Here is a 54,704-nt window from a genome sequence, read left to right as displayed (position 1 = left end):
TCGTTAGTATGAATCATGGGGTTTATCCTTGGTTTTGGTTTCAGGTTTTGTCACCTTCATCAAAACCGGTAAACCCCCTCTTTTCAAGGAGATGTGTCAGATTTGGTCTGAACTAATACATATAAGGGAAAAATAAACCCGATAATAGAAATTTTCGGGCTTATTGTCGGGTTCTCCACCCGACGTTTGTTGAGCAAGTTCTTGCCTGAATTCCTCAGGCCATTGCTTCCATCGGGGCAAAGCGCAACTGGCGCCGCTGCAATAGTTCGCCCAGATACAGCTTAAGGTAGGCAGCTGCCGCCCGCTTTCCTTCGGCCGCAGCTTCGTTGGTAATTCGTCCGAAGCGCGAGTAAGCCTGGGAGCAGAATGCATCATTGATGTTGATCGCGCACATAAAGCGGTCACGCCAGTCCTGTGATGGCGGCAATTCGAACTCGCGAGATAAATTTTTGATCAGGGTATCGGCAAGGCGCCAATTATTTTCCATCTGCAGTTGGCGCAGTGCCCAGCTGGACTGCGGACCGTAGTGCACCTTTAATGCAGAAATATTCTCCTCATAGTAGTTGCGTACCAGGTCGCATAGTTGATAGAGCATATCCTGCCAGCTTTCCGTGGGTAGAAAATCTGAGTACTCCAGTACCAAATCGCCAAAAGATTTGTAGTGACGTTCGGCCAATGCGGTGAGACTGGCATCTACACTGGGGAAAAAATGATAAACAGAGGCAGCGGGAACCCCGGCCACCTGACTCAGGTTGGCCAGGCTGATATCAGTAGAATCCTGGTCAGAGATGAGCGTTTCCAGCGCATCGAGGAGTTTTTCGTACTTCTCGCGGCCATTTTTACGTTGTGGCTTGCGCGGACTGGCAGTATCGCGTCGGCTAATAGCGCGTCGGTCAATTTGATTCAAGTTGTATTCCCCCCTTAGACAAGCGCAAACCAGTACCTGTTAAAATTGCGCTTTACTTCCTTGTAAAAAATTGTCGTCTGGAACTGATCATTATCATCGTACCAATTTCGAAGAGCAAGAGAATTTTGTTAGATTTGTGGGTTAGTTCCACGTTAAAAGAATTAATTCGATTAATTGCGGTAGATGTTATCAATAGAATTTATTCTGCTAATGATAGCGCAAATCTGTTGCCTTGCCACGAAACACCCGATAAGAAAAAACGGTGTACACAAGAATTATCGGTATCACAATCACTGCACCCACCAATATAAACTGGAGTGAGGCATTGGCACTGGCTGCCTGCCAAATGTTTATTTCTCCCGGCACTATGTCAGGATAAAAGCTGAATGCCAATCCGATAAAGCACATCAGGAAAATAAGCACCACCGTAGCGAATGGCAGTGCGCTGTGCCTGTCATTGGTTTTGGGGATTCGTGCGAGTAAAAAGTCATTGAAAATAAACGCCAGAAAACACAGGGTTGGGACCAGCAGAACAAACATGACCAGTGGGTAAGTGAACCAACGGTCGAAGACACTGGGGTTGACCAGGGGGTTGATGGCCGAGACAGCAATGACCCCCACCAGTGTCGCGCGCCCCGCCCGGCGTGCCCATCGCGTTGCGCGTTTCTGCAGGTCTGACTCGGCTTTCAGGATCAGCCACGCCGACCCCATGTAGCTATAGGCGGCAGTCACACCCAGGGCGCTGAGCGCGGAGAAAAACTGTGCCTCCCAGCCCGGCCTGAATCCCATTACGTACAGGCCCAGCATATAGCCCTGGGCGAGGCTGGTGGTGAGAGAGCCTGCCTTGAAGGTTCTGTCCCAGGCCAGCTTGTGGTTCACCGCGGCCTTTGTGCGAAAGTCGAAAGCGACTCCGCGCATAATCAGCCCTATGAGCATAATGGCAGCAGGTAGATAGAGGTGCATGAGCACCTGGTTATAGGCAATGGGAAAGGCGATCAGCAGCAGGCCAATGGCCAATACCAGCCAGGTTTCGTTGGCATCCCAGAAGGGCCCGATAGAGGCGATCATAAGATCCCGCTGCTGCTCTTCCTGTTCGCCCAGGGGTAGGAGAATACCCACGCCCAGGTCATAACCGTCGAGAACTGCGTAGATGAAAACTGCCAGGCCCATCAAGCCGATGAAGATAACGGGTAACCAATAGGTGGCTGCAGAGGCGCTCTCGCTCATTGGGAGTCTCCCCCGGGATGCTTTTGGGTTGAATCGGGCAGATTGGTCAGACTTCCTCCCGCGAGGGGTTCGGCGGTTTCAAACTCCTCCACTTTGACGGATTTCAGCGCCATGACTTTTAATGTATGTATGTAGGCGAAAAGTAAAATGGCGTAGACGATGAGATAAAGGGTCAGGGAGAGGCCGACGTGGGCGGGCGGAATCTGGGTCACAGCATCAGCGGTTTTCAATACACCCGTAACCAGCCAGGGCTGGCGGCCAATTTCAGTAACATACCAGCCGGCCAGGGTGGCCACCCAGCCGGAGAAGGTCATTGCTACCAGGGTTTTCAGCGCCCAGCGGGGAAGTGATTTGCGTCGCAATAAAAGATAGCAGCTTCCCCAGGCCACGACCAGCATCAGCAGGCCCATGCCAACCATAATCCGAAAGGCGAAAAATACCGGGGCTACCGGTGGGTGATCACCGGGAAACTCTTCGATACCTTTTACCTCCCCGTGCAGGTCATGAGTAAGGATCAGGCTGGCCATCTTGGGAATGGCAATCTCGAAATGATTGGTTTTTTCCTTGCCATCGGGAATGGCGAAGAGCACAAGAGGGGCCCCGTTTTCCGTTTTCCAGGCGCCTTCCATGGCCGCTATTTTTTGCGGCTGATGCTCAAGCGTATTCTGGCCGTGTAAATCCCCCACAAACATTTGCACAGGGATAAATACTGCTGCCAGTATCAGGCCGGTCTTCAGGGCCAGGCGCGGAGCTCGCTTGGGATCCCCCTTCAGAATACGGTAGGCGGAGATGCCGGCGACAAAGAAGGCTGTGGTCAATCCGGAGGCCAGCAGCATATGTGTAAGGCGATAGGGGAAGGAGGCGTTAAAAATAATGTCCATCCAGCTTTCAGGATAAGCGATGCCATCGCGCATCTCAAAGCCGGCGGGGGTCTGCATCCAGGAGTTGAGGGCTATGATCCAAAAGGCCGAAAGCGTGGTGCCAACAGCCACAACAAAGGCGGAGAATGTATGGACTTTACTGGGAACGCGTTTGATGCCAAACAGCATAATACCGAGGAAAGTGGCTTCCAGGAAAAAGGCGGTAAGCACTTCATAACCCAAAAGCGGCCCGGCGATATTCCCCACTTGCGCCATATAGCCCGGCCAATTGGTGCCGAACTGAAAAGACATAGTGATACCGCTGACTACCCCAAGGGCAAAGGTCAGGGCAAATACCTTGACCCAGAAACGATAGGCGCGCATCCAGACAGGGTTATTGGTCTGGTCGTAGCGCAGTTTGAAAAAAACAATGATCCAGGCGAGTGCGATACTGATTGTGGGAAAGAGGATATGAAAGCTGATATTGGTGGCGAACTGTATTCTGGAGAGGATCAAAGTGTCTAACATGGAAACCTCTGCTGGTCGGGCATAGTGTTAACCGGATAACCAAACGGCTCTACCCGAGCTACTCGGTTGTTGTCCAAAAACATCTCCGGGGTGGCGTTTCCCCCATACTGTTCTTGGGCTTGTATATTGGTGCAGGATCAGCAGTATTTCTATTTACCACATCCGAAAAAAACCCGCTCAAGATTGCCTGCATTGCGCCAAAGCCTGAAGGTGCGATGGCCTTTCTGGATTCAGGGAAGGCGCTTTTGGTTGGAGCTTGGCACACCCCCACTCATTTTGCTTCTGAATTCCAGCAGTTTGCTAATGCCGGAGCCCAACTTCATCAATTTAAGCAGGTCCTTGTGCTCTAGCTTGCTCAAGGTGTTGGCAAATTTCTCCAGTAACTCCAGTAGGCTGTAGACCTCCTGAATTTTCTCCTGAGCCTGGTCTTCCTGTTTGTCTTGGGGCTCGCTGAGCAATAGCTGGCGCAGCAAGCTCAGGGTGGGGTCCAACTCGCGCTTGCGGCGCTCTTCAAACACTGTGCGGGCCAGATCCCAGATGGAGCCGGCGGTGGTGAAATAGTCTCTGCGGTCCCCTGGTTGGTGGTGCAGTTCCACCAGGCGCCAGGCCTGTAATTCCTTGAGGCCCATGCTGACATTGCTGCGGCTGATTTTCAGGGCCGCGGCCAATTGTTCGGCATTGAGAGGGGTGGGATGGATGGTGAGCAGGGCAAATAGTTGGCCGACGGTACGGTTAAACCCCCAGCGGCTGCCCATCTCACCGAAATGCAGAACAAAGGCTTGAGTTTGACTGGGAAGTTTCATTTTCTTAATTTCAGAAATTTCTGAAAATTATAAACATAAATTGATCTGCGTCAATAGCGCATTGAAATTTTGCCATTGAGGCAGGGTGTCAGAGCGGGGGGTGGATCGGTCAAAAATTGTAAGACCCGGCAGCCAAAAACAGGGTGCCGGGTTTTTACGGTGCGGGGAATTGGTGCCGCCAGCCGAGATGATTTTCCGAAAACCAGTTTGTTTCGTACTGCTGCGAGGGTATTTCAGGATTGGCAATGAAACGGGTTATGGAATCCTTGATGGGCAGGCAAGTGGACAATCGTGTCTTGAAGCGGGAATAAGGGTTGGATACTATCAACAGGCTTGCATATGGTTGTCATTTTACGGGATTTAATTGGTACAAGCGTACTCATTGATGCCTGATCCAAACGACTACAGACAATAATCCGAATAAAGGAAGAAGCATGAAAACCTTGTCTTACATGGGAGCGATTGTGGCGGTGGTATTTGCCTCAGCGTGCTCTCAAGGTGATAAAACAGATCGGGCGAATGTGGTTGATGCCACAGTGGCCTACGATTTTCAAAAACAGCTGCTCAGTCAGCTCATTTCAGCAAAGCCTGGGGATGTTGTGCAGATTCCCGAGGGAAAATTCCAGCTCAATCGCAGTCTTTCCCTGAATATCGACGGAGTGACCATCCGCGGCGCAGGAATGGATAAATCGATTTTGTCGTTTAAAAATCAGATACAGGGAGCTGAAGGGTTACTGGTTAATGCCAGTAATTTCATCATTGAGGATCTGGCCATTGAAGACACCATTGGCGATGCACTCAAGGTCAATGAAGGTGAAAATATCATTATTCGCAATGTTCGTGTCGAGTGGACCAATGGTCCCGCGACGGAAAACGGCGCTTATGGTATTTATCCGGTGCAGACCAAAAATACACTGGTCGAGGGCTCTGTTGCGATTGGCGCATCGGATGCGGGAATCTACGTGGGACAATCGCGCAATGTGATTGTGCGCAATAACCGCGCTGAATTTAACGTGGCAGGCATAGAGATAGAAAATACCATTGGTGCGGATGTGTATGGCAATGTAGCGACAAACAACACCGGAGGTATTCTGGTCTTCAATATGCCAAATCTGCCACAGCCTGGCCACAGTACCCGCGTATACAACAATAAAATTTTTAAAAACAATACGGAGAATTTTGGTCACGAGGGCACACCTGTAGCAGCGGTTCCCGCCGGGTCTGGTGTGGTCATTAATTCAAATGACAAGGTTGAGATATTCAATAACGAGATAGCCGATAACGATACCGCCAACATTGTGGTTAGTAGTTATTTCACCTCTGGCTACTATAGCGATAAATCTACGCAAAAGGACTTCGATCCCTACCCTGAAGGTATTTATATCTACAACAATCATTTTGTTGGTGGCGGAACCTCCCCCGATCGTCTGGAGTTGAAAGCACTTAAACTGACCAAATTTGGATTGAACGGCAGTCTTCCGGATGTGCTCTGGGACGGTGTCATTAACTCGGAAAAATTAGTCAATGGAAAGTTACCTGATGACTTGAGACTCTGTATGGACAATGGCGATGCGGGTATCGTCAATGTGGATTTCATTAACGATTATAAGAATATCTCCACGGATATTGCGCCCCACAAGTGCCACCTTAGTAAACTGCCCCAGGTTATGCTGGATTTTGACCAGCCGGACACGAAGCAAGAGGGTGAAGACCATTTGGCAGTAATAGAGGGTGCAAATGAGTAGTTGGGAATTGCGGGGAAGCATTGTAGCTTTACTGCTGGCCGCGGTGCTGTCTGGGGTGAGCGGCTGTGAAAAACCGCGGTCGCAAGTTGCGGTCTTTGGTGTAGATGCCATACCGGCGCATCTTAGTGACTGGCATCTGATTGAGGTTGTTGACGGTGTTTTAACGCCCAACACCGGGGTGGTGCCTTACGATCTGAATACCGGGCTCTTTACCGACTATGCGCATAAGTTGCGCACGGTTTGGATGCCAGCCGGAACCTCCGCGATATACGACAAGGAGCAATTCGAGTACCCGGTCGGTACTATTTTGAGTAAAACTTTCTACTACCCAAAGGGAGGGGATGGCGCCGTACTGCGCACAGACAACTTTGCCGATGATTATGCACCGGGCCGGGCTGGAGAGGCGCTGGACATGGCGCGGGTACGCCTGATGGAAACCCGTCTGTTGGTCAGGCGTGAGGATGGCTGGCAGGCTCTTCCCTATGTGTGGAATGCGGCCCAGACCGAGGCGGTTTTGGAGATTGCCGGCGAAGTCAGCCGCTTGCATTTGAAAGCGGTGGGGGGAGAAACTTCTGCATTTAACTATGTTGTGCCCGATGCAAACCAGTGTGCTGGGTGTCATGCAGACAATTTTACCGGCAGGGAGATTTCGCCACTGGGCCCCAGGGCAAGGCATCTGAACAAGCGCTATCCCTATCGCGGTGGTACTGAGAATCAGTTGGTGTATTGGCAGAAGATTGGCTATCTCAGTGGGCTGCCAGAACTTGACAGCCTCCCCAGCCTGGCCAGCTTCTCCGATGCCGATTTACCCTTGGAGGAGCGGGCGCGTGCCTACCTGGATATCAATTGCGGCCACTGCCATAACCCGGCTGGTGCGGCAGATACCTCCGGATTGATGCTGAATCACAGCGAGACAGACTGGCGCAGGCTGGGCTTGTGCAAACCACCTGTGGCGGCGGGCACTGGTAGTGGTGAACGTTTGTTTGCCATAGTGCCGGGGGAACCGGACAGCTCAATTCTCAATTTTCGTGTCGAATCTGCCGATCCGGGCGCTATGATGCCGGAACTGGGGCGCAGCCTTGTACATGAAGAGGGGGCAGAGCTGTTGCGTCAGTGGGTGGCGGCCTTGCCGGGGACCTGTTTATAAGCCTGCGCAGGAAGTTTCCCTTCTGCAGGCTGCTCAAAGAGCGGAGGCCGAAGCAGTGCCTGAGTGGCAATGCTTTTCGGCCCGCTGCACTTGAACGGGAATCAACCGTAAGCTGCGGCCTCGACAACCGGAACGACGGTGGGAATCAGACCGCGGACCATCATGATGACTGTGCGTTCGAGCAGAGGGGAATCGAGGGCTATGGCATCGCTCAGGATCTCGTATTCCAGCTTTAGAATGGTGCCATGCACAATTTGGGCTGCGGCTTCGGGGTCTGCGAGCCCCAGTAGATGGAAAAATTCCTGAATCAGGGTTTCTTTTGCATGATTTGACATATGCACTGCACGGGTCAACTGCTCATTGCGCAGCGCTTCATTGCGAAATGCCAGTTCAATCAAGCGCTCGTCCTTACTCTTCGCCTGGCTGCGTATATGGATAAGAATAAAGCGTGTCAGTTGCTGGACCAGCAATTTGTGGCTGCTATGGGATAGGCGTTCCTGTGCGGAGAGGCTGCGCGCAGCGCTGAAACTTTCTTCCTGCAGTTGGCGCGTACTCTCCAGCCCCTGCTCTACAAAATACGTAAACGCATCGCTGATAAGATCGTTGAGGTCTTTGAAATAATAGGTAGTGGCAGCCAGGGGGACATTGGCCTCGCGGGCTACCGCACGGTGTCGGATTCCGCGAATCCCCTCTTTCACGATCAGTCGCAGTGTGGCCTCGAGGATGGCTTTGCGGCGCACACGGCTGTCCGCTCTCTGGGCGCGGCGCCCGTGGTAGACCAGATCCGACTTCCCATTGTCTAAAGTCATAGTATTGTCCCTCTTCTTATTTTATTGGCATCGACAGCAAGCTCAAGTTGATTGATCGCTCCATTCTAGCCAAACGAATTTTAAAAAGAGACAATAAAAAGATTACATTCAATTACACGGAAACTACGCCTTTTAAACGTTTTTCGCGCCTAAAAAGAGAACAAGGACACGTTACGCTGTGCAGATACGAGCCGGGTTTTGTCACAGTTTGCCCGTTCAATTTTTTTTGCCATCAATACAGGTCACAGCCCCGTACCACGGTATGCTTATCCGCTGGCGCGGGACTTGAAAGCTTGAAATACAGGGGGATACAGGTATTTAGCGGGCAGCTATCTGGCCTGTAATGAAACAATCTGAGTAACTGCCTTGGGCAGTAAGCGGATATTATACAATCCTGCCGGTGACCCTTACGCGCTTGGAGCCGGGCACAATTTTAACTTTCTGGCTGCGGTGTTTCTCAATTCCTGTGTCTATGGCATTTTTTGCTGCAATCAGCAGGCCGGTCACAAGGAAAGCGCCTGGAGGGAGTACTGCGACCAGCGCGCCGGGATAGTGGCTTCCCAGTACCGTGATACGCCAGTCCTTTGCTATGGGACCCAGTAAAAGATCCATATTGGAAAACAGGGTGCCCTGACCCAGGATTTCCCGCACCGCACCTACCGTGATCAAGACCGCAGTAAAGCCGATACCCATCATAAAACCGTCCACCAAAGAAGGCAGTGCCGAATTCTTGCTGGCGAAGGCGTCGGCGCGACCCAGAATGGCACAATTGGTGACGATCAGCGGTATAAAAATCCCGAGCATCAGGTAGAGTTCATAGGTGTAGGCCTGCATCAAGAGTTCGACGCAGGTGACGAAAGTGGCGATGATCATCACCGATGCAGGCAGTCGCACTGTGTCCGGCATCTGTCGGCGCACCAGGGATACAGCCAGGTTCGAGCTGGTGAGCACGCCGGTGGTTGCCAGGCCGAGGCCGATGGCGTTCACCACAGAGCCGGTCACAGCCAGAAGCGGGCAGAGCCCCAGCAATTGCACCAGTGCCGGATTGTTCTTCCACAGGCCATTGCGGGTGATTTCTCCGTAGGCGGGCGTTGCCATCAATTTTGATCCTTTTCAGTTTCGGCCCCATTTGTTTTATCCCCGTCGGGGTTTTCCACTTCCACCGCACGTTTGGAAATAGGGGCATTGAAAATCTGTTCGTGGTAGCGGGCAACAAACTCAAGCACCTGGCGCACCTCGTTAACCACCGCGCGCGGCGTGATAGTGGCGCCCGTGAACTGGTCGAAGACACCGCCGTCTTTCTGCACCTTCCACTGATTGGCCGGCGGGTTCTTCAGAGACAAGCCGTCGAACTGCAGTATCCAGTCGCTTTTTTTCAATTCTACCTTGTCGCCAAGTCCGGGAGTTTCCCTGTGGCTGGTCACCCTGACCCCGGCGATGGTCCCGTCGCGGTTGACACCCACCAGCAACTTGATGGGGCCGGAATAGCCGTTCGGCGCTACTGCGGGGACAATCACAGCAGAAATACGCCCACTCCCCCCTCGCGCCAGATTGATATCGCCACCCTGGGTGAGGCCCAACCGGCTCCAATAGGTCCTGGGAATGGGGTAGGTATCTACCAGCAGGTCATTGCTGTGCCGGTCCAGCGGGATGATTTCCAGCAGCGCTTTGGCGGATGCCTTGCGAATAGCACGCTCAATGGATGCGTGCGTGGTGATCTGGGTAATCGCCAGGGCGCCGGCGCAAACCAGGGCAAACAGGGTCAGGACAGCAGCGTTGGTGGCCATGGATTGTTTAAGCATCAGCGCTCCTCCAGGTCGGTGGCGCTGCGCGGCCGCTTGTGGCCATAGGTGCGGGGCAGGGTGTAGTTATCGATCGTGGGCGCGGCGAAATTCATCAGCAGCACGGCAAAGGCCAGCGCATCCGGGTAGCTGCCCCAGGCGCGGATAATATAGGTGAACAGGCCCACGCCGGCACCGAAGATCAGGCGCCCCTTATTGCTGGTAGCGCCACTGACCGGGTCGGTAATGATAAAGAAAGCGCCGAACATGGTGGCACCGGAAAACAGGTGCAACAGTGGCGACCCCTCTGACAGAGAGCTGCCACTGTCATAGAACAGCAGTGAGAGCAGTGCCAGCGTGGCGAGCATGGCCACCGGCGCATGCCAGGTGATCACACGGCGAAACAGCAGGAACAGGCCACCGAGCAGGAAGCCAAAGCTGATGGTTTCCCAGCCAACCCCGGCAAAAGTACCCCTGCTGAATATCGGTTCTATTTCATACAATTGCGACAGCAGAACGGATTCATTGAGGCGCACGATTTCCAGCGGTGTGGCGCGGGTAAAGCCATCGATGTTATAGCTGCCGAATACCAGGGAGACAGCTTCGCTGATACTCGGTGCGCCGCCAATAACCTCCGCGGCCCCAACCCAGCGGGTCATATCCACCGGAAAGCTGATCAGCAGCACGACATAGCCGACCATGGCGGGGTTAAAGGGGTTGTAGCCCATACCGCCATACAGATGCTTGGACAGGACTATCGCCACGGCGCTGCCCACCACCGGCAGCCACCAGGCGCAATAGGAGGGCAGGGCGATGCCCAGCAGCAGGGCCGTGACAAAGGCGCTGTAATCGCGCAGGTAAAAAGCGGCCGGCCGGCCGCGCAATTTCATCACCGCGGCCTCACACAACAGGGCAGTGACGACGCACAGCGCGATATTGATCAACACGCCGATACCGAAGTAGATGACCATGGCGAGTACGCCGGGTGCGGTGGCGGCGGCCACCTGCAGCATAACCTTGGCGGTGTTATCCCCGGAACGGGCGTGTGGAGATGTCGCGCGCATCAGGGACATCACGGCTCTCCATTCTGTGCGGATTGTTGTTCACGCATCTTGTCTTCCAGCTTTTTCTGCAGCTTATCCAGGGCGGCCTGAAAGGCTTCCAGGTTTGTATCATGGTTATCGCGGGCTTTTTGCAGGCGCACCTCTGCTTTGTCGATACGGTTGCGCAGGGCCTCAATATCCGCCGCAAGTTTCTCGGCGCTGCTCATCTTCTCGCGTGTTTCGGCGGCGGCCCGGGCTTTGGCAATGGCGCGTACAGCAGCATTGGTCTCCTTATCCACCGGCTCGCGCGCGGGGTCGCGATCAGCGCGGCGCCTGGCCAGGGTGAGCTTGTGCCGGGCCTCCTGCAGTTTCAGCTCCGCCGCTTTGAGTTGCGCTGCCAACTGACTTCGCTGGTTTTCGCTGGCGGCCGCAAGCTTGCCGCTCAGGCGCTCCACGCGACTCTCAGCACTGGTTGCCGAACGCTCTGCGCGGGCGAGCAGTTGTTTCGGGTCCTCTTGGCGCGCTTTGACCCGTGCCAGGGCGGCGGCCACCATATCCGCCTGCGGTTTGCCCGTTTTGATCGCCTCGGATTCGGGGTTTTGCGTCCGCTGCTCGCGTGCTAGCTCGGCAGCCTTGCGCCGGGCCTCGCGCTTGGCCTCTTTTTCTTTTTCCGCCTTCTCCAGGCGCAGTTTGCGAAACTCGAAGCGGTCCCGGGCGTGGTCAGATTTTTCCCTCTCTGCATCGGCCTGGCGGATAGCGCCCTTGGCGGCGCGGTAATACTGCACCAGTGGAATACTACTGGGGCAGACATAGGAACAGACGCCGCACTCGATACAATCGAACAGGTTGTACGCCTGTAGTTTCTCCTGATCATCGGCACGAGCGTACCAATACAATTGTTGTGGCAGCAGTGATGCCGGACAGGCCTCGGAGCAAAAACCGCAGCGTATGCAGGCCTGGGCTACCGGAGCAGGGGACAGTTCTTCACGAGTTGGCACCAGCAGACAGTTGGTGGTCTTGATCACAGGCGCGCGCTCATCGTCGATGGTGTACCCCATCATGGGGCCGCCGATAATCACTTTCTGCATCAACCCGCGGTGGATACCATGGTGTTTGAGGATATGGCGGATGGGGGTGCCGATGGGCACCTCGATGTTGCGCTGCCGCTCAAGGGCCCTGCCGACAACGGTGGTCACCCGGCTGATGAGTGGCTCGCCGAAGCGCACAGCGCGATAGACGGCCCGTGCTGTGCCCACGTTCTGACACACAATACCCACATTGGCTGGCAGCCCCTGGTTGGGCACCTCGCGGCCGGTGAGAATCTGGATTAACTGCTTCTCCCCGCCAGAGGGGTATTTGGTGGGGAATACCACAATATCAAAACGCGTACCTCTGACGGCCTCGCGCATAGCCGCGATGGCCTCGGGCTTATTGTCCTCAATGCCAATCAGTACCCGCTCGGGCGTATCGAGGATATAGGAGAGTATTGTTACCCCGGCGATAATCTCCTCTGCCTGTTCGCGCATCAGCATATCATCGGCGGTGATATAGGGTTCGCATTCGGTGCCGTTGATAATCAGGGTGTCGATTTCCGTGCCGCCATGGGGGTCCAGCTTCACCGCGGTAGGGAAGCCCGCCCCTCCCATGCCGGCAATACCGCAATCGCGAATCTTATCCAGCAGCGCCACCGTCGACAGCTGGGTAAAATCCTCACAGGGCTCCAGCTCGCACCAGCGCTCCTCGCCGTCGCTGCGAATTACAATACTGTCTTCCGCCAGCCCCGAGGGATGGGGTACGGCACAGGGTTCTATTGCAACAACTTTGCCGGAGCTGGGTGCGTGCACAGAACAGCTTACCAGGCCGTCGGCTTCGGCGATCTTCTGGCCTTTCAGTACATCATCACCGAGTTTGACCAGTGGCAGAGCACTGGCGCCACTGTGTTGCAGCAAGGGGACCACCAGATCCTCGGCCAGGGGAATCCTGCCGATGGGCTCGCCAGTACTCTGATCCTTGTTTCCGGCGGGGTGCACCCCGCCGGGAAAATCGTTGGGCCGCAGTTCCCGCGCCTTTTCGTTGGCGATCCGTTGTGCCTCGCGGGCGGTGCGCCGCTCCTCCACCGCCTGGCGCCGCCGAGCCTGTTCCTGTCGAGCGTTCTGGGTTTCCTTATCGGGGCTCAAGTTGTACCTCCCCTGTTTGCTTTCCGGGTGTCGCGGCGGTCGGTGGTAATCAGCTGGATGTCGCTCCGGGGTTTCTGAGGGTGCCAATGCTGCAGAAGGGTTTCCACGGGTACCATATCGATACAGTCCACCGGGCAGGGCTCCACGCAGAGATCACAGCCGGTGCATTCGTCGGAGATAACCGTGTGCATAAACTTGGCCGCGCCGGCAATAGCATCTACCGGGCAGGCCTGAATGCACTTGGTACAGCCAATACACTCCGCCTCGCGAATAAAAGCGACTTTCTTTACGTCCTCGACGCCGTGTTCGGCGTCCAGGGCCATGGGTTCCATGTCCAGCAGATTGGCCAGTGCATTGATCGTGGATTGGCCGCCGGGTGGGCACTTGTTGATAGCGTCGCCGTGGACTATAGCTTCGGCATAGGGGCGGCAACCGGGATAACCGCACTGGCCGCACTGGGTTTGCGGTAGAAGGGCATCCACCTGCTCTACCAGAGGGTCGCCCTCCACTTTGAAGCGTACCGCGGCAAACCCCAGCAATGCACCGAATGCCAGCGCCATGCCACCGAGTACCAGCAGGGGGTAGGAGAGTTCGGAGATCCAGTCCAGCATCGTGCAACCCTATACCAGACCGCTAAAGCCCATAAAGGCCAGGGACATCAGACCGGCGGTCACCATACCAATCGCAGCGCCGCGAAATGGCAGGGGCACATCAGCCGCAAAGAGCCGCTCGCGCATGGAGGAGAACAAAATCAGGACCAAAGAGAAGCCCACGGCGGCACCAAAACCGTACAGGGTGGACTGCATAAACGTATGGGCTTTCATGGTATTTTGCAGTGCAACCCCCAGTACAGCACAGTTGGTGGTAATCAGCGGCAGGAAAACCCCAAGTACCCGGTACATCAGTGGGCTGGTTTTCTCGATAAACAGGCGCGCAAACTGCACCACGACGGCGATGACCAGAATGAAGGAGATGGTGCGCAGATACGTGATTCCGAAGGGCTCGAGTAAATAGGTGTTCACCAGATAAGCGCTGATAGAGGCCAGCGTGAGTACAAAGGTGGTGGCGCCAGCCATCCCCACGGCTGTCTCCAGTTTATTGGAAACGCCCATAAAGGGGCACAGGCCGAGAAACTGCACCAACACGTAGTTATTGACCAGGATGGTGCTGAGCAGGATGACGGCGAATTCGGTCATAACAAGTCCGGTTGAAGCCCTGGGGCAAAACAGCGCGAGCGACCGGGGAGTAGCCTGCAGCGCCTGGATAAGACTGGCACTGGGCTTGGGGCTCCAACGAATGTGCGCCGGGCAGGTATTATGGGTGAGACGCTGGGGGCCTTCAACTCGGTGGCTTGTGTTCTGGCGCCGGAGGCTATCAGGGCGGGTGCAGGGAAAGCCCGGTTGGACAATATGCTCGCCATCCCCGGCAAATCCGACCAGGGGCTCCTGGAGGATGTAAGGCAGGTCTCTATGCATGAATGTGCCATCGATAGCAATCCGGACCGTTGATCTTCAACCAATACAATGATCATGAGGTCGCGTGGCTTATAGATCACGGATGCTGGCAGCCACTGCAGGAATAACTTCTCCGCCAGGCGCGGGTCTGGATGTAGACCAATCCAATCGGTGGTGATTGTCTGTTTCTATTGGGCTGGGATTTCAGCCGGTTCATCAAAGTGACAGTGAAGAAATTTTGCCTGTCAGGTGCTTTCGCAAACTGCACTCGTATGGTGATCACAGAGTCTTGGGGGAGTGACCGGGTAGCTGCGATAACCGCCAACTTTCAAGTGGCCTGCTAGGGTCTGTTCACACGAATTAAAGTATCGACAATTGGTGCAAAGTGAATGAAGAATGTGAAGAAAAGTGGCAAGAGTTTCTGTTTAAAGGTTTGGTTCACTTTGATCGTATAGGAGTTACTAGTAAAGCAGGAGGGAAGAATACCCCTCTGCCAGGATCGTATGAGGCATGGATGCCGATTACGAGCGTACAAGGATGTATTCACAGCGTGTCCTGGGAGAGGGGTATTCTTTCCTTCCCACCCGGTAGTAAGGCGCACACTGAAGCAGATAATTGAATCAGCAACTTCTTAAGCCCGGAGCCCAGAATTTCTGCGCGATAGGCTTTTTCTGATTAGCAAGAGGGCCGATCATAACCAATCTCCAGAAAATTGGCTAACAGAATACAAACTTCAAGAAGAGGCATCTTGATCAATTTTAGTTATTGAGTAAAACAAATGGCAATCTTCTGCTGGAAAATCTTTGGAGCCCTAAGTTGGTATTTTCCAGGGAAGCATTTTAAAATAAAAAGGTGAAGGCCAAAGATTCCAAGGCTTCCGAAAAGTACTTTTCTCGTCACCAACAAAAGCCGTTAATTCTTATGTCCGAATACACCGTTTACACCGCTATACATACAGACAACATTGGTGCGTTGCGCGCCGAACTTGACAAGCTGGGAGCGACCAGCATCCTGCTATCCGACCCCGCCCACCCATTGGCAAAAAGTGATGATATCGTTAATCGATGGCAAGATTTGCCCCACCAGCAAAGATGGCTGATTCTTGTTACCAAAAAGGCATGCGATACCGGTTTGCTGGAAAATATTACGCATTCGATTGACCTGATGATTCACGAACACTCGGATCTCTGGTGGATCTCCTTCAACACGAATGGTAACAAGTATACGTTATTGTTTTCCGATAAGCCCTGGGGCGATCTATGTGCCGTCGACCCGAATGATGACTGGCAAAGTATTGAACGAGCCAGCAATATATCGGAGGGCGACCTGCAAATGATGGAAGACGTTTTCCAATTAAAGCGGCAGACCTTTCAGGGTTTTCTCAAAATGGGACAGGGCATGGTATGGCAATTTCTGGAAGCGACCGGCTTGCCTGCGTTGGAAATGTTTTGTGACTACAGCTGTTATCATCCTGCCGTAGGTGAAAGCCGGTGTATGTTGTGGGATGAATATACTCAGCTGGCAGGTTGATTTTCCGTCTGCGTTCGCCAGCTATAAATCACATCAGAGATGGGGCAGGCTTGACTGGAACTTACTTACTGCGATGAAGGCGATTGTAGGGTCTGAGTCGAATGGCGCTGTGTGAAGCGTGGTTAGGGATTCGGGGGGCAGCCTCAAGTGAAAAATGATAGCCATAAGTAAAAATTTGAATTAGGTGCCTTCGTATCGAATTATCCTATTCGGACAATTGGAGCAGCCTGTTTGCAATAACGATGACATCGTCAAACAGTTAACCGCATAGCGAAAAACTCGGGGGGTTGCCCCCGAGCTGCATAGCGCACGTTGGCGAAAGCCGTTTGGGGCATCAGTCAATTGGTGTGGTGCCAGATTTCGGACCAATAATCTCAAGATTGTCGGCTTTCGCAACATTGAAACCCGGTTACGGATGGCAAAGCCAACGTTGTATCGTTTTCTTTAAACTTGAATAGATCAATCAGGGTCTATTTTCTAATAGCTGTTCTTTATTTGCGGGAATAGATTAATGCCTGGTAGTGAATCTTGTCGGTTTGAGCGTATCGATCGGGGAAGGCGTTATCATCAATGACGGCAGTAAACCTGGGATGATTGATAATAATGAAAATTTTTTGGATTAGCCGGCAGGCTAATCTATTACTGAGTGCCAATCAATCACACAGAGTGTTTTACACTCCAGTTTGTACCTAACAGATAGGGTTTCGTCAATAAACACTATCCACAGTTGTCTATTGGGAGAGGGTCAATGGTTCATGCAATTCAGGTTGAAAAAACGGGTAAACCATCCGTTCTTACACCCGTGGATATCGACCTGCCAGAGCTGCAAGTGCACGAAGTACGGATACGTCACAATGCGATCGGTATTAATTTCATTGACACTTACTATCGATCCGGTCTCTATCCCGCACCAGAGGGTTTGCCCTTTATTCCCGGCAGTGAGGGCGCGGGTGTCATAATCGCACTGGGTGAGGCAGTCAGTAATTTTTCTGTGGGAGACCGCGTGGCTTACGCTGGCTCTTTGGGGGCATACAGCGAGGAGCGCAATATTCCTGCCAGTGTGCTTGTTAGAATCCCTGAAAGTGTAAGCGATGAGCAGGCCGCAGCCTTAATGCTGAAAGGTATGACTGCAAGATATCTGCTGCGTGAAACCTATAAGGTCACTGCAGAGACGACATTGCTGTGCCATGCAGCGGCGGGCGGGGTTGGGCTGATTGTTGGGCAATGGGCCAGGGCTCTGGGGGCCAGGGTAATCGGAACCGTAGGCTCCACAGAAAAAATGGATCTGGCACGCGCCAATGGCTATGAGTATGTGATTAACTACCGGGAGGAGGACTGGGTTGCGCGGGTTTGTGAAATTACCCATGGGCGTGGCTGTGATGTTGTGTATGATAGTGTCGGTAAGGATACATTTCCGGCATCGCTCGATTGTATTCGCCCGCGCGGTTTATGGTGTTCATTTGGCCAGTCTTCGGGACCTATTGCAGATTTCAGCATGAGTCTGTTATCTCAGAAGGGGTCCCTGTTTGCGACCCGACCCACCTTGTTTGATTACACAGCAGAACGTTGGGAACTTGAAAAGACGGTGGAGGATTTATTTACGGCTGTAGCCAATGGTATTGTCAAAGTCCAGATCAATCAGCGCTATCCCCTAAAAGAGGCTGTAAAAGCCCATGCTGACCTTGAAGCCCGTAAAACTACAGGTGCCTCAGTTCTTGTCCCTGACTAGTAAAGCAGGAGGGAAGAATACCCCTCTGCCAGGATCGTATGAGGCATGGATGCCGATTGCGAGCGTACAAGGTTGTATTCACGGCGTGTCCTGGGAGAGGGGTATTCTTTCCTTTCGACCCGGTAGTAGTATTCTGGAAATGTGAAAGCGGTTTTTAACGCATCCGCAGTGCAGTATTTACTGAAGGGCTGGAAACCCAATGGTGTCATAAAAATATTTGGTGATATTTATTCACCCATGGGGGTGGTTCTCGGTGTATTGTTAATCCAGAATGAAACTGGATGTCTCATAATGCATTCGATTGCTTTTGTTGAAATATCGGTGCGGTTACTGTAGTTCTTTTTTTGGGTTTTTAAATCGAGGTTTGACAAAACTACCGCGCCACATGGGAGTGCCAACTCGGAAAGCTGCGCGGGCGATCATATGTACCCCTATGGGAACCGTAAGCAGTAAAAATAAGATGGCTGCCACAGCGCGCGCTGTTACCTGGGCGTCCTGAAACAGAGTGGCAACCCCAGCCAGGAGTAAGCCGCAGCAGAGGGTAGCGGCTTTACCGGAGGTGCTCATGCGGGTATAGAAATCCGGCATACGCAACAGGCCCAGGGCAGCACTGAATCCAAAGAAACTGCCTATTAATATCAGCGCTGCGATAAATAATTCATCTAAAACCACTTTTACCTCCTTCCTCTTTAGGTTAGAGCTTTTTGCCGCTTTTTTCGATAAATCGGGCAAAGGCCACACTGACCAAAAAAGCCACCAGGGCCAGCGCAATGGCCGCGTCCAGGTATACGGGTTGTCCCGAGGCGATGGCCAAAAGTGCACAATAAGCCACAGCGAGAATATTGAGGACATCCAGGGCAACAACCCGATCTGCCAGTGTGGGCCCCAGGGCGATACGCAGAAAACACATTACCAGAGCCAATAACAGCATCAGGGAAGATATGTTGATCGCCAGCATTATAATTGAGGAGTGAATGTCGACGGTGGTTACCGGCATCAGGAGATGGCCTCCCTGACACGTCTTTCAAAGCCGAGGCGAATTTCCTGGCGAAAACGGTCTGGATTATCCACAAACATGGTGTGCACAATGAGTGCTGAGTTGTCCGGAGCTATATCTAGTACCATAGTGCCCGGTGTCAGTGAAATTAAATTAATCAGTACAAAAATCTGGTTGCGTTCATGAATTTCCAGCGGAATTCGTACAATGATCGGACGACTTTTTAGTATTGGCGAGAAAACCTCCCAGGCAGCGCGCAGACTTGAGAGGACAAGCTCTTGTAAAAAAAATATGCAGAGACGGGAAAAGTTTTGTAGACGTTTAAAATATATACTGCCTCCGGGCAGCTCTGGGGATATCCGCAGCGCCAGGTAGCCGAGAAGAAAACCAAATGACAAATTAACCAGGGTCGCGTTGCCGGTAAGGGCAGCCCAGCTGATTGCGAGTAAAAGATTCAGTAGAAATATACGCATACTCAGCGGTTTCCCATAGATTGGATGGATTCCGGCTTCAATACTGCATCCAGGTAATCCTTAGGTTCAAGCAATTCACTCGCAGTCGCCAGCGCATAATTGATAAGTGGCTCTGGCAGCAAGCCAAGGCCGAGAGTAACCAGCGCGAGAAAGGCCACCGGCAATAAGCGCTGTAGCCGTTCTGGCAAGGATAGCGTATACAGATCGCTGCAATCCCCTGTAGGGTCAGGCTTCCAAAATGCCTCTGCCCAGATTTTACTCATGGAATACAGAGTGAGTACCCCGGTAATTAAAATCACTGCAGCAACCAGGTAAGCGGTCTGATCGAGACTGGCCTTCAATAATAGTAGTTTGGCCCAGAAGCCGGATAGGGGCGGGAAGCCCGAGAGGCTGAACGCAGCAATAAAGAAAAAGGTGGATAGTAATGGGCTGGCCTTGTAGATCCCACCGATCTCACTCAATTCAAAACTGCCACTGAGGCGCTGAACGGTACCGCTGATCAGAAACAGATTCGTCTTCGCGACGATGTTGTGCACGATATAAAAAACCGAACCCGCCAGGGCTAATGGGGAGTTGAGTGCCAGCCCCAAAACCAGAAAACCGATTTGACTGATAATATGAAAAGCGAGAATTTTACGGAATTCGTACTGCGCCGCGGCACCCAATACCCCGGTGAGCATCGTGAGCAGTGCCGTACCGAGCAGAATATTGTGGGTAAAACCCGGATCATTGGGAAAAATCAGGGTAAAGGTGCGAATCAATGTATAGACACCGACCTTGGTGAGAAGCCCGGCAAAAACCGCAGTAACGGCCACAGGCGGGGTATGGTAGGATGCAGGCAACCAGAAAAACAATGGGAATATCGCCGCCTTGATACCAAAAGCGGCAATAAAAAGAACTGCCAGCGCTGAAACGGCTACCGGATTATTCACAGCCGCGAGTGAAATATGTAGCTGCGCCATATTCAGTGTGCCGGTCAGCCCGTATATCAGGCCAATGGAAGTCAGCATCAATAGTGTGGAGATCAGATTCAGCGCCACATATTTGATGCCGCCATCCAGCTGTACGCGCTCCCCCCCCAGCACCAGTAACGCGAAAGAGGCAATCAGCATCACCTCGAACCAGACATACAGATTAAACAGGTCACCAGTAACAAAGCTGCCACAAACACCTGCCAGCAGCAACTGAAAAAAGCTATGAAATCCGAGCGTTACCCTGTTTTTATCGATATCCGAAAGTGCAAACAACGAGACACAGAGCCCTACGATGGCACTGATCAATAGCATGATGGCGCTCAGGCGGTCTGCCACCAAAGTAATACCGAAGGGCGCTTCCCAATCCCCCATCTGGGCTGCTATAGGCCCATTTTGTTCCACCAGTAAAATAATTGTGACTGCGATAATGAGCAGTATTGTGCATCCCAGTACCGACAGTGCACCGCAGAGAGGGTGTCGGGCGCGCGCAGAGAAAGTGGCGAGCGCTGTTCCTATGGGTATTAAAAAAGGCAGAGCGAGTAACCAGCTCAAGGGGATGCTTTCCTTTTTATTTTCCTTGGTTCTGCAATGCGCATGGTGTCCACATCCAGCGTTCCCAGTACTTTATAGGCCTGTGCAATAAGTGCCAGGGTGAAGGCGAGCAGGCCGAATCCGATAACAATCGCAGTGAGGATCAAAGCTTGAGGTAAGGGGTTGGCCACGGGCATAGGCGGTACCTCCAGTCCCTCGGGAATCAGCGCCGGCGAAGCTCGGGTCAACCTGCCTGTAATAAAAATGGCCAGATTGGCGGCATTGCTGATCATCACCAGGCCAAACAGGTAGTGCAGTAAATCCCGCGCCAGCATCAGATAAACCCCGGTAGCTATCAGAATACCAACAACAATTGCGAGTGGGCCTTCCACATCATTTGACCTCTTCCAGAGCAAAAATCAGTGTCAGTACTGAGCCAAACACCACCAGATAAACACCAATGTCGAAAATCAGCACATTGCTAATGCTGATACCGCCAGTATTTTTATGACCTGTCAATTGTAACCATTGGCCAGAAAAAGGAGCTCCTTCGAAAAAAACGGCGAGTACACCGGAAAACGCTGCTATCAATACACCCGTTGCCGCCAGGTTACCGGGAGGGATTCGCAATGCGCTTTGTGCAGCCTCCATGCCCCAGGCCATGGCGAAGAGTGCGAATGCCGATGCGGCGATGAGTCCCGCGATAAAACCGCCACCGGGATGATTGTGCCCCCGCAGCAGCATGTATACCGAAAATACCAGAAGCAAGGCCACTAGCACCCGGGTTGCGCTTTGAAGTACCAGGGAGTTCACTGCTTCCCTCGCCGTAGTCGATGACCCAGCAAAGTGACTGCGGCTATAGCTGCGGTGAATACAACAATAATTTCACCGAAAGTATCCAGTGCACGGAAATCCACCAATATGACGTTTACGATATTGCGGCCATGGGCCTGGGGCACGGAAGCCTCTTTAAAAAAGTTGCTGGCAGGGCTGTCAAAGGGTGTTTGCAATACCACCAGGATAGTGAGGGTTACCAGCAGGCCGAGTAGGGCACCCAGCGCTGCATCCCGCGAACGAAAACGAATTTTGCGCCCAGGACTGAACACCGGCAGGCGCGGCAGTATGGCCGCCACCAATACTAAAAATAAAGTCTCCACAAGCAGCTGGGTAATGGCCACATCCGGCGCACCAAAAAACAGATAAATCAGGGCAATGCCCACACCGAGGGCTCCAAGGGCGCAGATGGCAATCAGTGGCTTGCGTGCGGCCCCTGCCATCAAAGCGCCTCCCACCGTCAACAGTATGGCCGCCCACTCCTTCAGGTTCAGGTGTGGCCATTCGAACACCAGGGAATACTGCCCGGTGCGTATGAGCGCATAAGTGAGGACGAGGGATATGGTGAAAAAAATGACAGTCAGGTAATGGCGCATAACGCCATTTTGTAAAAGATTGGTTTGTAGAGCGGCAATAAGCCGCAATTTTTCCAGGGATTTATCCCAAAGCTGATCGGCATTTGTCGGCGCGTGGCTGAAATCCCAACTCAGCCAATCGCGCAGCCTGGACAACCCCAAATACATGGCGATACCCAGTCCAAAGGTCAGAATGCTCAGGAGCAGGGGAATATTGAGGCCATGCCAGAGTTTCAACTCGATGGTTTCAGAAGTGCCGAGAATTGCGGTCACTGCAGGTGTGATCAGCTCATCGTTAACCAGTTCTGGGACCAGACCAAAGGTCAGCCCTAAACCACCGAGTATCAGTGGGCTTATCCACAACCCGGCGGGTGCCTCCTGTACATTGGGGTAAACATGATTCGGTCGGCCTAAAAAAGGTTTGAGAGCCACCATACCGGCAACCGTCACCGTGACAGCATTGGCAAATACTGCCGCCGTGGCAACCAGTGCAGGTTCGGATGCCACGGCCAGGGCACCTTCATATTTCAGTTCCTTGCCGATAAATCCGAGAAAGGGGGGGAAACCCGCCATCGACAGGGCCGCTGCCAGGGCGATAACAAAAGTGATCTGCATCGACTGGCCAAGACCGCCCAGTTTATTGATATCCCGCGTACCCGCCTGTTTATCGATAATTCCCACCACCATAAACAAGGCGGCTTTGTACAGGGAGTGCACAAATAGGAAAGTGATCGCCGCGGCGATCACTATGGTGGCGTCTGAGCCCAGAAACATCGTCAAGGTACCAAGGGCGATGACAGTGGTGTAGGCCAGGGCGAGTTTTAGGTCGGTTTGTCGCAAAGCAGCAACCGCCGCCACCGTGGCTGTAGCGGCCCCTGTACAGGTTAAGGTCCATTCCCAGATATCGGTTTGCCCCATCACCGGGTGCATACGCGCCAAAAGGTATATGCCCGCCTTTACCATGGTGGCCGAGTGCAGATAGGCACTCACCGGTGTAGGGGCCGCCATCGCATTGGGCAGCCAAAAGTGGAACGGTAGCTGAGCGGATTTGGAGAAGGCGCCGATTAATAGGAGTATCAGGATGGCGAAATACAACGGACTGGCCCGGACGGCTTCTCCAGAAGCCAATACCTGCGTCATTTCATAGCTACCCGCCACTGAGCCGAGCAGCAGCAATCCCACCAACAGGCAGAGCCCGCCCAAAGTGGTCACCAGTAATGCCTGCAAGGCTGACCGGCGCGCAACAGCACTGGTATGGTTAAAACCGATCAGCAGGTAGCTGGCGACAGAGGTGACTTCCCAAAAGACAAAGAGAGTAATAAGGTCGCCAGCCAGCACTAAGCCCAGCATCCCAACAATGAATAGGTAGAGATATAAAAAGAAACGACGCAATTGTGGGTGTCCGTGTAAAAACGCCACCGCGTAGATGGCCACGAAGGCACCAATTGCACTGATCAGAAGGGCAAAAAGCAGGCTCAGGGCATCGATATAAAAGCGAAAAGCGATGCCCAGGTCTGCTATCCAGACAAAGCCGAAAGAGATTGTCCGGCCAGCCGCGATATCCGGCATATAGAGTAGAAGCAATAGTGTTAGCAATGCCGGCGGTAGGGCCGTTAGTAAGGTGAGGTGCCTCCCCAGCTTCGCCTGTCCGTTATCGCGATTTTCTCCGCCTCCAGCTGTACCCATGAACCCGTTCTCAGTTGCCATGCCCTAGTTTAGGGGGGAATTGGCAGGGGAGCAGGTCAGGAAATGGGTGTTGCGCCACTCGAATGGGGTCTTACCGGGGAGGGGACTCAAAAGGGCATTTGCAAAGTGGGCTTAAATGCCAGGATTGCCGGAAGCTGCTGTATGATCCATGATCGGCAAAGACGTAAGACCTTCTATACCGAAAATGCATACTCAATCAGGAACGCATTCTACGCTTCTAACAAAGTTTCCGAGAGGGCTTGACCGCCTCGATGTGATCTGAATAAAAATGTATTGAATTCAGATTATGTAAAGGATACTACGATAGAGTGTACATGAGGTGAAAGGGTGACTGGCCCATCGGGCAATTTTCATTATCGAGAGCATTTGCGCACACCGGCCCGCCCTGCATACGCCGCAGTACACGCGTCATTAGCATTCCTATTTATAGGTCCTGGGAAGAGTCTAGGCTTCCTCCCTGCTTTTTAAAATATACAATAATTGTAGTTTGACAGTGCCTGGTGGTTTAGGAGAATAGGGTATTCCGGCTTGGTTTATTTTTTGAGACTGGATAAAATTCTGGCTACTTTTCTAGCCTGAAAATCAATTGTTCAGGGCTGCTCCAGGAACATGGCATATCGTTTGTAATCCTTAGGGTCTCTCTTCAGTTACAGGATTGCCGGGGTGGTTAAACAATTGAATCCAGTGAATACGCCGTATGCTGTGTGTCGGGTACGGTTTCTAGCCTCCGTCATTGACTAACAACATGCTGCTGCACCAGGCGTTTTTCCTGGCGAATGGGGCGCGATTGAGGGGGGTGGGCATTTACCCATTCTGGATTACTCCGAAATAGCCAAGCCTCAACGCACTTCAAATATGCTGCTATCTGGTTACCCTTCTTGCCAAGGGATAGAAATCTGTATATAAATACAGTTTTGGTGGACCCATAAAGTAATCTGCCATGGCCCGCAACAGGGCACAGCCTCAGAGGGGCATCAGTTTGACTCAGTGCATCGAAGAATATGATACCGAAACAGTGCTTTGTTGCACGCTGTTATTAGCGCTTGTCAAGCGGCATTTTCCCGCACCACTATGGGCATAATAGGCACTGTGAATCCGTTCACCCCCAGGCTGAATCTAAGCAATCAGGTCAAAATATGCCCAAACAACCTGGGGCAGAAATGCAATACCGATGTATTCGAAGGTATCACTTGTCAGTCCTTATCCCCCAACTTGTTTTTGCCTCTATCCAGATGCCGTCAGGACAGTTAAGACCACTAAAAATTGGCTTGACCCCCTAGGTACTCGGATGCAGATATAACCTTTTTTTCAGTTACGGCGAAACCGCAACACTTCTAGATCACATTGGAGATTGAAGCATGAACAAACCTGGTTCCCCCAGTCTATTGTCGCGTTTGCTTGGGCGAAACACAGGTAACTCCTCGCCCTTTGCCGCTATATTTTCCCATTTGGATCAAATTGAAAAGGGCTTGTCGGGTAAACTGGCCACCTATATCGAGACAGGGGAGGGCCGGACTGTTCTGGCAACCTTGCAGGCGAATGAACCCGCGGTTGATAAGATTGTGCGGACTCTGTCTTCAGGTGATTACAGTGCGTGCTATGCCAGGAGCAAGCAAGAAAATACTCTTTTGTTTCAGTTTCCTGGTAATCCGGAGGGTTTGGCACGGTATATTGAAGCCCTGTATTGGGGCTGTGAGTCCAAGGGGAAATATTATGTTTATGGCTTTGAGGACGCAAAGATACCCCCGCTGGTTGTGGAAATAATTGGTCGGTTTAACCAAGACTTTCAGCCAGACAGCAACACGTTTGAATCAACCACACACAAGGACCTTATCGCGGCCACAAAACAGCTTGGCGGGTGCCCGGCACACCTGGTGGTTGCCATTGCCTTTGGTCACCTAAAGTTCACATATCAAGGTGTATCACTGGAGCAGTATTTGATGGAAGGTGATCCCGCCGGGGTTATTGAAGGGTTCATGTTGATAGACACTTCCAAACGTGTGAGTGCTATGCCAAAGCTACTCAACTATACGTCGGCCACCAATCCTGCCTATCTGGATTTTCTCTTTAGGCAAATGGCTGCGGGCTCAGCCAGGCTGCGCGAGGCAGCACGGGTGGCTTTGGCCAGGCATGACCCGGATTTGGTGCAGAGCATGGCCACAGATGGGTTGACCAGCAGTAAAGCTGCTGTGCGCAAGACGATGGTGCAAGTGTTGGGTAGCCTCGGTGGTGAAAGTGCGCTTGCGGTGTTAAAAAAACATCGAGAAGAGGAAAAAACACAAAGTGTTTTGGCGCTCATTGACCAGATGGTGGCGATTGCGCCGGCTCATGAAAATCTGGATTTGGACAAAGGGGCTTATCTAGCTGTCGATGGCACCAGAGTGGACATTCCACCTATGCTTGAACTGACAGATGATGGTGCGCCAGTGCTGACGGCCGAGGATCTGGCAGAGCTGAAACAGCGTGAGCAGGAAGATTATGACACCAAGTTGAAACGGTATCGGGAGCGTGGCGAGAGGACCTGGATAGAGAAGCCCACTCACCTGAAACGGGCGCAGGTCGTGTTTGATTTGTTTACAGGGAAGATCCCCCTCAAGCCCCATGGGCCGAACAGCCCGCAGGATTTGCCGACGCATTTTATGGACCTGCGGCTTTTCGCCGATTGGCTGCAGTCCGCACTGGGCAGAATCCCCTCTCTGCGGGCGCTCAGAATATGCTTCGCTTATGACCAGAATTTCACTGCGGTCTTTCACGGCTCCGGTTGGCCTCCGCATCGCGATCGGGCAGCCTGGCTTACTGAAGCCATGGCAGAAGGTGTGTTCGATCTCCGCCACCTGGTTAAAGAAGCCGCTGCGTTGAATGTTGTTATCAAAAATCACCGGGCCGAGATTGTGGAATTGTCGCCGGCAGGTTTGATTGAGAGTTACTGTGCGGACACTTCTTATGGCCTGTCCTGGGCCACATCAACGGCTGGAATACACGGCGCCTGGCCGTTATTTGCCGAGCATCTGGAGTTGATCGCCAGCTTTTTACCGCCGGTGAATACGAATGCCTACCAAAATGAAAAGGCTTTGGCGCTTCTAAAACAGCTTCCCAAACTTCCGAAATCTTTACTTCAAAATATTTTGTCTGCCGCCATTGGCGAAAGCTGCTCTGTGCGTGAGATGGCCCAAGAGCTGCTTAAAGATGCGCCAGACGTGGACGAAACCCTGATTGCGACGCTGGTTGACAAGCGCCAGACAGTTCGGGGCAACGCCGCGCGGTTCCTGGCTGACCGTGGCACAAAAACTGCTGTGCCGGGGTTGGCCAGGCGGCTGAAGACTGAAAAGTCTGACTTTGCCCGCGCCGAAATGATTTCCGCCATTGCCCGGCTTGGAGGCGACACAGCACCGTATCTGGGGCGGGAAGCGCTGCTGGCCGAAGCCGAAAAGCTGGTTGCCAAATTGCCCTTGGGTAAATTGGACTGGCTGGTGCAATCCCAGGCGCCGGCGCTCACCTGGGCGGACGGCAAGCCGGTGCCACCGGTGCTTATGGATGCGTGGTTGCGGCTGGCTCTTAAGCTGAAAGCCCCCGGAGGCAGCCCACTGTTTGATTTGTATTTGGATCAGATGAACCAGGGCGATGTGGCGTTGTTTGCAGAATGGTTGCTGAGCCACTGGATCGCCTGTGATACCGAGGTTGGTTCCAAGGCCGCTGCCAGCAAAGGCATCCTGGCACTGGCCCATCGCGCGCCGCCAGTAAAACTTGGGGCGATGATTGCGGCTTATCTTAAAGATCACGGCGCGCGGCTATCCCAGGCCAAAGCTTTGCTGGAGGTGCTGCTGAAATCCGGATCACCTGAGGCGGTGCAGTTGCTGGTGGCGGTCTCAACCCGCTTTAAGCAACGCAGTATTCAGGAATTTGCCCAGGACTGTGTTCTTAAGCTGGCGGAGGCGCGCGGCTGGAGTGAGGATGAGCTGGCCGACCGCTCGGTGCCCTCCGGCGGGTTTGAACAAGACGGCACCATGACCTTGGCAGTGGGTGACAGTGGCAAGCGCTATACCGCGCAACTCGATTCCAGTTTAAAAGTGCAAGTTTTCAACCCCGATGGGCGCGAGGTCAAGGGCCTGCCCGCAGGCAAGGACACCCAGACCAAAGAGGCCAAGAAGATGCTTAGCCAGGCCAAAAAGACCATCAAAACCGTGACCAGCCAACAAGCTGCGCGGCTTTATGACGGGATGCTGGGAAGCCGCAACTGGCCGATTGATGCCTGGCGCAATGACCTGAACACCCACCCCATCCTCAATCGCCTGACCGAGCGGGCCATTTGGCGCGGGCTGGATGAAGCCGGTGAGATGAAAACCAGCTTCCGGCCGACGCCCGAGGGGGACTTTTTTGATGCTGAGGGTGAAGATGCTGACCTGACGGGGGTGGTGACAGTGGACCTGATGCACAGTGCCCTGATCGACGAGCCGTTAAGGGCTGCTTGGACGCAGCATCTGGAGGACTTTGAGATCACCCCCTTATTTCCCCAGATATCGCGCTCGCTGCAGGTGCTGAGTGAAGCACAAAAGAGCGAGACCGAACTGACAGACCGCAAAGGCTGGCTGATGGAAGCGCTGCGTCTGCGCTCGGCGGCCACAAAATTCGGCTATGACCGCGGCCCGGTTGAGGATGCGGCATCGTTCGACACCTACCAAAAGGCATTTCGCAACCTGGGCATTACCGCACAGCTTCATTTCACCGGCAGCTATATGCCCGAGGAAAATATCCCCGTGGCGATTATCGATATGCAATTTATCCGTGACGGGGATAATTACGCTAATTCTGCACTGCAACTGGGCCAGGTACCGCCACTGCTACTGTCAGAAGTTTGGAATGATCTACACGAGATTGCTGCCTACGGGGCCTTTGATGCCGAATGGGAGCAAAAGGGCCTGTATTCATGAGTGACCACACAAAAGCCGTCCTGCGCCCGGCTGCAGAGACCGTGTATGCCGATCAGCTGGCAGCGCTGGCCACTGACGATAGCGGGCCCCGGCCTGACGGTTGGCAGCGCACGCCGCGCGCCGTGCGCCGTTTTATTATTGGCGACAAGGCGCTGGGTATCGACGCCAAATTTGTAAACGATGACGCCCTTGTGGATCGCTGCATCGTATCGCTGATGGGCCGTCAGGGGCTGATGCTGGTGGGGGAACCGGGGACGGCGAAATCGCTGCTGTCGGAACTGCTGGCAGCGGCGATTTCGGGGCGCTCAACAGCGGTGATCCAGGGCTCGGCCGGAATTATCGAGGATCATTTGCGCTATGGCTGGAACTACGCACTGCTGCTGGCCGAGGGGCCGAGCCCCGGGGCGATGGTGCCCTCGCCGGTACTGTCGGCGATGCAGGCAGGCCATATTGTGCGCGTGGAGGAGTTAACCCGCTGCGCGCCCGAGGTGCAGGACGTGCTGATTTCGCTGATGTCGGAAAAGACCATCACCGTGCCCGAGTTGGGCAGTGAATACGAGCTGCGGGCAAAGCCCGGCTTCAACGTGATTGGCACTGCGAATCTGCGGGATCGCGGTGTGCACGATATGTCCTCGGCTCTAAAACGGCGATTCAATTTTGAGACCGTGCACCCCATTGCCGACGCCGGATATGAAAAGGCACTGGTGGCGCGGCAACTCAAAGAACGAATGGCTGAACATCCCCAGGCCACACTGCCAGACAGCGACGTGCTGGACTTACTGGTGACCGTCTTTCGCGATCTGCGTCTGGGCAGACTGGAGGATGGCACCATGGTGGCTTCGCCCAAGGCGGTGATGTCCACCGCTGAAATCGTGAACCTTGCCCATGCGGCCACGCTGGACGCCACCTATCTGGATGGCGGTACGGTGGCAGGTGGGCACATAGCCCGGCAGTTGCCAGGCGTTGTATTCAAAGATGTGGCGGAAGATGCGCGTAAATTGCGCAGTTACATCGATTTAGTGGCTCGCGACAGAGCCAATAAATCCACGGTATGGAGGGATTTCTTTCATGCCGCCCAACAAGCCCTGGCGCGTATTGAAATAGGTGATTAAACCTGTGGTTGATACTCCGCTCATTACCCGCGCCGAGGCTGAGGCGGCACTGTTTGACACACGCGGTGGAAACTGTCTTTTTGCACCTATCCGGCACCACTCGCCCGCGTGCGCCTGGATGTTGCGGGCCATGCTCGACGACTGCCGGCCCGAGGTGATCCTGATTGAGGCCCCGTGCGATCTGGCCTGTCATCTACCGCATTTAACCGCCCCGGATACGATACCACCGGTCGCGATTGCCACTCTGGGGGCTCGCAACGGGCAAGAGGCGCGGGCGGTGCGTTATTTCCCATTCTCGGAGCACTCCCCCGAGTTTGTGGCGATTACCCATGCCAAACAAATCGGGGCTGAGATACGGTTTATAGACCTGCCCGCAGGTACCCGGCTTGAAGGGGAAGCAGAGGCGCCTGTATTTCAGTCAGAAGCGCCTTTTGACAGCGCTACATTTATTCGCGCCACTTGCACCAAGCTCGGCCTGCGCGATGGGGCTGAGTTGTGGGACCACCTGTTTGAAACGCGTCTGGGGCAGCGCGACTGGCGCGGCTTCTTCGCCGATGTCTACGCCTATTGCCTGGCCCTGCGTAAAACGACAGCGCCGGAGCTTATCAACAGCGACGACACCCTGCCGCGCGAGGCCGAGATGCGTGCCCATATCGCCCTGGCCGAGGGCAAGCGAATCCTGGTGTTGACGGGCGGATTTCACACCCCGGCTTTGATAGAGAAGGGAGAGGAAACCCCCTGCAAAGCACCGGAGGTGGAAAGCTATCTGATCAGTTATGGTGAGGAGGCCCTGGATGCCCTGTCGGGCTACAGCGCCGGGTTGCGCTATCCGGGCTGGTATGCGGGCTTGTGGCAGGCGGCCTGCGCGGCGGGAGGCCCGCCGGATTGGTCCGCCCATGCCCTGGAAGTAGGCACCGGGTTTGCCGGTTTGATGGCCCGGGAAAAACGCCGGGTAGCCCTGCCGCAGTTGGTTGAAATGCTCGCTATGGCTGAAGGTCTGGCGCATTTAAAAGGCCGCCACGCGGTGCTTTTGCCGGACCTGTTCGACGGTATGCGCAGCGCGCTGGTGAAAACGGCATTCGGTCCGGGAGAGCCCTTTTCGGAGCGTCTTCATCACTATCTTCGAGGCACCAAGCTGGGACAAGCGCCAAAATCGGCCGGCCAGCCCCCCATTGTTGCAGACGCCAGGGCGAGAGCCGAAGGCGCACGGGTGAATATATCGGACAGCGTGAAACGGACTAAAAAACTGGATATCCGGCGCAAGGCGGCGCACAGCAGGGCATCCCGGTTCTTTCACCAGATGGGGCTGTTAAACGCGGGTTTTGCCGATCTGAAAACCGGCCCTGATTTCGTCACAGGTAACCGCATCGACCTGTTGTTTGAGGAGTGGGTCGTGGGCTGGTCACCGTTCGTTGAAGGGGCGCTGATCGACGCGGCACGACTTGGGGCGACTGTGCCTGAGGCGGCGGCAAACCATTTGGCCGAGCGACGCGCGGCCCTGTATGAGGCTGGCCGGGGCAATGATCTGCGCGCGCATCTGGCATTGTTATTACTGGGTCTGAGTGCCGGGCTGGGCTCGGAACTGGTTGGCCTGAGGGCTGAACTGCAGGAGGCCGTCACGGTCTCGGCGGACTTTGATGGGCTGGTGCAGATCCTTTTTAAACTGCAGGCGGTTAGCATTCCCGGCGACCCGTTATTTGACCAGGAGATGCCGGATCTTTCCGGGCTGCTGGGTGCGGCGTTTGAGCGCATAGTGTATCTGGTGGATGATTTGTCACAGACACCGGAAGAGGCACTGCCAGCGCGCATAAAGGCACTTGAGACTGTCGCGAGTGTACTGCGCGGGCCCCATGCCCAACGCTTGGATGGGGATCGATTCAGCAATGCTTTGGCACAGCTTTTAGAACAACAGGGCTGCCGGGCAATGCTTGCGGGGGCGGTGGCGGGGTTGCTGGTGCGCGCGGGTCTGCGCGCACCGGAAGTGTTGGCAACGCGGTTGCAAGGCGCCCTGCTTGGGATTGGCGGCGCCGCTGAAGAGCGGGTGGCGGTGTTGAGGGGCCTGTTGATGACCGCGCCGATGTTGCTTTGGCAAAACCAGCGGGTACTGGAGGCGGCAAATGCAGCGATTACGAGCCTGGACGAGGAGGCTTTTATTGCCGCACTCCCCGCGCTCAGACACTGTTTGACACAACTGAATCCTCATGAAACCGACCGTCTCGCAGAGGAACTGGCGACACTATTGGGGGTGCAGCCGGGCAGTATGACAGGCGCGACAAGTCGTTTTAGTGAAGCAGAGACCACCCGTGCATTAATGATTGACAGCGCCATGGGCGCTCTGCTGGAGGCCGATGGACTCACCCATTGGCAGTGCAACTGATGCGCAGTCCACAGGAGAAGTGGCGGTTGCTTCTGGGAAAATACGCCCAGCAGCGGTTTGGCGACTGTCTCTCCAGCGCGGACAGGCGGCGGGACGCCGCGTTGGATTACCTCTATTCGCGGGAATATCAGCAGCGCGGTATCAAACCCGCCAGCGTGGGCGGCGGCGCAGGCTCGCTGGAACCGACGCAGCTGCACGCGCTGGATTGGCTGGCGGAGGTGAGAGACTTATTTCCCAATACGGTGTTTGAGGTGCTGCAAACTGAGGCAATAGAGCGCTATCAATTGGCGGATTTGCTCAAAGACCCACAGGTTTGGGCGCATCTGGCGCCGGACGCCAGCTTGTTGCGCACACTGTTAACCTACCAGGACCGCGCCGACCCCGCCATGCAGGCCGAGCTGCGGCGTGTGGCCAAAAAAATTATTGACGAGATTTTGCAGCGGCTGCGGGCCAAGGTGGTGCGCGCGATGAGTGGACGGCGTAACAGGCACCAGCGCTCGCCCATGCAGGCCTCGGCAAATTTCGATGCGCGCGCCACGGTGCGGGCCAATCTTGAGACCTGGGACGGCGAGCGCAAACGCTTGCTCGCCGACCAACTGGTGTTTATGAGCCGTCAAAAGCGGCACCTGGATTGGACCATTGTGCTGTGCGTTGACCAGTCCGGCTCAATGACAGAGAGCCTGATCTTCTCAGCCCTGATGGCCGCGGTTTTGACTGGCCTGCCGGGGATCAAGGTCAAGATGGTGCTTTTTGATACCTCGGTTGTCGATGTCACGCACCAGCTGGATGACCCGCTTGCACTGCTGCTATCGGTGCAGCTTGGGGGGGGGACCGATATCGGCAAAGCGCTCAGCTATTGTGAAACTTTGCTTGAGCAACCGAGCCGCACGATACTGGCCCTGGTGTCGGATTTCTATGAAGGTGCGGGGCCCAGGCCCTTGCTCGCCAGTGTTGCGCGACTGAATGAGGCGCGTGTTCGGATGTTGGGCATTGCGGCACTGGATGAGAGTGGGCGGGCGGATTTTAACCGCCATATCGCTGAACAACTGGCGGCACTGGGGATGCAGGTTGGCGCTATGACGCCGGAAAATTTCGCCGACTGGCTGGCAGAGGTGGTGAAGTGAGCGCGCTTGCGAATTTAGTGGCCGCTTATGACGAAGCGGCGCTTGTGGCGGTTTTGTCCAAGGGTGCGGTGATCCGGGCCCGCAGGGAGGTGGCCGCAGGCAAGGTTCCCATTCAACAGCTAGACGGGAATACCGCCAGCGTTGATGTGGATGGCGTAACGCTGACGCTGGATGGCAAGGAACTGGCTGCCGCGCGCTGTGCTTGCCCTGCGGTGGGATTGTGCCGCCATATTGCCGCCGCGGTTTTACATCTCCGCGAAGCAGCACCGGCAGCGCCAACTGAGCTTCTCCCGCCAGCCGCGATCCTCACCCTCGAAGGCGTGGAAAAATTTGCCGGTAAAGACTGGTCCCACGCCCTGGCGATGACCGATGCCCCTGTCAGCATTGCTGCTGAGTCCAGTACCCTGGTCAGTTTTGTGGAAACCAATGAGGTTGTCACCTTTCCCGCCGGGTTGGCCTTGAACAAAGCCCTCTATAAAGGACCGAATGCCGCGCGAAAAAAGCGCGCCATCGCGGCAGCGGCGCTCATACTGCTGCGCAATAAGGGCCAGGCGTTGCCGGAGCGGGTGATTGATGAGGCTAAGGCCGTCAGCGTTGAGGTGTTGGAAGCCGCTGTGCAGGCATTAGCCCAGGCAGCGCAGGCACTGTCTTCGGGCACGGTGGCGCTGGCGCGGGATCGATTGTTCTCACTGGCGATCTCTACCCGTGCAGAAGCTGTGCCGCGTTTGTCGGCTGAGCTGCGCGCACTGTCGCAGCGATTGGACCCCGAACGGTTGCGCCGTGCCGAGGAAAAGCCGGTGGATTTGTTCTACGCCATGGCGCGAACCTTTGCCTTAACCGAAGCGTTGCGGATCACTCCATCAGACCCGGCATTGATTGGCGTTTTGGCGCGTCACTTTTCGCCCTCGGGGAGGCGGCGGCTCGCCTTTCTTGGCGCCGAGCATTGGCGCACAGCCTCCGGTGCGCGAGGTTTGACAAACGTATTCCTAAATCTCGAAACGGGGCGGACACAGCGCGCAGTCGAGGCGCGGGGCGCCGGAGTAGATTTGCGGTTTCGGCCCCAAGACGCTTGGGGTTTGCCACTCTGGTCGCTGGCTTCACCTGCAAGAATGGCCGGGAAAGAGATCCTGTTGGAGGACGCCGCCTGCGCCCCTGACGGCAATTTTGGGTTGACCCAACAGGCGGTGTTCGGGCCGGGGGCGGTTTCCCTTGATCGGCTGGAAATAACGGGTGCCGTGGTCGGGGATTGGGACCAATTACCGGAGCGCATCGACGAGGACCTGGGGCGCGGTTTGCGCCAGCGGGTTGGGGAGATGTTCACAATCCTGAAGCCTCACACGGTCGAAGTGCCCAGCTTTGATCCGCTTCAGCAGCGCCTGGTCTGGACCTGGCAGGATGCACAAGAGCAAGAAATTGTATTGAATTTGCCCCCGGATACAGCCTCTGGCATGGATGCCATCACCTCGGTATTGGGACGGGTTGTTGCGGGGCTGGTAGCGCTTTCCCCGCAGAGCAACGGGGGCAGCGGGCGGGTGATCGCGCTATACCTTTCGGGCCAGGACGGCGGCTGGCGCTCGCTACAATTCGAGCGGCTTCCGGAACTCAGCGGTTTGCGTGGTGTGATGGAACGGTTCAAGGCGCGCGCAGTGCCCCGATCTGTAAGTACGCTGGGGGCAATGCACCCATTAAGCTTATTCTTCGAACGTATGGCTGAGGCGGTTTTGGCCAGCCTGAGTGGCGCCAGGATTTCGAATCGGCTGCGTGAGGATGCCCGAGCCTTAGGCCAGACGCACGTCTTGTCGATGCTGGAACAGATGGATGCCGCCTCAACCACGGCCCCCAAGCCGGCGACTGCTCTGCGCCTGGCTTACCTTTTGTCAGAGGGTGCCCGATTATCAGACCGCAGCATGTGTGCCGAGAGCTGAAGGTAAAGACTGAATTTTAATGAAAGAGATGGCTACTTGCGCACCAGTAGAAGGTCGGTTTCAGTATGGTCTGTGTAGGGGAATTGGTCGAACAGAGCAAAGCGCTTGATGCGGTGTGTTTGGCTTAGCAGCTCTAGGTTCTCCAGTTGAGTTTCCGGGTTACAGGAAATATAAAGGATTTGTGGGAAACGGGCCACCATTGCACAGGTATCCTTATCCAGGCCAGCGCGTGGAGGGTCCACCAGTACGGTATTAAAGTTATAGCTGTCCAGATCGATATCTGCGAGACGGCGAAAGGGGCGAACCTTGTCTATGGCCTGTGTAAACTCTCCGCTTGATAAACGCACAATATTGAGGTTGAGGACACTGTTTATGCGAATATTTTCCTGGGCGGAATTCACTGAGACTTTAGATATTTCGGTGGCCAATACTTTCTGGAAATTTTCGCTCAAGGGAATGCTGAGGTTGCCATTACCACAATACAGTTCCAGTAGGTCGCTAACGCTATTGCCACAGGCATTTTTGGCCCACTGAATCATCGCGCGGCAGATCTCACCGTTGGGCTGGGTAAAACTACCTTCCACCTGTTTATACTGGTATTTTTTGCCGTCGATCTCCAGTAACTCGGTCACAAAGTCCCGCTCCAGCACGACCTTTTGTTTACGCGAGAGGCCCATGATGGAGATGGGAATAGTTCCGGTTCTAGACTGGTAAATTCTCGATAAGCTTCACTCTGGCGCTGGGCCTTCCGGTGTAGCTGGTCTTGATACTCTTTGGTGTTAACGCGGTGCAGTGCCGTATTAGAATACAGTAGTCTCAATACGACAGCGGTGTAAAAGGCTCAAGTCATTCAGTCTTTCTATTAGGTTGGTTCTGTAGTAGCGTACTCCCCGGTTTCTACAGGACACCTGGCACTCTTTCATCACTATAACTCTCCAACAAAACTTTAACCAAACTCGGACGCACCTGCTTGATCGACTGATGTTGGTCATGGCTGTCTGCTACATTCCGGGTATGGTGATTATGAGCGTCCGCACCTATGAAGTCGGGTGGACCCCCAACAACACCGTCAGGCTCGTCTTATACTGCTTCTTTTTACTGTTGATTTTCTATCGAAAACGCATCCCTTACCTTGCCCGGGCGAGCCTCTTCGTGGGCCTGTGGTGGTTAGCTTCAGCTATTGGCTTCTTTCTATCAGGCCCGCAAACTGACGCCAAAAGTGTACTCATTCTGATCACCATGATAGCCATGTTGTTGTTGCCGGTGCAGGTGGGGCTTTTTCTCATTGTGCTAACAGCACTGACCATTGGGGCGGTCGGCGTCGCTGTGGTTGGTTGGGGGTGGAGCTTCCCCATCGACTTTGAGACTTTCATCCAGCAACCGAGCACCTGGGTGCTGAGCGCCTATAACCTAAGCATACTCGCTGGCATCGCCGCCTACACCGTATGGAAGATGATCGACACTTTGCGCCGTACCCTGGAGCAAAGCCGGCAGCGGGCAGAACAGCTGCAAACTGCACGGGAGACGGCTGAAGCGGCAAACCAGGCTAAGAGTGTCTTCCTAGCCAACCTAAGTCACGAACTGCGTACTCCATTGAATGCCATTCTCGGTTTTTCGCAATTGTTGACCGCCGCACCCGATCTGCAACCGCGTTACCAACGCCATGTCAAGGCGATTCAAGAGGGGGGGGAACATCTGCTGGTACTGATCAATGACCTTCTCGACCTGGTACGCATCGAAAACGGCCGCGTGGAGCTGCAATTGACGGCATGGGAGCCCAAGCAGCTGTTTCCAGATTTAATCCGCCTGTTTCAGTTGCGCGCTGATAACAAGAAGCTCTCCCTCAATCTGGTGATACCAACCACCCTGCCTGCAGCGCTCGTTTGCGATATTCGCCTGCTGCGCCAGGTGCTGATCAATCTGCTGGGAAATGCGATAAAGTTCACCGACCACGGCGGCGTGTCGCTGGAGGTAACCTATAGCGATGGCCTGCTTACCCTTTCGGTTACCGATACAGGGCCGGGGGTTGCCGCCGATGAATCTGAGAGGATCTTCGAGCGATTCCATCAAGTACACACTCAAGGCGGGGTGGAAGAGGGCTTGGGATTGGGCTTGAGTATCAGTCATCGGCTGGTAGAGATAATGGGGGGAACACTCGATGTGAAGAGCCGGGTCGGCGAGGGGAGTACCTTCCGATTCAGTATTCCCGTCCAGCTGGAAGCACAGCACCAGAATATTAACCGCTCTACCTCGGTTGCCCCCGCTACCGGCAAGGTCCCCAGAATCCTCGTGGTGGACGACGTTAAACCCAATCGCACCTTATTGGTAGAGTTGCTCAGCCCATTGGGGATTCTGGTGGATCAGGCTGAGAGCAGCGAGCGCTGCCTGGAGCGGGTGGACAATCATCCGCCGGATCTGATCATCATGGATCAGCGCATGCCCGGGTTGGATGGTTTGGAGACGGTGGCCATTTTGAGAGGGAGAGGACTCCAGACACCCGTTGTTATGATCAGTGCCTCCAGCTTTGCAGCCGACCGAGAGGCGAGTCTACAGGCTGGTTGCCAGGCTTTCCTGCCCAAACCTTTCGAGTTGACACAACTCTTGGAGATCCTAGTGGATCTGGATATCATGGTGGCCGAGGCTGAACCTTGTGTTGCTGTTACACAGAGCGAACAACTACTCAACGTGGCAGATGCAGTACCCTTGGTCGATCAGGCCCAACTTGACGGCCACTGTCGCGCCCTGCCACCGTCGACCTTTAGAGCGGTATTGGAAGAGTTTGAGCAACACAGTGCCACCTATCATGTTGCTTTGGTCGAAGCCCTGAGCCAAAACAGGCCAAAGGCGATAACGCACAGCGCTCATCGTCTCGCTGGCGTGGCGGCCATGCTGGGGCTGAAAGCCCTGCATCTTGCTTGCGATCGAATTGAGGCTGAAGCCACCACCATGAGTGAATCGCAAGCGCGACAGGCTGCGGTTGAGCTTTCGGAGCTATACCAGACTACCATCCAAAGTTTGCGGGATTATGTGATCGATATCCCCAATGACGACATTGAGAAGCGTGATCATGCGGATATTATTGGTTGAGGATGAGCCGGTGAACCGCTCGTTGATTGTTGAGTATCTCAACAGCCAGGAACATCAGGTCGATGCCGTGGGCACTGGTGAAGAAGCCCGGAAAATCTTTTTCTCGCGCAAGCCCGACATCGTATTGTTGGATATTCTGCTACCGGATTGCGACGGACTCGCACTGATCGATACGTTCCGGCGGTCCAATCCCAGGGTTGGTATCATCATGATCTCGAAAAAGTCTGCCCCCGTGGACCGTGTGGTTGGCTTGGAAATGGGGGCAGACGATTATCTACCGAAACCCTTTGAGCTGCCGGAACTGTCAGCACGGATCAAGGCTTTAAAACGCAGAGATCGCCTGCTTTTGACTGAAGAGAGCGGATACTACCAATTCAATCATGCCAGCCTGGATTTTGGGGCACGATCTATCCGCTACGCGGATGGAACCAGTGTAGCCTTGAGTGACGGGGAGTATCGTGTGTTGGCGGCGTTAACCCGGGCATCCGGTAAAGTCGTACCGCGCGATCGTCTGCTCAACATCCTGCGGACCGATGGTGAAATTGGCTCGACCCGCAGTCTGGATGTCATCATCAGCCGCTTGCGGACCAAGCTGAAACATAAACAAGAGCAGCAGGTGATTATCACAGTGCACAGGGTTGGTTACCGCATTGTCGAAACAAACCGCGAGCCTTTGCTGGAAAATAGCTGATAGCAAAACGCGCTCTCTTGCAAGACCACTCCCCCCAAAACGCCGATGACTCGGTCCACATCCGGCTGACCCACCTGCCGCCTTAAGTCACTCTCTGCGAAAAAGCACCCTGCGGCGAAAACACCGTTGAACACCTCACAACACTGCGTAAGAAACCCCCTTACGCAGCCAGTCATACACATTAACAATTCATTAAGAATTGAACGTAAGACTCATTTAGGAACAAGCGTTAAAGTTCTGAGCCATCGAATTTGAACCAGAAGCCAGGCCCCAACTTTCAGGGCCTGTGTCTATGCCAACTTTGACGAAACCCGGATTTAGCAAAACGATGTCTGCGACCCGTTGAACGACATCGACAGGGAGTCCGCCCAGCTGTATTCACAACCTGACTAAAAAGGAAAACAGAATGTCATATCAGGAATCCTCTATATATCATCTCCCAGATACACCAAACGCAAATAACACAGGTGCAACTGCGGTATTTGACGGTAGCCTCTACTATCTGGGTAACATGAACGGTAATCATGCCATCTCTGAATCCAAGGGTGCTTTGGTAGACCTGAAGTCCGGTGATTTCGGCTCATTGACTCAATCGAGAGAATGGCAAATCAAGACAATCAAAACCGCAAAGGGCACCTCTTTTTACACGAGACATGCGATCTCAGCCGTTGTGTCGGAACTTTATCTGTATTTGCTTTGGATCGACAATGCAGACAATCAGACTCTTAAGCTGTCACGTAAATCAAAAGCTGAAGCTATCGATGGTTTTCAAGGAACAGGAGAGTGGTGCGAGCCCATATCGTTTAAGTACGGGAAAGATACCCCAGACATGCTCCGATCCTGCTGCATCACCAGGCTCCCGAATCAATCTTTACTGATTGGTTGGCAAGAGCAGGATGGCAAGACCATGCGGTTTTCCGAAGTGGACATCGAACAGCAATTGAACGATGGTGCTCAAGAGCTAACTTTGAGCAACCCTTATACGATGACGGGGGGAGAAAATGAACAGAAATCAACGCTTGGCAGTCAAGTCACTGCATGTGGTTTCCTTTGTCTCGGGAAAACCTATGTCGCTACCGGGCAGCATGAAGACAACGTAGCTTGGATCACTATTTTTGAGCACAAGGGTGAAGAGCTCTCTGATGGTGACTCTGCCGTTATCGACCTTGACGGAGGCTTGCGAGGCGTTTATGCAGCGGTAGACCCTATAGGAAACCCCAGATTCTATTATTGTCGTAGCAATGATAAAGATGTGGTATTTCGCAAGTTAATTCTGAATGATCCCGAAACTAATAGTGATCTCAGTAACATTGTCGGCACCTTGACACCTGAGACATTGGTATGGAATAACCCTCATTCCTCTCAAAAGATGCCTTTGGCTTCCTTCATCGTCGGCAGCCCCTACAAAGAAGTCGATGGTAAGAGGCAGAGTGTACCGGAAAATAGTCCGGCATTAGAAAGTTCAGATAAAGACGAATACTATTATGACATCTACGAGAACATCTTCGTGGTCGATGATCACATTAAGGGGAAGTACTCAACCTATGGATCGCTTCGCCGTACGGACGCTGCTGAAATCTATAACATCTCAGATACGACAGGGACCTATGGAAAAAGCCAATACAATATTTCTTCTTTAGTCGTTCGCGCACTCTTTGATTCCCCGATGCCATTTCCACAGTCCAACACTATGGATGCCCCTGACGCCGACTATGCACGTCGCTCTCACGGTTCCATTCATTACCTCAGTGAAAAAACCAGCTCTCGAGAAGTTCAGCACGCGGTGATGGGAGAGATGGGAGTCCATTTTCTGGCTAAAACGACAAAGGGTATCGGTCCATATATTGACCTTCAAGCCGGCTTTGGTCTATCGGGTAAATGGTCAGAGGCGGTGAGCAATCAAGCCCTGGATGAAATCATCCATACAACACAGACGGATTATGAGGGCAAAGTGGTTCCGGACGGCACGGTATTTTGCTATGGCACTGTGATGGTCCGAAACGACGTTCACATGCTTGATAATAATGGCAAGCTGGACACAAACTCGCCTTCGATTGTATCCATTGTGCCGCGCTATACACAGGCGGTCGATCTCGACTTTACGAGTTATTATGTGACACCTGGTGACTTAACCTCGTATACCGAGAACGCGATCAATGAAACAATGAAACAGTTGGAAGATCAGTTGAATGAGCGCATAGACGCGCGAAATCAGGCGATCGCGGATGGTGAGTATGACCCCAACCAAAAAGGCGGGCCTATGGCTGGCATTCTACCTCCGGGTATGGATGAATGGCCATATGCACCATGGGGAAGTGACTATGTCGGAAAAGTTCTCCGACCTAACCAGGTGGCTCCCAAAAATGCCAACATCGCATGGACAGAAGCGTCTGAACAGGTGAAAACTTACACCGGCAAAACGACCAAGGGAACCGAATTTGGCTGGGATGTCTATGCCAAAATTACAGCTGGCGCGTCCGGAGGAGAAGCGATTACTTTTAATGGCGTGGGTGAAGGTGGGTATGTCGAGTTTACTGGATCAATTGGTGCCAAATATGAGGGCAGCGTCAACACGGTCGATGTCAGAGGTCAGGTTCTTCAGGTGGATCCACTTGACGTACCAGCGCCGATACAAGACGACGATGTTAGTGAATACGGCTTTCAAGTCATGATACTCAAGCCCAGCAAACAGTGGGTGGATGAATTGTGGGTTTTCTGCGATGACCCCGAGCTCCAGGCGAAAATCAACACAAACTCTAAACCGTTTCGCGTTGCCTACCTACTCTCCTACGGTCAGTGTAAGAATGGAAAAAGTATCACTTAGTAAGGTAAATAGAGACCCTTCTCTCGGTTTCGCAGATCGAAGACGATGCGAAGGGTCTTAGGTTCCATTTAACAACCATATCAACTGAACTGTAGTAGTTTAGGCTTGATCTGACAGTTACCGGTTTTTCTGACGGTGGTCTGTCAGGTCAGGTTCAGTTCACGAACTTTTCCATCCAGATCTTTTTGCCATCTTCAAGCGTTTGTGCAGGCGTACGGCCACAGCACTTCTTGCCTTGGTGGGTTCGTTCATTATTGTAATAATTGAGCCATTCGTCCAGATCCATCTGTAGCTCCTCCAACGAGCCATAAATCTTGCGTCGTAGTGACGGCTGATAAAACTCCTGCAGAATAGTCTTGTGAAATCGCTCACACAGATGGATGCCGCCTCGACCACGGCCCCCAAGCCGGCGGCTGCTCTGCGCCTGGCTTACCTTTTGTCAGAGGGTGCCCGATTGTCTTAAAGATTTCCTGAAAGCCGCCAAAGAATGCGCCCCAATGCGCTACTGGTATTGCTTGCCAGACAAACACGACCATTGACTGCGCGTTGCTCCAATCTTCACCAAATACCCCATCGGTTTTTTTATTTTATACCCTTCGGCAATGCGGTATGGCTTCCCTCCTGCTTTACTGGTCTATGAGAGCGGGTAATCCCCGCACACGCCTGTGCGGGGGTTGATGGGAAACAGGAAATATCGCGCTAGGATAGGAGCCCGTAAATTATAAAAATACACCCATGGTAACGCAGAATCCCAAAGCTCGATGGTGATTACTCACTGCCCTCATCAGGGATTTGAAACAGCGCTCCCAGGTTAATAGACCCGTGTTCAGCGGGATCTTGAGGGTTGTTGGTGCCAGGGTTTCCGGGGTTTAGATTCGATGCCGTATCGTCGGGAGGAAACAGGACCAATGTTTGCAGGAATTCTCTCAGCTGAGCCTGCTCATCATCACTCAACGCAACGTAGGCGTTTCGGGATTGCGCCGCTTCACCGCCGTGGCGCCGGATAACCTGGTCGAGATTGATGCTGCGTCCATCGTGTCCATAGGGACTGCTCGAACCAACTCCCCATAGGGGCTCGGTCATAAAGTGTGTTACCAGGGTGCCGTCGTACTCACGCTCATGAAAGGCGGGCCCCAGGTCATGGCGTTTTAAATCCGAAAAGAAGTTTTTGACTACAAACGGTTCCTCTTTGGGTAGCAACAACGGATAGGTATCCCCATCATCGACCGCGATAAAACGCGTTGAGGCAGTGGCAAATAAATCGTTGAAGACAGCGTTGAAAGGGTCGTACTGGGTTTCCACATCGGCGACCCGTCGATCGGCATTGATCGTAAGTTGTTCCACATGACAACCGGTACAACCAATAGTCTCCATTAATTCATACCCAAACTGTGACCGACTGGTAAGCCTGTATTGACCCGGCTTAAAGTAATTCAGTAAATAAAATTCCAAATGATCAATCAGTGCAGCGTCAATCTCATTGGTTTTGCCATCACCGTCGGGATCGTCGCTGATACCGCATGTTGGTGGCCGTTCAAAGGTGTCCTGATCGGGATCGAAGTGGAACCCCGCGGGGCTCACCAATGCCTGAGGGTTATTGCTATCAGTAACAGCACACAGGATGGGGTCCACGGCCTGTAAGCCCATTTCATCCTTAAAGGCACCGATGGCAAACTCGCGAATAGTGACGGTGCCACCTTGGGCAAAGAAAGGCCGAATGCGTAAATCTTCGTTAACCCCCTGTACATCGCTGGTATCCAGGCTGCCATCAGAAAAAGCGGTGATCGTGCCGAAGCCGACCCCTTTTGCCAGCAGGTTTTTGATCACAGTACCTGGACCCTGGCCGGGTATTGAGACAGTCGCGCGCCCATAGCTGATAAATGTGATTTCATCATTGGCGGTTTTTTTGTTATTGAACCCCCCCAATACCACCGTGTGGTGTCCCGCCGACAGATTTCGGGTCAGCGTGGTGGTTTGTATGCCGGTACTCATGTCGCCGCCACCGTTCCCGTTCCCCCTCAGTGTTGCAAGTACCGTCTCCTGTCCATCAATGGCAATAATTGCGCTGGAAATTTCGTCGCTTTCATATTCCGAGGTTTGGATAACGCGAAAATCGAAATCAAACGTGACCTCCGCAGCCTGGGTCAGGGTAAAACTGGTTTGCCAGCCCCCAGACATTTCTGTAATGCTCAGGTTATCAATACCACCCAAAGTGGTCACAGCACGGATATCGCCACTATCGCTGATCAGTTGTCCGGAGCTATAGGCGGGTTGATTGGTGCCGAAAGGGTCTTCTACAAACTGAAACTCTCCAGATCCCGCTTCAAAATCCTCCTCTATAAAAATCTGCCCGGGGATGCCGTTCATGGCTTCATCTATTGCATTGGCCCTGGTGGCACGCAATTCAGATGTCATTTCATCGCCGAGTTGTTCAACAAGCCCCAGGCCAAACAGGTGGGGTGCATCCCGGCTGTCGGGTCTGGTTGCAACATCACCGCCAAAACCGGCTGCGCCTCTGGGTCTGCCATGGCAGGCGGCACAACTATCGGTTAAGCCCGCACCCAACGCACGCATTGCGGTTACATCGCCGCTGGATGATGCATTGACCCGCGGCCCCAGGCCTTCGGTCATGGAAAATTTACGCTGGAAAAGCTGGCGTCCCCGCCGTATTGAACGGGCGGGGTCACGCTTGATCAAATAGATTGACGAGCCGGGGATGTTGTCGGCGCCTTGACCGGTTCCGATCTGTTGTAGTAATGATTTTTCTATAGTGCCACCGGGCGCATTGATAGCGTTGTTTTGATTCACCAATGTTTTATCGAGCAGTTGAGCAAACGTGAGTGGGGTAAATGCTGTACATAAAAGTAACAGTACCAATTGTTTGATACGCATATCAAAATTCTCCTCAATCCATTAAGGCAACGCGTCGGCTGTTAGCGATCACGCGCTTATATATGACTAAGGTACGGCTGTATCCTTAATACAGCGGAGTTGGAATTCCTGTATGCATCGCTAATTGCGGGCCTATTGAATGATGTGTTTTTGTTGCATGAGTTGGTATCAATAGCTTTTATTATCTAAGTAATTCTCAAATCTCCTGTAATCAACAGGAAGTACCTGACGCCTACCGTGATACGGTACAGTGGCGGCAATAAAGAGAATAAAGTGAAATTGACAACCCCTCTTACCCCAACCGGTACCGGTATTCAAGAGGAAGGGTTCCCTTTGGGCGCAGGATTTAACGTTTATTCCGGGAGATGAGCACTCTTTCCCCTTGATCCGCTAGTAACAACGCGCTTTTTGGAGGCACTGGCCGGATTTTAGAAAATAATGTGTGGTTATGGCCTTGCGTACCTATTTACCCTTATCCTTACCCGTTCCCCTTACCCTCGACGGCGAGCATTTCTACCGGATGCGCCCTCCGTGCCACCCGTCCTTGCCAAAGGGGGGTTGTGTGTTGATCCAAATGGCTGCACCGTCAGTTGCCTTGGTCTGATCACACAGAGGCGTCTGCGAGCGGTTTTTTCGCAGAGAGCAAGGATGCGTTCTCCCGTACCCCGATGTCGTTTATCAAAGAAGGCGGCGATAAGGCTGTTATTTGTAGCGGTAGCCTATTCAGTAACAGACCATTGGACCCATCCTGACACTATCTGTTTGCAAAAGGGCAGCCGACTGCACGGAGGATAAGCGATTGATAGCCCGCTGAATAACTGGGCTATGGGTATAACCCGCTGCTCAACCACTTCCATCGCCCAGCGCCCGTTCCTTTTGGATACGCACATACACCTCTTCCCGGTGCACCGGCAGGGATTTGGGGGCCTTGATGCCCACCCTGACCTGGTTACCGCTAATACCCAATACGGTGACGGAGACATTGGCCCCAATTCTGAGGTTCTCGCCGGGCCGGCGTTTTACAACCAACATAAGCCTTTCCTTCCGGGTTGCAAATCCCGGGATGACTTTTCGTGATGGGAATACCTGGAAAGTAACGATGGAAGGCAAGACGGGGCGGGGCGCGGGAACGGTAGACGCAACAGCAGAACAGGCGGACGCAACGCTCCCAGAGCCTGGGGAATCGCTCCAGGCACCTGAATGTGCTCCAGTTAATTGAAGACAAACGGGTTTCTAGCGTATTATGCATATAGCCATTTTGATATTGAGGTTATCAATTTGGTCAGCTGGCCCCTGGTGTGCTAGCACCTTGGGTCAGCGCCTTTTCCGTATTCTTAGGTCACGCTACCGTTCTCCTGATAAAGGAAGGGATCTGTTGGGCATTGCCTGGGCCGTTTGGGTTTTTTATTGTTGATTTACAGAAACCTGCCCAATTACGGCCCGTAATGGCGAGTAAGCCTTTGAATCTTACGCCGCTTTACCCCTAAAGAAAACCGATTACAATCCAATAAGATTATTTTGGTGCCTATATTTCTAATGCCTGCGTTTAATACCTGCGTTTGGAAAAAGCGTAATGGCCTATTAGAAAGTGCAAGTTACCTGCCGTCACAGTTGCGTTGAGCGGAGGTGCCCATGGGGAAGGTGCGGTGTTTATTCTCTACATCGATGCGAGGTCGGGGCAGATCACAACGGTTATTATGGCTGAGGAATCAGTCGGTTCTTACCAGTGAACGCATTCTCTGTTTTTGACACTGGATTTCTTTGCAGGCCGACAATAGTATTTTCCCCAGATACACTTGTTGGCGTGAATGGGCGCAGGGAGCCCATCCGATAAGCGCCTAAGCAGAGCCGGGTATTGGACGTTTACGCCTTGTCAATTTCCTCCTCCCACTGCTGCCCATAGCCCGCGTTTTCCAGGTAACCGCCAAGGGTGTTATACAGCTTCTCAGTCCAGTATTCAGCGCTGCCTTCACAGGGGATTTCCACGGCTTGGGTGGATTTTTCGATCATGGCCCAGAAGAATTGACTCAGATGCGTGGCCTCTTCTGCAGAGGTGACGGTTCCACGCTGGATAATCTCTGTTGCCTTGGTATCTTGCAGCAGTTCGGCAAAATATTGCGCGACGATTTTTTCTTCAGGATATCGATACTCGATCATAGTGTGAACCCCGCGTCTTTAATGACCGACATCCGGTCCGCGATCCAATATAATTTTTCTACCAACTGGTGTACCAGCATTTTATCGGTAACCGTCAGAAAGTGATGTCCTTTCTTCCTGTTATCCGGCACAAAGGCCAAACCCGGCGGAATGTCCGCCGCCTCCAACACCCAGTAAACCTGTACCGCCGTACCAGGATTACGCTTTTGCAGCATTTTGTGCAGGCCCTTTAGGTGCTGCCAGTTGGAAGAAAAGGATAGCCCCATCTGGGAGTGTGGTAATACCCATTGGAAGTCGGGAGATAGGCACCAATCTTTTACTCTGAGTCCCTGTACCAGCTTTTCCCCGGCAGGTACCGTTTGCGGGTCATACACGGTAGGATGATTTGTTCCCACAGTAGGTCGGGCAACGAACCCCTGAAATGTTTTAATGATTTCCCGAAGGTCCTCCAGGGTTCTAAACTGGTGGACGTATTGCTTAGCCATTGCTTCCCTCTGCCTGCTAATTCACTTTCCCTTTTTGATGCTTTATTGAAAGTTAGCCCTCTTTTAAAATCAAGCTAAAAGTAACGTTAATCCACTGGCCAATAAATCCGCACCAGGGGTACCAGTGCCCGGCCTTCCAGATCGAAGTTATCGTAGTGGCTGACAATCAAATCCGCTAGGTCATCCAGGTCGACTAACGTGAGGGTGAAAGTGGAGCGGTCGGCCTCGTAGCGGGCCTCACGGCTAAAGCCACCGGTGCTCACAAACAGGCCGGAATCCCCCTCCCGCAGGGTGCCGATAAAGCCGCGTATGGCGGGGGCGCCCATGGCGCCGTCGCGATGCTTGACTTCCGCCTTGATGCGCGGCTGGGTCAGGCCCAGGCCATCCGGTGAGGCGATCACATCCACACCGCGATCCGGGCCCTTAGGGGAGACTTTGGCGTTAAAGCCCATGGCGCGCAAGATCGCTGCAACCAGTTCCTCCATATCCTCGGGCAGCAGTGCGGCCACCTTGTCTTTGATCAATTCATGGCTCTGGGCCACGGTTTCGTCTTTGAGTTGTGTGGTCTCGGTTTCTGCCACTTCCTCTTCTGATGGCGTTACCGTGCGGCCTTCGAAGATGGTTAAAAAGGCTTCAATCGTCTCCTGGTTTAGGGAGAAGAGGGTGAGGGTAGAGCCTAGGGAGTTTTTCGCTTTCTGGGGCAACTGGTCGCGACTGACCTTGCCCAGCCACTCCACCCGGCGCAGATTGGGGTAATCGCCGACGGTGCCCGGCTGATACTGATATTCCCCTTGATCGACCCCCAGCAGGTAGTTGCGGGTCTCGGGGTTGTAGCTGACAATATAATCGCCGGCGGCAATCTGATCACGAAATTTCAGGATCATGGCCACTACATTGGCGGTGGCCGCAGGCTTATCATTGCCATAAACCTTGATGTATTCCGCCCGCAAACGCTCGGTGCTTGTGTACTGAGTAAAATCCCCCAGTTGCGATGAGCCAAACGCGGCAACGCCCTTTTCCTCGAAGTCTTCACTGTAAATACCGCCGCGCCCGGCGCGGACCATCCATGCGTTGGTCATCCTTCGATTTCCCTATTGTCTAATTATTTCAATTACTTGGCGGTCAAGCTGTGACAGGTGTGCCCTTTATAAAGCTAAGCAGCCCTGATCCCGCACTCACGGTAAGCTAACCGATGGCTGCATTCAAATACAACAGATGCTGGAATGTCTTGGCCAGAGCAGGGCCTGCAATAATAGTGAGTGATTACCAACCATAATGCTCCCACTGACGAAAAACCCAAGTGGCACCGCTGAAAATTTGTGTACATAAGAACACAGTAACCGCACTGATCAGGGAAGAGGCAAGCCTGAAAAACCGCCGCCTACTGGTATGTTATCGGGTACCAAGGTGCCAATACTGTGTGGCGTTGGATGAGTGCTTCAATCACTGGAAAGACTGACTTTTGTTCATGGCGACAGAGCCCCCGGAATCGGGCAAAATTAGGTCACTAACACCTGCAGCCTTGCCCAAAAAATCTTCACCGGGCAGGCGAACCACTAAGGAATACCCGGTACATGGCCAAGAAGTCCGCAAAACCCAAGCAAACCGTCTCTTTTGAAGAGTCCCTCTGGGACAGCGCCAACAAGCTGCGTGGCTCGGTAGAGTCTTCCGAATACAAACATATCGTCCTGAGTCTGATCTTCCTCAAGTTTATCAGCGACAAGTTTGAGGCCCACCGCCAGGCGCTGATTGAGGAGGGCAAAGAGGCGTTTGTCGATACAGTGCCGTTTTACACCCAGAGCAATGTCTTCTACCTGGAGGAAGCCGCGCGCTGGGATTACATGATCAAGCACAGCAAGCAGGACGATATTGCCCTTAAAATCGATACCGCCCTGCACACCATTGAAAAGGCCAATAAATCCCTGGCCGGCGCACTGCCGGATAACTACTTCTCCCGTCTGGGCCTGGAAGCCAGCAAGCTGGCGGCACTGCTGGATACCATCAACAATATCGAGACCCTCGCCAACGAGTGCCATATCAGTGAAGAGGATCTGGTGGGCCGGGTTTACGAATACTTCCTGGGTAAGTTTGCCGCGTCTGAAGGCAAGGGCGGTGGTGAGTTCTATACACCCAAATCGGTAGTGGCACTGCTGGCGGAAATGCTCGAACCTTACAAGGGCAAGATCTACGATCCCTGTTGTGGCTCTGGTGGAATGTTTGTGCAGTCCATCAAGTTTGTGAACAGCCACAACGGCAACCAAAAAGATATTTCGATCTACGGGCAGGAATACACCAGCACCACGTATAAGCTGGCGAAAATGAACCTGGCCATTCGCGGTATTAGTGGCAACCTGGGGGAAGTGGCTGGGGATACTTTTTTTAAGGACCAGCACCCGGACCTGAAGGCCGATTATATACTGGCCAACCCGCCGTTTAACCAGAAACAGTGGCGCGCGGATAACGAACTGACCGATGATCCCCGCTGGGGTGGCTATACCGTGCCGCCTACTGGCAATGCCAACTATGCCTGGATCTTGCATATGTTAAGCAAGCTGAGCGAGAGCGGCACCGCCGGTTTTGTGTTGGCCAACGGCTCTATGAGTTCCAATACCAGTGGTGAGGGGACGATTCGCCAGGAGATTATCGATAACGACCATGTGGACTGCATGATCGCCCTGCCGGGGCAGCTTTTTTACACCACACAAATTCCCGTGTGCCTGTGGTTCCTTACCAAAAATAAAGCGGAAGACAAGGTACATGGCTACCGGGCGCGCAAAGGCGAAACCCTATTTATCGACGCCCGCCAGATGGGCACCATGGCCAGCCGTATCCACAAAGAGCTGACCAGCGACGATATCGCCAAAATTGCACAGACCTACCACGCCTGGCGCGGCGAGAAGAAAGACGGTGACTATGAGGATGTTGCCGGATACTGCAAAGCCGCCAGCCTCGAAGAGATTAAAGCCAATGACTATGTCTTGACCCCAGGGCGCTATGTGGGGGCCGCCGAACTGGAAGAAGATGGTATTTCTTTTGAAGAGAAAATGCGTGAGTTAAGCCAGACGTTGTATCGACAGATGGGTGAAGCTGAAGCGTTGGATAAGGCTATTCGCCAGAATCTGGAGGTGCTGGGTTATGGTGAGTGAGTGGCAACAAGTAAAACTAAAAGAAATAACATCAAAACTCGGCGACGGATTGCACGGCACTCCTAATTACTCTGAGGATGGCGGCTATTACTTCATAAACGGAAATAATTTATCTAACGGAATAATAATCTTTAACGAGAAAACCAAAAGAGTAGATTCGATAGAATTTAAAAAATATAAAAAGGAGCTTGGCGATAAAACTATACTGGTATCTATTAATGGAACGATTGGAAATATTGCATATTACAACAATGAAAAAATAATTTTGGGCAAAAGCGCTTGTTATTTCAACGTAGATAAAGATGTTGATAAACGATTTGTTAGGTATGTTCTTCAAGATTATAGATTTCAGAATTATATAGATGCTTTTGCAAATGGTACAACTATTAAAAATGTATCTCTGAAAACCATGAGAGAGTTTGAGTTCTCATTACCTGACTCAGAAACTCAAACCAAGATAGCAAATATACTTGATGGCCTTGACAGAAAAATCCAACTCAACCGCCAAACCAACCAAACCCTAGAACAAATGGCCCAGGCCCTGTTTAAAAGTTGGTTTGTGGATTTTGACCCGGTTATCGATAACGCCCTCGCCGCAGGCAATCCCATTCCCGATGCCCTGCAAGCCCGCGCCCAACGCCGTCAGCAACAACTGGCCAAGCCGGGTCATAAACCCCTGCCGGAAGCTATTCGCCAGCACTTTCCCTGTGAATTTGAGCATAGCGAGGCTTTGGGGTGGGTGCCGAAGGGGTGGAAGGTCGAGACAACAAAATCTATATCAACGACAAATTCTTTATCATGGTCAAAAAAGAATGCACCAGAATCTGTTGATTACGTTGATTTGGGAAATGCTAAGAAAGGACAAATATCTGAATCCAAAAAGTATGATTTTTCTGAAGCCCCTAGTCGAGCTAAGCGCATATTAGAGCTTCACGATACAATCATTGGGCTTGTCCGACCTGCTAATAGATCATTTGCCTATGTTGATCGACCAGGACTTACTGGTAGTACAGGCTTTGCAGTTATGAAGCCAAATCATAAAAACTTGAGAGCTTATTTGTATCTCCACCTTACGAGAGATGAGGTCGTTGATGAGTTTGCTCGAATTGCTGATGGGGCTGCATATCCAGCGATTAGACCAGATGTAGTAACTAATCAGGTTTGTCTAGTACCTAATGATTTAATACTTGCAGAGTTTCAGAAAATTTCTGGCGAAAAATTTGAAAGAATAAGAGTGAATAATCATGAAATTGACACTTTATCTCAAGTTAGAGATGTACTTCTTCCAAAATTAATCTCGGGAGAGTTACGTATTCCAGATGTACAAAAAGAAGTGAGTGATGCAGTAGCCTAAAGCCAGAGTGAAAAAGGATTTTCAATGAAGTTTACCGAAGCCCAGTTAGAAAACGCCATAATCCAGCTACTGGGGCAGCAGGGTTATCCCCATATTACCGGGGAGGCGCTCTCCCAGAGCGCTGATGGGCCCCGAGGGGCGACGGAAGTCTTGATCAAGGAAGATCTGCGCAGTTTTCTGAGCAGGCAGTATGCGGCAGAGGGGATTACGGCAAGCGAGGTGGAGAGCATTATTCTCCAGTTGGAGCTGCTCTCCCCCAGCGATTTGTATGACAGCAATAAAAAGTTCTGCAAATGGCTCAGCGATGGCTTCTTGTTTAAGCGGGAAGATCACACGCAAAAAGATCTCTATATCCAGCTGATTGATTACAGCGACCTGACCGAGATGCGCATCCCCACTGAGGGTGAGGTAGAGTCACTACCAACTAAGCCTATCAAAGAGGGGGAAGCGGGTTATAGAACAGGTGCAACCAATAGTTATAAAATCGTTAACCAGCTGGAAATCGAGGGTGTGGCCTCGGCCAGCGGTGGCGAGCGGCGTATCCCCGATGGCATTTTGTATATTAATGGCTTGCCCCTGGTGCTGTTTGAATTTAAAAGTGCCATCCGGCCTGAGACCACCATCCACCATGCCTATACCCAAATCTGCACCCGCTACCGCCGGGATATTCCGCAGCTGTTTGTGTATAACGCCCTGTGTGTGATTAGTGACGGTGTCAATAATAAAATGGGCACCCTGTTTGCGCCCTATGAGTTCTACTACGGTTGGCGAAAAATCACTGGTGAGGAAACCCTCAGTAAAGAGGGTTTGGATTCCCTCACCACTTTATTGCAGGGGCTGTTCGACCAGCGCCGCCTGCGCGAGGTACTGCGCCACTTTATCTTTTTCCCCGATAAAACCCATCAGGAAATCAAAATCGTCTGCCGCTATCCCCAGTACTACGCGGCCACCAAGCTCTACCAGAATATTTATACACACCTGAAAAGGCCCGATGGCAAAGGGGGCTACAGCGGCGATGGTAAGGGCGGTACCTACTTTGGTGCCACCGGCTGCGGTAAAAGCTTTACCATGCAGTTCCTAACCCGCCTGCTGATGAAAAGCGCCGCCTTCGAAAGCCCCACCATTGTGCTGATCACCGATCGCACAGACCTGGATGACCAGCTGTCGCAGCAATTCACCAACGCCAAAATTTATATTGGTGACCAGATCGTAGAGAGCGTAACTTCCCGCGCGGATCTGCGTGAAAAATTGCAGGGTCGCCAGAGCGGTGGTGTCTTTTTGACCACCATCCATAAATTTACCGAAGATATTGAGCGGCTGACTGAGCGCTGCAATGTAATTTGCATTAGTGATGAAGCCCATCGCAGCCAGATTAACCTGGATCAAAAAATCACGGTGGTAGAGACCGGGATTAATAAGGGGGTCAAGAAAACTTACGGTTTTGCCAAGCACCTGCACGATTCACTGCCCAACGCCACTTATGTCGGTTTTACCGGAACTCCCATTGATGCCACCCTGGATGTCTTCGGTCCCACGGTGGATCGCTACACCATGAATGAGTCGGTGAAAGATGAAATCACCGTGCGCATTGTGTATGAGGGCCGTGCGGCGAAGGTGATTCTGGACAACGACAAACTCAAGGAAATTGAGAACTACTACGCGGAGTGTGAGAAAGACGGCGCTAACGAATATCAAATAGACGAAAGCAAAAAAGCCATGGCCAGTATGAACGCCATACTGGGGGACGAGAATCGTATCCGCGCCCTGGCCAAGGACTTTGTCGCCCACTACGAAAACCGCTTGGCAGAGGGCTCTACCGTCGCCGGCAAGGCGATGTTTGTGAGCAGCGCACGCTCGATTGCCTATCAGTTCTATCAAGCGCTGGAAGCCCTGCGCCCCGAGTGGTTTGAGGTACTGGCCTGTGCCGAGGGTGAGCCGTTAACCGAGAAAGAGCGCAAAGAGCTAAAACCCTCCGAGCGGGTCCGTATGGTGATGACCCGCAACAACGACGATGACAAGGTGCTGTGGGACAAACTCGGCACCAAGGAAGACCGCAAAGAACTGGACCGCCAATTCAAGCAGGCCAAATCCAACTTCAAAATCGCCATTGTGGTGGATATGTGGCTCACCGGCTTTGATGTGCCGTTTCTCGATACCTTGTATCTCGATAAGCCGGTATCCAAGCACAACCTGATCCAGACGATTTCACGGGTCAACCGCAAATTTGAGGGCAAGAGCAAAGGGTTGGTGGTGGATTATATTGGTATCAAAACCAATATGAATAAAGCGCTAAAAACCTTCGGCGGCAGCAATGCGGACAACTTTGAAGATATCGCGGCTTCTATTGTCGAGGTGCGCAATCATCTGGATTTGCTCAATCGCGCTTTTCACCACTTCGACAGCAGCGGCTACTTTAGCGGCGACCCGGTCAGCCAGCTCAACTGCCTCAATGAAGCGGCCGAGTATGCCCTGCAAACCGAGAAGACCCAAAAGCGCTTTATGGATATCGCCAAGCGCTTAAAGGCGGCCTATGACATCTGCTGTGGCAACGAGGAAATTACGCAAACCGAGCGGGACCAGATTCACTTCTATATGGCTATCCGCTCGATTATTTTCAAACTCACCCGTGGCGATGCCCCAGATACCGCACAGATGAATGTCAAAGTGCGCGAGATGATCGCCGAAGCGATTCGCAGCGATGGGGTCGAGGAGATCTTTAAGCTCGGAGAGGAAAAGGGCGGTGGCCCCATCGATATTTTCGATGAGGACTA

Annotated in this window: 40 protein-coding genes and 1 pseudogene (1 of these 41 cut by a window edge); 16 read left to right on the top strand and 25 right to left on the bottom strand. The window is 53.1% G+C overall.

Annotated elements, in window-relative coordinates:
* Positions 1-214 precede the first annotated feature (214 nt).
* The 4 genes from Q1A48_RS06475 to Q1A48_RS06460 all read right to left on the bottom strand — a co-directional run bounded on the left by Q1A48_RS06475 (position 215) and on the right by Q1A48_RS06460 (position 4,325).
* A complete protein-coding gene (locus Q1A48_RS06475; RefSeq protein WP_299942598.1) occupies positions 215-907 on the bottom strand; it encodes a TetR/AcrR family transcriptional regulator in 693 nt (230 codons plus the stop codon).
* A gap of 207 nt (positions 908-1,114) precedes the next feature.
* Positions 1,115-2,134 carry a cytochrome d ubiquinol oxidase subunit II gene (gene cydB, locus Q1A48_RS06470; protein ID WP_299942596.1) on the bottom strand — a complete coding sequence of 340 codons (1,020 nt, stop codon included), beginning with the start codon at positions 2,132-2,134 and terminating at the stop codon, positions 1,115-1,117.
* A complete protein-coding gene (locus Q1A48_RS06465) occupies positions 2,131-3,522 on the bottom strand; it encodes a cytochrome ubiquinol oxidase subunit I (RefSeq protein WP_299942594.1) in 1,392 nt (463 codons plus the stop codon). Before Q1A48_RS06465 ends, cydB begins: the two co-directional genes overlap by 4 nt.
* Before the next feature lie 230 nt (positions 3,523-3,752).
* The gene (locus Q1A48_RS06460; RefSeq protein ID WP_299942592.1) at positions 3,753-4,325 is read right to left on the bottom strand and encodes a MarR family transcriptional regulator; all 573 of its coding nucleotides are present in this window, start codon (positions 4,323-4,325) and stop codon (positions 3,753-3,755) included.
* 434 nt (positions 4,326-4,759) lie between these two features.
* Here Q1A48_RS06460 and Q1A48_RS06455 point away from each other — a divergent pair, with 434 nt between their 5' ends.
* Positions 4,760-6,070: a parallel beta-helix domain-containing protein gene (locus tag Q1A48_RS06455; RefSeq protein WP_299942590.1), complete on the top strand. Its 1,311-nt coding sequence runs from the start codon at positions 4,760-4,762 to the stop codon at positions 6,068-6,070.
* Positions 6,063-7,217 (top strand): SO2930 family diheme c-type cytochrome, encoded by a 1,155-nt coding sequence (locus Q1A48_RS06450; RefSeq protein WP_299942588.1) that lies wholly within the window; start codon positions 6,063-6,065, stop codon positions 7,215-7,217. Before Q1A48_RS06455 ends, Q1A48_RS06450 begins: the two co-directional genes overlap by 8 nt.
* 101 nt (positions 7,218-7,318) lie before the next feature.
* Here Q1A48_RS06450 and Q1A48_RS06445 read toward each other — a convergent pair whose 3' ends face one another.
* From Q1A48_RS06445 to rsxA, 7 genes are all read right to left on the bottom strand, one after another.
* A complete protein-coding gene (locus tag Q1A48_RS06445; protein ID WP_299942586.1) occupies positions 7,319-8,026 on the bottom strand; it encodes a TetR/AcrR family transcriptional regulator in 708 nt (235 codons plus the stop codon).
* Positions 8,027-8,410: 384 nt separating this feature from the next.
* Positions 8,411-9,124 (bottom strand): electron transport complex subunit E, encoded by a 714-nt coding sequence (locus Q1A48_RS06440; protein WP_299942584.1) that lies wholly within the window; start codon positions 9,122-9,124, stop codon positions 8,411-8,413.
* Positions 9,124-9,828 (bottom strand): electron transport complex subunit RsxG, encoded by a 705-nt coding sequence (gene rsxG / locus Q1A48_RS06435; protein WP_299942582.1) that lies wholly within the window; start codon positions 9,826-9,828, stop codon positions 9,124-9,126. The genes Q1A48_RS06440 and rsxG overlap by 1 nt, the downstream gene beginning before the upstream one ends.
* Positions 9,828-10,880, bottom strand: coding sequence for an RnfABCDGE type electron transport complex subunit D (locus Q1A48_RS06430; protein ID WP_299942580.1), 1,053 nt, complete (start codon positions 10,878-10,880; stop codon positions 9,828-9,830). Before Q1A48_RS06430 ends, rsxG begins: the two co-directional genes overlap by 1 nt.
* Entirely contained in the window at positions 10,880-13,027 is a 2,148-nt protein-coding gene (gene rsxC / locus Q1A48_RS06425; protein WP_299942578.1) for an electron transport complex subunit RsxC, read from the bottom strand. Before rsxC ends, Q1A48_RS06430 begins: the two co-directional genes overlap by 1 nt.
* Positions 13,024-13,638, bottom strand: a complete 615-nt coding sequence (rsxB, locus tag Q1A48_RS06420; protein WP_299942576.1) for an electron transport complex subunit RsxB — start codon at positions 13,636-13,638, stop codon at positions 13,024-13,026. The genes rsxC and rsxB overlap by 4 nt, the downstream gene beginning before the upstream one ends.
* A 9-nt stretch (positions 13,639-13,647) precedes the next feature.
* On the bottom strand, positions 13,648-14,223 hold the full coding sequence (rsxA, locus tag Q1A48_RS06415; RefSeq protein ID WP_299942574.1) for an electron transport complex subunit RsxA: 576 nt from the start codon (positions 14,221-14,223) through the stop codon (positions 13,648-13,650).
* Positions 14,224-14,343: 120 nt separating this feature from the next.
* On the opposite strand from rsxA, the gene Q1A48_RS06410 reads away from it, so the two are divergent.
* From Q1A48_RS06410 to Q1A48_RS06400, 3 genes are all read left to right on the top strand, one after another.
* On the top strand, positions 14,344-14,535 hold the full coding sequence (locus tag Q1A48_RS06410; protein ID WP_299942573.1) for a hypothetical protein: 192 nt from the start codon (positions 14,344-14,346) through the stop codon (positions 14,533-14,535).
* A 798-nt stretch (positions 14,536-15,333) separates the two neighbouring features.
* Positions 15,334-16,011, top strand: coding sequence for a hypothetical protein (locus Q1A48_RS06405; protein WP_299942571.1), 678 nt, complete (start codon positions 15,334-15,336; stop codon positions 16,009-16,011).
* Between the two features lie 748 nt (positions 16,012-16,759).
* Positions 16,760-17,740 carry a quinone oxidoreductase gene (locus Q1A48_RS06400; RefSeq protein WP_299942569.1) on the top strand — a complete coding sequence of 327 codons (981 nt, stop codon included), beginning with the start codon at positions 16,760-16,762 and terminating at the stop codon, positions 17,738-17,740.
* Positions 17,741-18,067: 327 nt separating this feature from the next.
* Here Q1A48_RS06400 and mnhG read toward each other — a convergent pair whose 3' ends face one another.
* The 7 genes from mnhG to mbhE are packed head-to-tail and all read right to left on the bottom strand — an operon-like array spanning position 18,068 to position 23,810.
* Complete coding sequence (mnhG, locus tag Q1A48_RS06395; protein WP_299942567.1) at positions 18,068-18,412, bottom strand: monovalent cation/H(+) antiporter subunit G; 345 nt, start codon at positions 18,410-18,412, stop codon at positions 18,068-18,070.
* 22 nt (positions 18,413-18,434) lie between these two features.
* Positions 18,435-18,737, bottom strand: coding sequence for a monovalent cation/H+ antiporter complex subunit F (locus Q1A48_RS06390; protein WP_299942565.1), 303 nt, complete (start codon positions 18,735-18,737; stop codon positions 18,435-18,437).
* Positions 18,737-19,210: a Na+/H+ antiporter subunit E gene (locus Q1A48_RS06385; protein ID WP_299942563.1), complete on the bottom strand. Its 474-nt coding sequence runs from the start codon at positions 19,208-19,210 to the stop codon at positions 18,737-18,739. The genes Q1A48_RS06390 and Q1A48_RS06385 overlap by 1 nt, the downstream gene beginning before the upstream one ends.
* A 2-nt stretch (positions 19,211-19,212) precedes the next feature.
* Positions 19,213-20,736 (bottom strand): Na+/H+ antiporter subunit D, encoded by a 1,524-nt coding sequence (locus Q1A48_RS06380; RefSeq protein WP_299942561.1) that lies wholly within the window; start codon positions 20,734-20,736, stop codon positions 19,213-19,215.
* On the bottom strand, positions 20,733-21,107 hold the full coding sequence (locus tag Q1A48_RS06375; RefSeq protein WP_299942559.1) for a Na+/H+ antiporter subunit C: 375 nt from the start codon (positions 21,105-21,107) through the stop codon (positions 20,733-20,735). The genes Q1A48_RS06380 and Q1A48_RS06375 overlap by 4 nt, the downstream gene beginning before the upstream one ends.
* A 1-nt stretch (position 21,108) precedes the next feature.
* Positions 21,109-21,528: a Na+/H+ antiporter subunit B gene (locus Q1A48_RS06370; RefSeq protein ID WP_299942557.1), complete on the bottom strand. Its 420-nt coding sequence runs from the start codon at positions 21,526-21,528 to the stop codon at positions 21,109-21,111.
* Complete coding sequence (gene mbhE / locus Q1A48_RS06365; protein WP_299942555.1) at positions 21,525-23,810, bottom strand: hydrogen gas-evolving membrane-bound hydrogenase subunit E; 2,286 nt, start codon at positions 23,808-23,810, stop codon at positions 21,525-21,527. The genes Q1A48_RS06370 and mbhE overlap by 4 nt, the downstream gene beginning before the upstream one ends.
* 1,379 nt (positions 23,811-25,189) lie before the next feature.
* Here mbhE and Q1A48_RS06360 point away from each other — a divergent pair.
* The 5 genes from Q1A48_RS06360 to Q1A48_RS06340 are packed head-to-tail and all read left to right on the top strand — an operon-like array spanning position 25,190 to position 35,297.
* On the top strand, positions 25,190-28,759 hold the full coding sequence (locus tag Q1A48_RS06360) for a DUF4132 domain-containing protein (protein ID WP_299942553.1): 3,570 nt from the start codon (positions 25,190-25,192) through the stop codon (positions 28,757-28,759).
* Entirely contained in the window at positions 28,756-29,871 is a 1,116-nt protein-coding gene (locus Q1A48_RS06355; protein ID WP_299942551.1) for an AAA family ATPase, read from the top strand. The genes Q1A48_RS06360 and Q1A48_RS06355 overlap by 4 nt, the downstream gene beginning before the upstream one ends.
* 4 nt (positions 29,872-29,875) lie before the next feature.
* Positions 29,876-32,248 carry a DUF5682 family protein gene (locus tag Q1A48_RS06350; protein ID WP_299942549.1) on the top strand — a complete coding sequence of 791 codons (2,373 nt, stop codon included), beginning with the start codon at positions 29,876-29,878 and terminating at the stop codon, positions 32,246-32,248.
* On the top strand, positions 32,248-33,372 hold the full coding sequence (locus tag Q1A48_RS06345; RefSeq protein ID WP_299942547.1) for a VWA domain-containing protein: 1,125 nt from the start codon (positions 32,248-32,250) through the stop codon (positions 33,370-33,372). The genes Q1A48_RS06350 and Q1A48_RS06345 overlap by 1 nt, the downstream gene beginning before the upstream one ends.
* Positions 33,369-35,297 (top strand): hypothetical protein, encoded by a 1,929-nt coding sequence (locus Q1A48_RS06340; RefSeq protein WP_299942545.1) that lies wholly within the window; start codon positions 33,369-33,371, stop codon positions 35,295-35,297. The genes Q1A48_RS06345 and Q1A48_RS06340 overlap by 4 nt, the downstream gene beginning before the upstream one ends.
* A 32-nt stretch (positions 35,298-35,329) precedes the next feature.
* Here the strand turns inward: Q1A48_RS06340 and trmA are convergent, their stop codons facing one another.
* Entirely contained in the window at positions 35,330-35,974 is a 645-nt protein-coding gene (gene trmA / locus Q1A48_RS06335; protein WP_299942543.1) for a tRNA (uridine(54)-C5)-methyltransferase TrmA, read from the bottom strand.
* A 313-nt stretch (positions 35,975-36,287) separates the two neighbouring features.
* Between trmA and Q1A48_RS06330 the strand changes: the two genes are divergently transcribed.
* The 3 genes from Q1A48_RS06330 (at position 36,288) to Q1A48_RS06320 (ending at position 41,899) form a co-directional block, all read left to right on the top strand.
* Positions 36,288-38,384 carry an ATP-binding protein gene (locus Q1A48_RS06330; protein ID WP_299942542.1) on the top strand — a complete coding sequence of 699 codons (2,097 nt, stop codon included), beginning with the start codon at positions 36,288-36,290 and terminating at the stop codon, positions 38,382-38,384.
* Complete coding sequence (locus Q1A48_RS06325; protein WP_299942541.1) at positions 38,365-39,075, top strand: response regulator transcription factor; 711 nt, start codon at positions 38,365-38,367, stop codon at positions 39,073-39,075. Before Q1A48_RS06330 ends, Q1A48_RS06325 begins: the two co-directional genes overlap by 20 nt.
* Positions 39,076-39,481: 406 nt before the next feature.
* Complete coding sequence (locus Q1A48_RS06320) at positions 39,482-41,899, top strand: hypothetical protein (protein ID WP_299942540.1); 2,418 nt, start codon at positions 39,482-39,484, stop codon at positions 41,897-41,899.
* A 154-nt stretch (positions 41,900-42,053) separates the two neighbouring features.
* Here Q1A48_RS06320 and Q1A48_RS06315 read toward each other — a convergent pair.
* The 6 genes and pseudogenes from Q1A48_RS06315 to Q1A48_RS06290 form a co-directional block, all read right to left on the bottom strand.
* Positions 42,054-42,275 (bottom strand): annotated as a pseudogene (locus Q1A48_RS06315) (integrase core domain-containing protein); the annotation flags it as partial.
* A gap of 392 nt (positions 42,276-42,667) precedes the next feature.
* On the bottom strand, positions 42,668-44,791 hold the full coding sequence (locus Q1A48_RS06310; RefSeq protein WP_299942539.1) for a di-heme oxidoredictase family protein: 2,124 nt from the start codon (positions 44,789-44,791) through the stop codon (positions 42,668-42,670).
* 843 nt (positions 44,792-45,634) lie between these two features.
* Positions 45,635-45,823, bottom strand: a complete 189-nt coding sequence (csrA, locus tag Q1A48_RS06305; protein WP_299942538.1) for a carbon storage regulator CsrA — start codon at positions 45,821-45,823, stop codon at positions 45,635-45,637.
* A gap of 831 nt (positions 45,824-46,654) precedes the next feature.
* Positions 46,655-46,948, bottom strand: a complete 294-nt coding sequence (locus Q1A48_RS06300; protein ID WP_299942537.1) for a hypothetical protein — start codon at positions 46,946-46,948, stop codon at positions 46,655-46,657.
* Positions 46,945-47,433 carry a hypothetical protein gene (locus Q1A48_RS06295; protein ID WP_299942535.1) on the bottom strand — a complete coding sequence of 163 codons (489 nt, stop codon included), beginning with the start codon at positions 47,431-47,433 and terminating at the stop codon, positions 46,945-46,947. Before Q1A48_RS06295 ends, Q1A48_RS06300 begins: the two co-directional genes overlap by 4 nt.
* An 86-nt stretch (positions 47,434-47,519) precedes the next feature.
* Positions 47,520-48,512 (bottom strand): restriction endonuclease, encoded by a 993-nt coding sequence (locus Q1A48_RS06290; protein WP_299942534.1) that lies wholly within the window; start codon positions 48,510-48,512, stop codon positions 47,520-47,522.
* Between the two features lie 495 nt (positions 48,513-49,007).
* Here Q1A48_RS06290 and Q1A48_RS06285 point away from each other — a divergent pair, with 495 nt between their 5' ends.
* The 3 genes in view from Q1A48_RS06285 to Q1A48_RS06275 are tightly spaced (at most 24 nt apart) and all read left to right on the top strand, a layout consistent with a single transcriptional unit that may run on beyond the window.
* A complete protein-coding gene (locus Q1A48_RS06285) occupies positions 49,008-50,579 on the top strand; it encodes a class I SAM-dependent DNA methyltransferase (RefSeq protein WP_299942532.1) in 1,572 nt (523 codons plus the stop codon).
* Entirely contained in the window at positions 50,569-51,933 is a 1,365-nt protein-coding gene (locus tag Q1A48_RS06280) for a restriction endonuclease subunit S (RefSeq protein WP_299942530.1), read from the top strand. The genes Q1A48_RS06285 and Q1A48_RS06280 overlap by 11 nt, the downstream gene beginning before the upstream one ends.
* 24 nt (positions 51,934-51,957) lie before the next feature.
* Positions 51,958-54,704 carry the 5' portion of an HsdR family type I site-specific deoxyribonuclease gene (locus Q1A48_RS06275; RefSeq protein ID WP_299942528.1) on the top strand. 559 nt of this gene lie beyond the right edge of the window, so the window shows 2,747 of its 3,306 coding nt (coding positions 1-2,747); the start codon lies at positions 51,958-51,960; its stop codon lies beyond the right edge, outside the window.

It is taken from the genome of uncultured Microbulbifer sp. (assembly GCF_947489355.1).
Taxonomy (GTDB): domain Bacteria; phylum Pseudomonadota; class Gammaproteobacteria; order Pseudomonadales; family Cellvibrionaceae; genus Microbulbifer.
This window is presented reverse-complemented; position numbering and strand designations above follow the sequence as displayed.

Excerpts from the sequence above, each read along its gene's own strand:
- Q1A48_RS06325 (WP_299942541.1), top strand. The coding sequence starts at position 38,365 with ATGCGGATATTATTGGTTGAGGATGAGCCGGTGAACCGCTCGTTGATT.
- csrA (WP_299942538.1), bottom strand. The coding sequence starts at position 45,823 with ATGTTGGTTGTAAAACGCCGGCCCGGCGAGAACCTCAGAATTGGGGCC.
- Q1A48_RS06390 (WP_299942565.1), bottom strand. The coding sequence starts at position 18,737 with ATGCCGGTAACCACCGTCGACATTCACTCCTCAATTATAATGCTGGCG.
- Q1A48_RS06450 (WP_299942588.1), top strand. The coding sequence starts at position 6,063 with ATGAGTAGTTGGGAATTGCGGGGAAGCATTGTAGCTTTACTGCTGGCC.
- Q1A48_RS06460 (WP_299942592.1), bottom strand. The coding sequence starts at position 4,325 with ATGAAACTTCCCAGTCAAACTCAAGCCTTTGTTCTGCATTTCGGTGAG.
- Q1A48_RS06385 (WP_299942563.1), bottom strand. The coding sequence starts at position 19,210 with ATGCGTATATTTCTACTGAATCTTTTACTCGCAATCAGCTGGGCTGCC.
- Q1A48_RS06290 (WP_299942534.1), bottom strand. The coding sequence starts at position 48,512 with ATGACCAACGCATGGATGGTCCGCGCCGGGCGCGGCGGTATTTACAGT.
- Q1A48_RS06455 (WP_299942590.1), top strand. The coding sequence starts at position 4,760 with ATGAAAACCTTGTCTTACATGGGAGCGATTGTGGCGGTGGTATTTGCC.
- Q1A48_RS06300 (WP_299942537.1), bottom strand. The coding sequence starts at position 46,948 with ATGATCGAGTATCGATATCCTGAAGAAAAAATCGTCGCGCAATATTTT.
- Q1A48_RS06440 (WP_299942584.1), bottom strand. The coding sequence starts at position 9,124 with ATGGCAACGCCCGCCTACGGAGAAATCACCCGCAATGGCCTGTGGAAG.
- rsxB (WP_299942576.1), bottom strand. The coding sequence starts at position 13,638 with ATGCTGGACTGGATCTCCGAACTCTCCTACCCCCTGCTGGTACTCGGT.
- Q1A48_RS06295 (WP_299942535.1), bottom strand. The coding sequence starts at position 47,433 with ATGGCTAAGCAATACGTCCACCAGTTTAGAACCCTGGAGGACCTTCGG.
- Q1A48_RS06430 (WP_299942580.1), bottom strand. The coding sequence starts at position 10,880 with ATGTCCCTGATGCGCGCGACATCTCCACACGCCCGTTCCGGGGATAAC.
- trmA (WP_299942543.1), bottom strand. The coding sequence starts at position 35,974 with ATGGGCCTCTCGCGTAAACAAAAGGTCGTGCTGGAGCGGGACTTTGTG.
- Q1A48_RS06345 (WP_299942547.1), top strand. The coding sequence starts at position 32,248 with ATGCGCAGTCCACAGGAGAAGTGGCGGTTGCTTCTGGGAAAATACGCC.
- cydB (WP_299942596.1), bottom strand. The coding sequence starts at position 2,134 with ATGAGCGAGAGCGCCTCTGCAGCCACCTATTGGTTACCCGTTATCTTC.
- Q1A48_RS06320 (WP_299942540.1), top strand. The coding sequence starts at position 39,482 with ATGTCATATCAGGAATCCTCTATATATCATCTCCCAGATACACCAAAC.
- Q1A48_RS06445 (WP_299942586.1), bottom strand. The coding sequence starts at position 8,026 with ATGACTTTAGACAATGGGAAGTCGGATCTGGTCTACCACGGGCGCCGC.
- Q1A48_RS06330 (WP_299942542.1), top strand. The coding sequence starts at position 36,288 with ATGGCTGTCTGCTACATTCCGGGTATGGTGATTATGAGCGTCCGCACC.
- mbhE (WP_299942555.1), bottom strand. The coding sequence starts at position 23,810 with ATGGGTACAGCTGGAGGCGGAGAAAATCGCGATAACGGACAGGCGAAG.
- Q1A48_RS06280 (WP_299942530.1), top strand. The coding sequence starts at position 50,569 with ATGGTGAGTGAGTGGCAACAAGTAAAACTAAAAGAAATAACATCAAAA.
- rsxG (WP_299942582.1), bottom strand. The coding sequence starts at position 9,828 with ATGCTTAAACAATCCATGGCCACCAACGCTGCTGTCCTGACCCTGTTT.
- Q1A48_RS06360 (WP_299942553.1), top strand. The coding sequence starts at position 25,190 with ATGAACAAACCTGGTTCCCCCAGTCTATTGTCGCGTTTGCTTGGGCGA.
- Q1A48_RS06410 (WP_299942573.1), top strand. The coding sequence starts at position 14,344 with ATGGGTGAGACGCTGGGGGCCTTCAACTCGGTGGCTTGTGTTCTGGCG.
- Q1A48_RS06465 (WP_299942594.1), bottom strand. The coding sequence starts at position 3,522 with ATGTTAGACACTTTGATCCTCTCCAGAATACAGTTCGCCACCAATATC.
- Q1A48_RS06355 (WP_299942551.1), top strand. The coding sequence starts at position 28,756 with ATGAGTGACCACACAAAAGCCGTCCTGCGCCCGGCTGCAGAGACCGTG.
- Q1A48_RS06400 (WP_299942569.1), top strand. The coding sequence starts at position 16,760 with ATGGTTCATGCAATTCAGGTTGAAAAAACGGGTAAACCATCCGTTCTT.
- Q1A48_RS06285 (WP_299942532.1), top strand. The coding sequence starts at position 49,008 with ATGGCCAAGAAGTCCGCAAAACCCAAGCAAACCGTCTCTTTTGAAGAG.
- Q1A48_RS06310 (WP_299942539.1), bottom strand. The coding sequence starts at position 44,791 with ATGCGTATCAAACAATTGGTACTGTTACTTTTATGTACAGCATTTACC.
- rsxA (WP_299942574.1), bottom strand. The coding sequence starts at position 14,223 with ATGACCGAATTCGCCGTCATCCTGCTCAGCACCATCCTGGTCAATAAC.